Annotated in this window: 54 protein-coding genes and 1 pseudogene (2 of these 55 cut by a window edge); 31 read left to right on the top strand and 24 right to left on the bottom strand. The window is 68.6% G+C overall.

The genetic code is table 11. The features are described 5' to 3' along the window. Both ACLJO0_RS33675 and ACLJO0_RS33670 read right to left on the bottom strand, forming a co-directional pair. Positions 1-1,437, bottom strand: the 5' portion of a protein-coding gene (locus ACLJO0_RS33675) for a DNA topoisomerase (ATP-hydrolyzing) subunit A (protein ID WP_410583047.1). 1,050 nt of this gene lie to the left of the window's left edge; the window shows 1,437 of its 2,487 coding nt (coding positions 1-1,437); its start codon is at positions 1,435-1,437; the stop codon falls past the left edge of the window. A gap of 29 nt (positions 1,438-1,466) precedes the next feature. After that, positions 1,467-3,518 (bottom strand): type IIA DNA topoisomerase subunit B, encoded by a 2,052-nt coding sequence (locus tag ACLJO0_RS33670; protein WP_410583045.1) that lies wholly within the window; start codon positions 3,516-3,518, stop codon positions 1,467-1,469. Between the two features lie 230 nt (positions 3,519-3,748). Between ACLJO0_RS33670 and ACLJO0_RS33665 the strand changes: the two genes are divergently transcribed. Continuing rightward, on the top strand, positions 3,749-4,690 hold the full coding sequence (locus ACLJO0_RS33665) for a hypothetical protein (RefSeq protein WP_410583044.1): 942 nt from the start codon (positions 3,749-3,751) through the stop codon (positions 4,688-4,690). Here the strand turns inward: ACLJO0_RS33665 and ACLJO0_RS33660 are convergent. Beyond that, positions 4,674-6,098: a glycoside hydrolase family 76 protein gene (locus ACLJO0_RS33660; protein ID WP_410583043.1), complete on the bottom strand. Its 1,425-nt coding sequence runs from the start codon at positions 6,096-6,098 to the stop codon at positions 4,674-4,676. The two genes, ACLJO0_RS33665 and ACLJO0_RS33660, sit on opposite strands and share 17 nt — an antisense overlap. A 135-nt stretch (positions 6,099-6,233) precedes the next feature. Between ACLJO0_RS33660 and ACLJO0_RS33655 the strand changes: the two genes are divergently transcribed. Beyond that, positions 6,234-7,313 (top strand): LLM class flavin-dependent oxidoreductase, encoded by a 1,080-nt coding sequence (locus tag ACLJO0_RS33655; RefSeq protein ID WP_125797439.1) that lies wholly within the window; start codon positions 6,234-6,236, stop codon positions 7,311-7,313. Beyond that, positions 7,310-7,894, top strand: coding sequence for an FMN reductase (locus ACLJO0_RS33650; protein WP_410583042.1), 585 nt, complete (start codon positions 7,310-7,312; stop codon positions 7,892-7,894). The genes ACLJO0_RS33655 and ACLJO0_RS33650 overlap by 4 nt, the downstream gene beginning before the upstream one ends. A gap of 516 nt (positions 7,895-8,410) precedes the next feature. Here ACLJO0_RS33650 and ACLJO0_RS33645 read toward each other — a convergent pair. Together ACLJO0_RS33645 and ACLJO0_RS33640 are read right to left on the bottom strand one after the other, a co-directional pair. Then, complete coding sequence (locus ACLJO0_RS33645; RefSeq protein ID WP_410583040.1) at positions 8,411-8,752, bottom strand: YciI family protein; 342 nt, start codon at positions 8,750-8,752, stop codon at positions 8,411-8,413. Between the two features lie 64 nt (positions 8,753-8,816). Continuing rightward, entirely contained in the window at positions 8,817-9,644 is an 828-nt protein-coding gene (locus ACLJO0_RS33640; RefSeq protein ID WP_410583039.1) for an NmrA/HSCARG family protein, read from the bottom strand. Between the two features lie 86 nt (positions 9,645-9,730). On the opposite strand from ACLJO0_RS33640, the gene ACLJO0_RS33635 reads away from it, so the two are divergent. From ACLJO0_RS33635 to ACLJO0_RS33620, 4 genes and pseudogenes are all read left to right on the top strand, one after another. Continuing rightward, positions 9,731-10,369 carry a TetR/AcrR family transcriptional regulator gene (locus ACLJO0_RS33635; protein ID WP_410583037.1) on the top strand — a complete coding sequence of 213 codons (639 nt, stop codon included), beginning with the start codon at positions 9,731-9,733 and terminating at the stop codon, positions 10,367-10,369. A gap of 76 nt (positions 10,370-10,445) precedes the next feature. Continuing rightward, positions 10,446-10,859: a PGPGW domain-containing protein gene (locus tag ACLJO0_RS33630; protein ID WP_410583036.1), complete on the top strand. Its 414-nt coding sequence runs from the start codon at positions 10,446-10,448 to the stop codon at positions 10,857-10,859. Between the two features lie 20 nt (positions 10,860-10,879). Continuing rightward, positions 10,880-11,470 (top strand): annotated as a pseudogene (locus ACLJO0_RS33625) (TetR family transcriptional regulator); the annotation flags it as partial. A gap of 189 nt (positions 11,471-11,659) precedes the next feature. Beyond that, on the top strand, positions 11,660-12,517 hold the full coding sequence (locus ACLJO0_RS33620) for an oxidoreductase (RefSeq protein ID WP_410583131.1): 858 nt from the start codon (positions 11,660-11,662) through the stop codon (positions 12,515-12,517). A 60-nt stretch (positions 12,518-12,577) separates the two neighbouring features. Here ACLJO0_RS33620 and ACLJO0_RS33615 read toward each other — a convergent pair whose 3' ends face one another. After that, complete coding sequence (locus ACLJO0_RS33615; RefSeq protein WP_410583035.1) at positions 12,578-13,402, bottom strand: ABC transporter permease; 825 nt, start codon at positions 13,400-13,402, stop codon at positions 12,578-12,580. Beyond that, positions 13,392-14,288 (bottom strand): ABC transporter ATP-binding protein, encoded by an 897-nt coding sequence (locus ACLJO0_RS33610; RefSeq protein WP_410583033.1) that lies wholly within the window; start codon positions 14,286-14,288, stop codon positions 13,392-13,394. Before ACLJO0_RS33610 ends, ACLJO0_RS33615 begins: the two co-directional genes overlap by 11 nt. Positions 14,289-14,443: 155 nt before the next feature. Here ACLJO0_RS33610 and ACLJO0_RS33605 point away from each other — a divergent pair, with 155 nt between their 5' ends. Beyond that, the gene (locus ACLJO0_RS33605; protein WP_410583031.1) at positions 14,444-14,902 is read left to right on the top strand and encodes a hypothetical protein; all 459 of its coding nucleotides are present in this window, start codon (positions 14,444-14,446) and stop codon (positions 14,900-14,902) included. Between the two features lie 190 nt (positions 14,903-15,092). Here the strand turns inward: ACLJO0_RS33605 and ACLJO0_RS33600 are convergent, their stop codons facing one another. Further along, the gene (locus ACLJO0_RS33600; RefSeq protein WP_410583030.1) at positions 15,093-15,521 is read right to left on the bottom strand and encodes a hypothetical protein; all 429 of its coding nucleotides are present in this window, start codon (positions 15,519-15,521) and stop codon (positions 15,093-15,095) included. Beyond that, positions 15,460-16,071, bottom strand: coding sequence for a hypothetical protein (locus ACLJO0_RS33595; RefSeq protein ID WP_410583029.1), 612 nt, complete (start codon positions 16,069-16,071; stop codon positions 15,460-15,462). The genes ACLJO0_RS33600 and ACLJO0_RS33595 overlap by 62 nt, the downstream gene beginning before the upstream one ends. Positions 16,072-16,435: 364 nt before the next feature. On the opposite strand from ACLJO0_RS33595, the gene ACLJO0_RS33590 reads away from it, so the two are divergent. The 5 genes from ACLJO0_RS33590 (at position 16,436) to ACLJO0_RS33570 (ending at position 22,373) form a co-directional block, all read left to right on the top strand. Further along, a complete protein-coding gene (locus ACLJO0_RS33590; RefSeq protein ID WP_158633150.1) occupies positions 16,436-16,609 on the top strand; it encodes a hypothetical protein in 174 nt (57 codons plus the stop codon). Positions 16,610-16,701: 92 nt separating this feature from the next. Further along, entirely contained in the window at positions 16,702-19,314 is a 2,613-nt protein-coding gene (locus ACLJO0_RS33585; RefSeq protein WP_410583028.1) for a CHAT domain-containing protein, read from the top strand. Positions 19,315-19,546: 232 nt separating this feature from the next. Beyond that, positions 19,547-20,062 carry a lytic polysaccharide monooxygenase auxiliary activity family 9 protein gene (locus ACLJO0_RS33580; protein ID WP_125789259.1) on the top strand — a complete coding sequence of 172 codons (516 nt, stop codon included), beginning with the start codon at positions 19,547-19,549 and terminating at the stop codon, positions 20,060-20,062. 136 nt (positions 20,063-20,198) lie between these two features. After that, positions 20,199-21,146: a non-homologous end-joining DNA ligase gene (gene ligD, locus ACLJO0_RS33575; RefSeq protein ID WP_410583026.1), complete on the top strand. Its 948-nt coding sequence runs from the start codon at positions 20,199-20,201 to the stop codon at positions 21,144-21,146. A 72-nt stretch (positions 21,147-21,218) separates the two neighbouring features. After that, on the top strand, positions 21,219-22,373 hold the full coding sequence (locus ACLJO0_RS33570) for a 4-hydroxybenzoate 3-monooxygenase (protein ID WP_410583025.1): 1,155 nt from the start codon (positions 21,219-21,221) through the stop codon (positions 22,371-22,373). A 146-nt stretch (positions 22,374-22,519) separates the two neighbouring features. Here the strand turns inward: ACLJO0_RS33570 and ACLJO0_RS33565 are convergent, their stop codons facing one another. From ACLJO0_RS33565 to ACLJO0_RS33555, 3 genes are all read right to left on the bottom strand, one after another. After that, positions 22,520-23,146, bottom strand: a complete 627-nt coding sequence (locus ACLJO0_RS33565; protein ID WP_410583023.1) for an AAA family ATPase — start codon at positions 23,144-23,146, stop codon at positions 22,520-22,522. A 55-nt stretch (positions 23,147-23,201) separates the two neighbouring features. Further along, positions 23,202-23,867, bottom strand: a complete 666-nt coding sequence (locus tag ACLJO0_RS33560) for a DUF998 domain-containing protein (protein WP_410583022.1) — start codon at positions 23,865-23,867, stop codon at positions 23,202-23,204. 108 nt (positions 23,868-23,975) lie between these two features. Next, a complete protein-coding gene (locus ACLJO0_RS33555; protein WP_410583021.1) occupies positions 23,976-25,127 on the bottom strand; it encodes a beta-ketoacyl synthase N-terminal-like domain-containing protein in 1,152 nt (383 codons plus the stop codon). 134 nt (positions 25,128-25,261) lie between these two features. Between ACLJO0_RS33555 and ACLJO0_RS33550 the strand changes: the two genes are divergently transcribed. The 4 genes from ACLJO0_RS33550 (at position 25,262) to ACLJO0_RS33535 (ending at position 29,781) form a co-directional block, all read left to right on the top strand. Further along, a complete protein-coding gene (locus ACLJO0_RS33550; protein WP_410583019.1) occupies positions 25,262-27,838 on the top strand; it encodes an EAL domain-containing protein in 2,577 nt (858 codons plus the stop codon). Positions 27,839-27,967: 129 nt separating this feature from the next. Beyond that, positions 27,968-28,549: a hypothetical protein gene (locus tag ACLJO0_RS33545; RefSeq protein ID WP_410583018.1), complete on the top strand. Its 582-nt coding sequence runs from the start codon at positions 27,968-27,970 to the stop codon at positions 28,547-28,549. A gap of 304 nt (positions 28,550-28,853) precedes the next feature. Further along, positions 28,854-29,417, top strand: coding sequence for a TetR/AcrR family transcriptional regulator (locus tag ACLJO0_RS33540; RefSeq protein ID WP_410583016.1), 564 nt, complete (start codon positions 28,854-28,856; stop codon positions 29,415-29,417). Between the two features lies 1 nt (position 29,418). Continuing rightward, a complete protein-coding gene (locus ACLJO0_RS33535; protein ID WP_410583015.1) occupies positions 29,419-29,781 on the top strand; it encodes a tautomerase family protein in 363 nt (120 codons plus the stop codon). On the opposite strand, the gene ACLJO0_RS33530 is transcribed toward ACLJO0_RS33535, so the two are convergent. After that, positions 29,782-30,477, bottom strand: a complete 696-nt coding sequence (locus ACLJO0_RS33530) for a CDP-alcohol phosphatidyltransferase family protein (protein WP_410583013.1) — start codon at positions 30,475-30,477, stop codon at positions 29,782-29,784. A gap of 59 nt (positions 30,478-30,536) precedes the next feature. On the opposite strand from ACLJO0_RS33530, the gene ACLJO0_RS33525 reads away from it, so the two are divergent. The 5 genes from ACLJO0_RS33525 to ribA are packed head-to-tail and all read left to right on the top strand — an operon-like array spanning position 30,537 to position 35,375. Next, positions 30,537-31,517, top strand: a complete 981-nt coding sequence (locus ACLJO0_RS33525) for a dehydrogenase (protein WP_410583011.1) — start codon at positions 30,537-30,539, stop codon at positions 31,515-31,517. A gap of 21 nt (positions 31,518-31,538) precedes the next feature. Then, entirely contained in the window at positions 31,539-31,937 is a 399-nt protein-coding gene (locus ACLJO0_RS33520; protein WP_410583009.1) for a 6-pyruvoyl trahydropterin synthase family protein, read from the top strand. After that, positions 31,934-33,001 (top strand): glycosyltransferase family 4 protein, encoded by a 1,068-nt coding sequence (locus ACLJO0_RS33515; protein WP_410583007.1) that lies wholly within the window; start codon positions 31,934-31,936, stop codon positions 32,999-33,001. The genes ACLJO0_RS33520 and ACLJO0_RS33515 overlap by 4 nt, the downstream gene beginning before the upstream one ends. After that, positions 32,998-33,816, top strand: coding sequence for a methyltransferase domain-containing protein (locus tag ACLJO0_RS33510; RefSeq protein ID WP_410583005.1), 819 nt, complete (start codon positions 32,998-33,000; stop codon positions 33,814-33,816). The genes ACLJO0_RS33515 and ACLJO0_RS33510 overlap by 4 nt, the downstream gene beginning before the upstream one ends. Next, positions 33,813-35,375, top strand: a complete 1,563-nt coding sequence (gene ribA / locus ACLJO0_RS33505) for a GTP cyclohydrolase II (RefSeq protein ID WP_410583003.1) — start codon at positions 33,813-33,815, stop codon at positions 35,373-35,375. The genes ACLJO0_RS33510 and ribA overlap by 4 nt, the downstream gene beginning before the upstream one ends. A gap of 86 nt (positions 35,376-35,461) precedes the next feature. On the opposite strand, the gene ACLJO0_RS33500 is transcribed toward ribA, so the two are convergent. Further along, positions 35,462-36,157: a creatininase family protein gene (locus ACLJO0_RS33500; RefSeq protein ID WP_410583001.1), complete on the bottom strand. Its 696-nt coding sequence runs from the start codon at positions 36,155-36,157 to the stop codon at positions 35,462-35,464. A gap of 18 nt (positions 36,158-36,175) precedes the next feature. Here ACLJO0_RS33500 and ACLJO0_RS33495 point away from each other — a divergent pair, with 18 nt between their 5' ends. The 3 genes from ACLJO0_RS33495 to ACLJO0_RS33485 all read left to right on the top strand — a co-directional run bounded on the left by ACLJO0_RS33495 (position 36,176) and on the right by ACLJO0_RS33485 (position 38,932). Further along, complete coding sequence (locus ACLJO0_RS33495; protein ID WP_410582999.1) at positions 36,176-36,964, top strand: inositol monophosphatase family protein; 789 nt, start codon at positions 36,176-36,178, stop codon at positions 36,962-36,964. An 81-nt stretch (positions 36,965-37,045) separates the two neighbouring features. Beyond that, positions 37,046-38,140, top strand: a complete 1,095-nt coding sequence (locus tag ACLJO0_RS33490) for a glycosyltransferase family 4 protein (RefSeq protein WP_410582998.1) — start codon at positions 37,046-37,048, stop codon at positions 38,138-38,140. 54 nt (positions 38,141-38,194) lie between these two features. Beyond that, complete coding sequence (locus ACLJO0_RS33485) at positions 38,195-38,932, top strand: GNAT family N-acetyltransferase (RefSeq protein ID WP_410582996.1); 738 nt, start codon at positions 38,195-38,197, stop codon at positions 38,930-38,932. Positions 38,933-38,989: 57 nt separating this feature from the next. Here ACLJO0_RS33485 and ACLJO0_RS33480 read toward each other — a convergent pair whose 3' ends face one another. After that, complete coding sequence (locus ACLJO0_RS33480; protein ID WP_410582994.1) at positions 38,990-39,877, bottom strand: LysR family transcriptional regulator; 888 nt, start codon at positions 39,875-39,877, stop codon at positions 38,990-38,992. 180 nt (positions 39,878-40,057) lie between these two features. On the opposite strand from ACLJO0_RS33480, the gene ACLJO0_RS33475 reads away from it, so the two are divergent. The 4 genes from ACLJO0_RS33475 to ACLJO0_RS33460 are packed head-to-tail and all read left to right on the top strand — an operon-like array spanning position 40,058 to position 43,215. Further along, positions 40,058-40,993, top strand: a complete 936-nt coding sequence (locus ACLJO0_RS33475) for an SDR family oxidoreductase (RefSeq protein ID WP_410582993.1) — start codon at positions 40,058-40,060, stop codon at positions 40,991-40,993. Positions 40,994-41,025: 32 nt separating this feature from the next. Further along, positions 41,026-41,649 carry an SDR family NAD(P)-dependent oxidoreductase gene (locus ACLJO0_RS33470; RefSeq protein WP_410582991.1) on the top strand — a complete coding sequence of 208 codons (624 nt, stop codon included), beginning with the start codon at positions 41,026-41,028 and terminating at the stop codon, positions 41,647-41,649. A gap of 31 nt (positions 41,650-41,680) precedes the next feature. Then, positions 41,681-42,304, top strand: a complete 624-nt coding sequence (locus tag ACLJO0_RS33465; protein ID WP_410582989.1) for an NADPH-dependent F420 reductase — start codon at positions 41,681-41,683, stop codon at positions 42,302-42,304. A gap of 38 nt (positions 42,305-42,342) precedes the next feature. After that, a complete protein-coding gene (locus ACLJO0_RS33460; protein WP_410582987.1) occupies positions 42,343-43,215 on the top strand; it encodes an NAD(P)-dependent oxidoreductase in 873 nt (290 codons plus the stop codon). Positions 43,216-43,271: 56 nt separating this feature from the next. Here the strand turns inward: ACLJO0_RS33460 and ACLJO0_RS33455 are convergent, their stop codons facing one another. The 8 genes from ACLJO0_RS33455 to ACLJO0_RS33420 form a co-directional block, all read right to left on the bottom strand. Further along, positions 43,272-44,243: an LLM class flavin-dependent oxidoreductase gene (locus ACLJO0_RS33455; protein WP_410582986.1), complete on the bottom strand. Its 972-nt coding sequence runs from the start codon at positions 44,241-44,243 to the stop codon at positions 43,272-43,274. 142 nt (positions 44,244-44,385) lie between these two features. Next, positions 44,386-45,831: a glycoside hydrolase family 3 protein gene (locus ACLJO0_RS33450; RefSeq protein ID WP_410582984.1), complete on the bottom strand. Its 1,446-nt coding sequence runs from the start codon at positions 45,829-45,831 to the stop codon at positions 44,386-44,388. 3 nt (positions 45,832-45,834) lie between these two features. After that, entirely contained in the window at positions 45,835-46,665 is an 831-nt protein-coding gene (locus ACLJO0_RS33445; RefSeq protein WP_378438345.1) for a carbohydrate ABC transporter permease, read from the bottom strand. Then, positions 46,662-47,648: a carbohydrate ABC transporter permease gene (locus tag ACLJO0_RS33440; protein ID WP_125789286.1), complete on the bottom strand. Its 987-nt coding sequence runs from the start codon at positions 47,646-47,648 to the stop codon at positions 46,662-46,664. The genes ACLJO0_RS33445 and ACLJO0_RS33440 overlap by 4 nt, the downstream gene beginning before the upstream one ends. Further along, positions 47,645-48,937, bottom strand: coding sequence for an extracellular solute-binding protein (locus tag ACLJO0_RS33435; RefSeq protein ID WP_410582982.1), 1,293 nt, complete (start codon positions 48,935-48,937; stop codon positions 47,645-47,647). The genes ACLJO0_RS33440 and ACLJO0_RS33435 overlap by 4 nt, the downstream gene beginning before the upstream one ends. 307 nt (positions 48,938-49,244) lie before the next feature. Further along, positions 49,245-49,667, bottom strand: coding sequence for a DoxX family protein (locus ACLJO0_RS33430; RefSeq protein ID WP_410582980.1), 423 nt, complete (start codon positions 49,665-49,667; stop codon positions 49,245-49,247). Positions 49,668-49,780: 113 nt separating this feature from the next. After that, on the bottom strand, positions 49,781-51,838 hold the full coding sequence (locus ACLJO0_RS33425; RefSeq protein WP_410582979.1) for a hypothetical protein: 2,058 nt from the start codon (positions 51,836-51,838) through the stop codon (positions 49,781-49,783). 78 nt (positions 51,839-51,916) lie between these two features. Beyond that, positions 51,917-52,711 carry a thioesterase family protein gene (locus tag ACLJO0_RS33420; protein WP_410582977.1) on the bottom strand — a complete coding sequence of 265 codons (795 nt, stop codon included), beginning with the start codon at positions 52,709-52,711 and terminating at the stop codon, positions 51,917-51,919. Positions 52,712-52,769: 58 nt separating this feature from the next. Between ACLJO0_RS33420 and ACLJO0_RS33415 the strand changes: the two genes are divergently transcribed. Both ACLJO0_RS33415 and ACLJO0_RS33410 read left to right on the top strand, forming a co-directional pair. Then, complete coding sequence (locus ACLJO0_RS33415) at positions 52,770-53,465, top strand: TetR/AcrR family transcriptional regulator (protein WP_410582976.1); 696 nt, start codon at positions 52,770-52,772, stop codon at positions 53,463-53,465. A 9-nt stretch (positions 53,466-53,474) separates the two neighbouring features. After that, complete coding sequence (locus tag ACLJO0_RS33410) at positions 53,475-54,686, top strand: PP2C family protein-serine/threonine phosphatase (protein ID WP_410582975.1); 1,212 nt, start codon at positions 53,475-53,477, stop codon at positions 54,684-54,686. Between the two features lie 152 nt (positions 54,687-54,838). Here ACLJO0_RS33410 and ACLJO0_RS33405 read toward each other — a convergent pair whose 3' ends face one another. Next, positions 54,839-55,390: the 3' portion of a YdeI/OmpD-associated family protein gene (locus ACLJO0_RS33405; RefSeq protein WP_410582974.1), read on the bottom strand. 18 nt of this gene lie beyond the right edge of the window; the window shows 552 of its 570 coding nt (coding positions 19-570); the start codon falls outside the window, past its right edge — the gene reads right to left on this strand; it ends in the stop codon at positions 54,839-54,841.

Genomic DNA, 55,390 nt, shown 5'->3' with positions numbered 1-55,390 from the left:
CGACTCGTCGTCGAGGATCTTCGACAGCTCGGCGATCTCCTCGCGCAGCTTGTCCTGCTCCGCCTCGAGTTCGATCCGGTCGTACTTCGTGAGCCGTCGCAGCGGGGTGTCCAGGATGTACGTCGCCTGGATCTCCGAGAGCTTGAACCGCTTCATCAGGCCGTCCTTCGCGGCCGCGGCGTTGTCGCTCTCGCGGATCAGCTTGATCACCTTGTCGATGTTCAGCAGGGCGATCAGCAGACCGTCGACCAGGTGCAGCCGCTCTTCACGCTTGCGGCGCCGGTAGCGCGTGCGGCGGGTGACGACCTCGTAGCGGTGGCTGAGGAAGACCTCCAGCAGCGCCTTGAGCCCCAGCGTCCGCGGCTGCCCGTCCACCAGCACGAGGTTGTTGATGCCGAACGACTGCTCCAGCGGCGTGAGCCGGTACAGATCCGCCAGGAGCGCCTGCGGGTTCACGCCGACCTTGCATTCGATGACCAGCCGCGTGCCGTTCTCGCGGTCGGTGAGGTCCTTGACGTCGGCGATCCCGGTGAGCCGCTTGGACTTGTTGACCTCGTCGGTGATCTTCTCGATCACCTTCTCCGGGCCGACGCCGTACGGCAGTTCGGTGACGGTGATCGCCTGGCGGCCGCGGCTGCCCTCGAGCGGACCGGTCTCGGCGCTGGCGCGCATGCGCACCACACCGCGGCCGGTCTCGTACGCGCGGCGCACCTCGTCGAGGCCCAGCAGCGAACCGCCGGTCGGCAGGTCGGGGCCCGGGACGAACTCCATCAGCTTGTCGAGGGTGGCGTTCGGGTGGTTGATCAGCCACCGCGCCGCGCCGATGACCTCGGTCAGATTGTGCGGGATCATATTGGTCGCCATCCCGACCGCGATCCCGGAAGTGCCGTTGACCAGCAGGTTCGGGAAGGCCGCGGGCAGCACCGATGGCTCTTCGAGCGAACCGTCGTAGTTCGGCCGGAAGTCGACGGTGTCCTCGCCGAGTTCGCCGACCAGCAGCATCGCCTCGGGGGACAGCCGCGCCTCGGTGTACCGCGAGGCGGCCGGGCCGTCGTCGGGGGAGCCGAAGTTGCCGTGCCCGTCGACCAGCGGGACGTTGAGTGAGAAGTCCTGCGCGAGCCGGACCATGGCGTCGTAGATCGCCGTGTCGCCGTGCGGGTGGTACTTGCCCATCACGTCGCCGACCACGCGGGACGACTTCACGTACGCGTGCGTCGGCCGGTAGCCGTTTTCGTTCATCGAGTACATGATCCGGCGGTGCACCGGCTTCAGCCCGTCTCGCGCGTCCGGGAGCGCCCGCGAGTGGATGACCGAGTAGGCGTACTCCAGGTACGAATCCTCGATCTCCGTCTTCAGCGAGTTGTCGAAGACGTTCGCGCCGGGCTTGTCGAACGCGGAGGGGTCGACCTTGGTGGTGGTGCCCTTACGGCGTGCCATTGCTCAAAGCTCCTTGAATAGCAGCGAAATCAGGCGTCGATGGCTTCGCGGTCGACCCGGTCGGAGGATTCGACCAGCCAGTTGCGGCGCGGTTCGACCTTCTCGCCCATCAACAGTTCGAGCGCGTTCTCCGCGGCTTCGACGTCGTCGAGGGTGATGCGGCGGACCGAGCGGGTGGCCGGGTTCATCGTGGTGTCCCACAGTTCGTCGGCGTCCATCTCGCCGAGACCCTTGAACCGCGGCACCGGCGTGACGATCTGCTTGCCAGCCCGCTCCAGCTCCGCGAACTTGGTCTCCATCTCCTTCTGGCTGAAGGTGAAATGGGTCTCCGGGTTACGGCCCTTGGTGACCAGTTTGTGCAGCGGCGGCATCGCGGCGTAGAGCCTGCCGTCCTCGATCACCGGCCGCATGTACTTGGCGAACAGCGTGATCAGCAGCGTGCGGATATGCGAACCGTCGACGTCCGCGTCGGCCATCAGGATCACCCGGCCGTAGCGCATGGTCGTCAGGTCGAACGTGCGCCCGCTGCCCGCGCCGAGCACCTGCACGATCGAGGCGATCTCGGCGTTCTTCAAAGTGTCGCCGAGCGACGCCTTCTGGACGTTGAGGATCTTGCCGCGCAAGGGAAGCAGCGCCTGGTACTCCGACACGCGCGCCATCCGCGCCGAACCGAGCGCGCTGTCACCCTCGACGAGGAACAGTTCACTGCGGGCGACGCCGGTGGTGCGGCAGTCGACCAGTTTCGGCGGCATGGCCGCGCCTTCGAGCGCGGTCTTGCGCCGGGCGGCGTCCTTCTGCTGTTTCTGGGTGAGCCGGACGCGTGCCGCGTCGACCACCTTCTGCAGCACGACCTTCGCCTCGGACTTGGTCTTGCGCTCTTCGGTCCAGGCACGGATGTGCTTGTCGACGACGCCCTGGATGACGCGGGTGATCCCGGCGGTGGACAGCTCGTCCTTGGTCTGCGAGGTGAACTGCGGCTCCGGCAGCCGGACGTGGACGACCGCCGTCATGCCTTCCAGCACGTCCTCGACGGTCGGCATGTCCTCCTTGGGCTTGAGCAGCCCGCGGGTTTTGGAAATGGCGTCCTGCAAGGCTTTCAGCACCGCGCGGTCGAAACCGCGGCGGTGCGTGCCGCCGTGCACGTTGCGGATGGTGTTGGTGAAGCACTCCACCGTGCGCTCGTAGCCGGTGCCCCAGCGCAGCGCGACCTCGATCTCCGCGTGACGCACCACATTGGACTGCATGACACCGTTGGCGTCGGCCGCGTTCTCCTTGTACGTGCCCTCGCCGTTGATGATCAGCGTGCCGCAGACGGGTTTCTCGCTGGCCGGGGCGAGGAAGTCGACCATGTCGGCGAGGCCGTTGGGGAAGTGGAAGGTCTCTTCGCTGATCGAATCGTCGACGGCGGTGCGCAGGACATAGGTGACGCCGGGGACCAGGAAGGCGGTGTTGCGCATCTTCGTGCGGACGCCTTCGACGTCGAGCGACGAGCCGGTCTCGAAGTAGCGCGAGTCGTACCAGTACCGGATCGACGTGCCCGAGCGCTCGCCGCGTTTCATCTTGCCGGTGACGTTCAGCCCGGAGGTGCGGGTGAACTTGGCCTTCGGGCCGGGCCCGTCGAACACGCCGGGGACGCCGTGCGCGAACGACATCTGATGGACCTTGCCGTTCTGCTTCACCGTGACGTCGAAGCGGTGCGACAGCGCGTTCACCGCCGAAGCGCCGACACCGTGCAGACCACCGGAGGTCTTGTAGCCCGAGCCGCCGAACTTGCCGCCGGCGTGCAGCCTCGTCAGCACCAGCTCGACACCGGACAGACCGGATTTGGCGTGGGTGCCGGTGGGGATGCCGCGGCCGTCGTCGTCGACCTGGACGCTGCCGTCGGCGTGCAGGGTGACCACGATCTTCGTGGCGTGACCGGCCACACCCTCGTCGGTCGAGTTGTCCACGACCTCGGAGAACAGGTGGTTGATGCCTCGGCTGTCGGTGGAGCCGATGTACATCCCGGGGCGCTTGCGGACCGCTTCCAGACCCTCGAGATGCGTCAGGTCGTCGGCCCCGTACAGGGTCTCAGCAGTCACTGGGTACTTCTCCTGGAGTCATGGCTCGCGAACTAGCTCGTGGAGGTGGTGTTCAACGCGACACCGTACTGGAGGATATCCGTCCCCTCCGACAGCTTCGTCCTCCCGAGCCCCCGGTGTGGCGGATCACGCCGTCCCGGTGGCCGGGTCACGGCTGGGGAAAGCGGCTTCCTAGCGGCGTGGATGAGGCGTTATCGTTCCCGGTGTCACAGGGTGACGGGGGGAACAAGGTGACCGTCGGAGTCGGTCCCACACGCGTCTCGACCGCACAGCGCGTCGTGAGTCTCTGGTATTTCGTGGTGGTCGTCGGGTCGTTCGGCATGCTCGCGTTGATACCGGTCGCGCATGCCGCGATCCGGTTGCGGCGCGCGGTTCTCTGGCTGTTCGTGCTGGGCTATGGCGGTGTCGCCGTCGGGATGACGTTCCTGCTCGAACGGGCGGCGGTGGAAGGCGAGTCGGAGGCGATGCTGTCGTTCGCCTGGCTTTTCGGCACGATGCTCTTCGTCACCGTGGCCTGCGTCCACCTCGCATTGCTGCGGAAGAAGATCCTCTATCCGCCGCAGACGGCGTGGGTCGAGTCCGGCATGCACTGCGGGTTGTTCTCGATCGACATCGCCGGATTCGGCCAGGTCGGGCGCAGCAGCGAGATCTTCGTGCGAGTCCGGCGGATGCTCTTCGGCCTGCTGGCCGAAGCCTTCGAGGCCAGCGGGATCGCCTGGGAAGCCTGCCTGAAGCGCGACACCGGCGACGGCATGATCGTCGTGGTCCCGCCGCATTTCCCGAAGTTCCGCCTGGTGTACCCGCTGGTTTCCCGGCTGACCGCGGAACTGGCCAGGTACAACGTGGTCACCGAGCCCGGCCTGCGGATCCGGGTGAGGGTGGCCATCCACGCCGGTGAGATCGCGCTCGACGAGTACGGCGTGACGGGGCGCCCGAAGGTGCTGCTCGCCCGGCTGCTCGATTCGCGGGTGCTGAGGGACGCGCTCGCCGCGGCGCCGGACGAGTCACCCGTGGTGGTGCTCGTCTCGGACCGGTTCCACGAGGACGTCCAGGACCAGGGCGGCCCCGGTCTCGACACGATGAGTTACCGGCAGGTGCTCGTGCACGAGAAGGAGACCGAGGTCCGCGCCTGGCTGCATGTTCCGGATCCCGTCCTCAGAGAGCTGCTGTGAGGACCTCCAGCGCGCTGTGCTGACGGGCGGCGTCGATCTTGTCGACCGGTCCGGCCCAGCGCAGGCCGTGCTGATCGAGCGACGTGCGGTTGTTCGCGATCGCCGAGTTCGCCTGCCGGTTCAGGTAAGCGCGGTACGGCCTGCCGGAGAGGGCCCGGTCGAGCTCGCCGAGCCCTCTGGCGTACGCGCCCTTGAACGACGGCCCGTCGGCGCCGCAGTCGCCGGACTCGCACGGGTCGCGCAGGATCCCGTTCGCGTGCAGCAGTGACGTCGTGGTGGAGGCGTCCGCGAGCCGGCGGGCGCGGGTGAGCAGGGCGGCGTCACCGGTGGCGCGGTTCAGTTCGACCAGCGCGCCGAGGACGATGCCCTGGTTGTAACTCCAGACGGCCTGCCCGTTGTTGGCGCAGGAGGAGTTCAGACCGTCGTTGATCAATTCGGCGCCGTTGATCATGCCGCTCGTGCGGAACCAGTCCCAGACCTCGCGTGCCCGCGCGAGCTGGACGGTGTCGCCGGGGAGCCGGTTGTGCAGTGACGCGGCCACCTTGACGTACAACTCGTTGGTGACGGCGTTCTTGTACGTCTTCGCCGTCGACCACCAGAGTCCGCCGCCGCAGGTCCCGTCGCGGTAGGAGTACATGTAGTTCGCCGCGATGACGGCGGTGTCGAGGTAGCGGCGGTCCTTGGTCAGGTCGTAGGCGCGGATCCAGGCGAGTGCCCACCATCCGGTGTCGTCGATGTACTCGTTCGTGAAGTTGTTGCCGCGGTTGCGGTCGAAGGTGTTGGCGATGGCGTAGCGGTAGTTCGGCGACCCGGTGCGGGTGCTGTAGTCGAGGATCGCGGTGAGCGCGTTGGCCGAGTTCCACCAGCCCGTGGTCTGCCAAAGGCCGGTGCTGTTGTCGTAGAACTGCATGAGCGCGGTCGCCGCCGCTTCGGCGCGGTCGTTCGCGGCGACCGTGGTGCGGAACCACGATGTGCAGGCGATTTCCGGGCGGTTGCTTGCCTTCCCGCAAGCGCGAAGGGCGCCGAAACGGTGAGTCGCGGGGTCGTCGACGTTGAACATCAGGGTCCGCCAGCCGCGTTGACCGGCGGGGATCTTCGTGTCACCGATCCGGCTGTCGCCTGCCCAGGTGCGGCCGCCGTCGAAGGACCGATCCAGCCAGACCTCGTCGCCGGGGTCGCCGTTGCCGACGCTGGCCCAGCCCATGTCGTCGCCGTCGGAGAGATGCAGCGTGATGCCGCGGCCCCAGACCGTCGCGGTGCCGGGTCTTCTTTCGCCGACGGCCAATGCCGGGTCGCGGCTGTCGCAGTACTTGGCGCAGATCGTGGCCGCGACGGTGGGTTCGGGAGTGGTGGTGGCCGGTGTGAGAGCGAATGTCAACGTTGTCACAAGCAGGGAAGTGAGCCACATGGGTTCGAGTGTGAGCGCGGCCACTTTCCCGGCCGATCAAGTCACCCTTTCAGCTCGCGCCGATGGTCTGGAATACTTCTTGCGCGCGTGAGGTTGAACGCTCAAGCAATGTAACCCCGGCCCAGGGAGCAGGTCATGCAGTTCGGAATCTTCACGGTGGGCGATGTGACGACCGACCCGGCCACCGGGGAGGCGCCCAGCGAGTACGAGCGGATCAAGGCGATGGTGCGCATCGCGCTCAAGGCCGAAGAAGTCGGCCTCGACGTCTTCGCGACCGGCGAGCACCACAACCCGCCCTTCGTGCCTTCTTCGCCGACGACGATGCTCGGCTACATCGCCGCGCAGACGTCGAAGATCATCCTTTCCACCTCGACCACGCTGATCACCACGAACGACCCGGTGAAGATCGCCGAGGACTTCGCGATGCTCCAGCACCTCGCCGACGGCCGCGTCGACCTGATGATGGGCCGCGGCAACACCGGACCGGTGTACCCGTGGTTCGGGCAGGACATCCGGCAGGGCATTCCGCTGGCCATCGAGAACTACCACCTGCTGCACCGGTTGTGGCGCGAGGACGTGGTCAGCTGGTCCGGCAAGTTCCGGACGCCGCTGCAGGAGTTCACCTCGACCCCGCGGCCGCTCGACGGTGTCCCGCCGTTCGTGTGGCACGGCTCGATCCGCAGCCCGGAGATCGCGGAACAGGCCGCCTACTACGGCGACGGGTTCTTCGCGAACCACATCTTCTGGCCGAAGGAGCACTTCCAGTCGCTGATCAACCTGTACCGCGAGCGGTACGAGCACTACGGGCACGGCAAGGCGGACCAGGCCATCGTCGGGCTCGGCGGCCAGGTGTTCCTGCGGCCGAAGTCGCAGGACGCGGTGCGGGAATTCCGGCCGTACTTCGACAACGCGCCGGTGTACGGGCACGGGCCGTCGCTGGAGGAGTTCACCGAGCAGACGCCGCTGACCGTCGGCAGCCCGCAAGAGGTGATCGACAAGACGCTGACCTTCCGCGAGCACTTCGGCGACTACCAGCGTCAGCTGTTTCTGATGGACCACGCCGGACTGCCGCTGAAGACCGTGCTGGAACAGCTCGATCTGCTCGGTGAGCACGTGATTCCGGTGCTGCGCAAGGAACTTGACTCGCTTCGTCCGGCGCACGTGCCTGAAGCTCCCACGCACGCTTCGCTTTCGGCTTCGGAGGTTTTGGCATGACGACGATCGCTGTCGTGACCGCGGGACTGAGCCAGCCGTCCTCGACCCGGCTGCTCGCGGACAAACTCGCCGCGGCGGTTTCCACCGCGCTGCCGGACGCGGAGATCGAGGTGATCGAACTCCGCGACCTGGCCATCGACGTCACGAAGAACATGCTGACCGGATTCCCATCTCCGGCCCTGCGCGCGGCCATTGACACGGTGACCGCCGCGGACGGCCTGATCGCCGTGACGCCGGTGTTCACCGCGTCGTACAGCGGACTGTTCAAGTCGTTCTTCGACGTGCTGGACCAGAAGGCGCTCGACGGGAAACCGGTGCTGATCGGCGCCACCGGCGGAACCGAACGGCACTCGCTGGTGCTCGACTTCGCGCTGCGTCCGCTCTTCGCCTACCTTCGCGCCGAGCCTGTCGCGACGGCGGTGTACGCGGCTTCGTCGGACTGGGCGTCTCCAGGAGATCTGGACACGCGGGCTTCGCGGGCGGGGCGGGAGCTGGCTGCCCGGTTGTCGTCGGAAGGGGCGGCCGCGGCTCCGGACAGCGGGTTCGTGCCGTTCGAGCAGCTGCTGCGCGCGGGGGAGTGAGCAAGGGACCTTTGCTATCACTTCGCCTGGTCGAGCGCGGGTCGTGAGTGGCGTTTCGGGTTATTGAGGGGTAAGGCAAACGTGTCGTGGCTCGGGCGAGACGGTGAGCTCGGGTGACGCGACCCGCACTCGCGTGCTCAGACCCGGAACGCGCGTGTTCAGGCTCCGCACTCCCGAGTGCGGCATCCAGGCACGCGAGTCAAGTCTTGCCGAAGTACATGAAGGCCCCCTTCCTTGCGTCTAGCGCAAGGAAGGGGGCCTTCATGTACTTCACGACCGGCCGCCGAGGTCACAGCCGTCCCACTGTCACCAGCGATCACATCTGACGGTAGCGAAAGCCTCCTTCACTACCGTCAGAGTAGGCAAGGAGGCTTTCACTACCAGGAGAACGTGTACGCAGGAGCGACACTGGCCCCGCGCCACGACACGTTTGACTTACCCCTCAATAGAACCCGAAACGCCACTCACGACCCACGTCGAACTGTGCGGCCGGCCCGATGCACGAGGGTGAGAGCTTCAGGGGGTCGGCCGGATCGGCCGGATCTCGACGGTCGCGAACTTCGTGACCGGATGCGTCGAGACGATCTCGATCGCCTCGTCGAGATCGGCGCATTCGATCAGGTCGTAGCCGAGGATCTGTTCCTTCGTCTCCGCGAAGGGCCCGTCCGAGACGAGCAGTTCGCCGTCGCGGTGGCGAACTGTGGTCGCGGTGGCCGCCGACCGGAGTCTGCTGCCGGACAACCGCACCCCGCGAGCGGTCATCTCGTCGACCCACACCTGCGTCTTTTCGTCCATCGGTTCGTCGCAGTCGTCCGTGCCGGGGAACGGGGTCCCGCAGATCAGCAACAGGTAGCGCATCAGTCCTCCTTGGCTGGTCTTGTCGTCACCCCGACGAACGGTCTCGGCCGAAACAGACAGGTCGCTAGAGGTTCTCGCGCAGAAAGTCCTCGAATCGGGTGAGTCCTGGATAGCGCGACCGCAGCCCCGCGACGTCCGCCGCGTACCCGCTCTCGTCGAACCATTCGAACATGCGCTCCTCGATCGGCTTCGGTTCGAAGCGGGTCGGGACTCCGGTGACCCGTTCATAGCTCGCCGCGACCTCGGGGAAGGTGAGTTCGTCGCCCGCGATTTCGAGTGCCTGCCCGAGGAGGCCTTCGCGGTCCTCGAACGCCGTCGCGGCGAAGAAGCCGATGTCGTCGGCGGCGATCATCTGCATCGGTTTCGCGGGATCCACCGGAAGGGCCAGTACGCGGTCTTCGCCGGCGGGCGGGGTGGCGTAGTGCAGCAGGTTGTTCATGAAGAACACCGGCCGGAGCACGGTCGCGGGGAGGCCCAGCGCGGCGATGTGCCGTTCGATCTCCGCCTTGCTTTCGAAGTGGTCGATACCGGTCTCGCGTTCGGCGCCTCCGACCGAGCTGTAGACCAGGTGCCCGACGCCGGTTTCCGCGGCGATGTCCGCCACCGAACGGCCTCGCCTGACCTCGGCGGCGAGGGTTTCTTCCTGCCATGCCAAGGGTTGCACGCTGAAGACGCCGTCGACATCGGTCATGGCCGCGCGCAGCGAGGCCGGTGCGTCGAGATCGCCTTCGACCAGGACCGCGCCGAGTCTCTCCAGTTCTTTGGCCTCAGGTTTGCCCGCGTCGCGGACCAGCGCGTGCACGCGGCGGCCGCGGGCGAGCAGGTGGCGGGCGGTCGCGCCGCCCTGGTTGCCGGTCGCGCCGAGGACGAGCACGACTTCGGATCGGGACATGTGAGCTCCTCGCGGGTTTTATCGGAGTGATTCGCTCCGTTAAGCTATATCGGAGCGAATCACTCCGCAAGGGCTAGGATCCGGTCATGACGAGTTCCCCTCCGCCTCGACGCGGACGGCAGGCAGAAGCCGCCCGCAACAGCCGCAAGCTGCTCGAAGCCGCGCGCGAGGTGTTCATCAGCCGCGGGTTCGACGCGCCCGTCTCGGCGGTCGCCGAACGCGCCGGGATCGGGATGGGGAGCCTTTACCGGCGTTACCGCACCAAGGACGAGCTGCTGCAACGGCTCTGCGTCGACTCCTTGACGCACGTCGCGGACGCGGCCCGGGAGGCACTGGCCCTCGACGATCCTTGGCAAGGCCTCACGAGGTACATCGAGCGCTGCGTCGAGTTCGGCTTCGGCGCCCTCGCGCCGCTCGCCGGGCGAATCGAGGCCACCGAGGAGATGTGGCAGGCCACCGGGATCGCGCAGGACCTCGCCGGTCGGGTGGTCGCTCGCGCGCATGCCGCCGGGGTACTGCGCGGCGACGTCACGACCCTGGACATTTCCCTGCTGATCGGTCAGTTCAGCAGGCGGGGTCCGGTCCCGGAGGTGGATCACGACGAGAACGTCCGGCAGCGGCTGGTCGCGATCGCCGTCGCGGGCCTGCGGGCCGGCGCCGTCGAGCCGCTCCCGGGTGACCCGCCGGAGCAGCGGGAGTACGAGTCGCTCTGGCGGAACTCCTAGCGCCACCCGGTCAGGACCAGCGCTTTCCCGGTCCGACCGGCACAATCGAGGGGAAGGCGACGGCGAGGAGACGACGGTGGGCATCGGAAAACCCGTGAAGCAGGTCCTGATCCTGATCGCGGGTGGCATTCTCCTGCTGGTCGGTATCGCGCTACTCGTGCTGCCCGGGCCGGGGCTGCTGCTGGTGCTCGCGGGTCTGCTGGTGCTGGCCTCGGAGTTCCCCGTGGTGGAGAAGTACGTCGATCCGATCCGCGACAGGGCGATGAAGGCGGCCGAGGACAGTGTTTCGTCGCCGCTGCGCATCGCGGGTTCGGTGCTGGCGGGGCTGGGGCTGCTGGCCGCGGGGGTCGTCTGGGCGCTTGTGCCCGGGCTGCCGCTCGGCGGCTGGAGCACCGGTTCGAGCCTGATTCTCTCCGGGCTCATCCTGTTCGCGTTGCTGATCTGGAGTTACAAGCGGGTGCAGGCCCGGAGGGCCGCGAAGGCCGAATAACAGCCGGGTGGTCTGGTACCGTGCGGCGCGTGGCCCCCGACTTCCAGCGCGCGCGGCGGCCGGAACAGGTGGAGGCCCGGCGTACGGCGATCCTCGGGGCGGCGCGCGAGCTCCTGGCCGAGCGGCCCGTGTCCCGAATCAGCTTGCGTGAGCTGAGCGATCGGGTCGGCCTGGCGAAGTCGAACGTGCTGCGGTACTTCGACAGCCGTGAGGCGATCTTCCTGGAAGTCCTCGACTCGATCTGGGTCGCGTGGCTCGACGAGCTCGAAGGCGAACTAGGCGCGCCTGACGCCGCGAAGCCCGGGTACGAGCGCGAAGTGCGCGTCGCGACCGTCATCGCGAAGTCGCTCTCGCGGCAGCTCCTGCTGTGCGAGCTGATCAGCACGATGGCCGCCGTGCTCGAACGCAACATCTCCGTGGAGACCGCCAGGGCGTTCAAGACCCGGGCGGGTGAACGGACCGAACGGCTCGCCGACATCGTCCGCGATCGGGTCCCGTTGGACGCCGAAGCGGCCGGACACTTCGCGAAGGCGGTCTTCATCCTCGTCGCGGGCCTGTGGCCGTACGCGAACCCAGGCGAGGCCGTGGCGACGGTTCTGGCCGAACGCGGAGCGCCCGCCGGCCACGACATGTTCGTCGACGCGCTGACCGAAGGGCTGGGCAACCAGCTGGTCGGCCTCGTCGTTCGCGCAGGTCAGAGCGCCGGGCGAGAGCAAAGGTCCCTTGCTCCCTTCCCGCACGCGCCGGGGCGCCCGGACCTGCATAAGGTGAGCCGGACACCACTTGCACAAGGAGCGACCATGAGCCCAGGCGGCACCCTCACCCTCGGCGATCTCACGGTGAGCCGGATGGGCTACGGCGCCATGCGGCTGTCCGGCCCCGGCATCTGGGGGCCGCCGAGCGACCGCGAAACCGCGATCGCCGTCCTCCGCGAGGCGGTCGAGCTGGGCGTGACCCATATCGACACCAGCGACTTCTACGGCCCGCACACGACCAACGAGCTGATCCGCGAGGCATTGCACCCGTACCCGGACGAGCTGCACATCGTCACGAAGGTCGGTGCGAAGCGAACTCCGGACAAGGGGTGGCCTTCGGCGCTCTCGCGGGAGGAACTGACCTCCGCGGTCCACGACAACCTGCGCAACCTCGGCGTCGACGTGCTCGACGTCGTCAACCTGCGGCTCGCGGGGGAGCACGGCGTCTTCCCGATCCCGGTCTCGATCACGGAGCCGTTCGAGGTGCTGGCCGAGCTGCGACAGCAGGGCCTGATCCGGCACCTCGGCCTGAGCCACGTCTCAGCGGAGCAGGTCAAGGAGGCCCGCGCCATCGCGCCGGTCGTCTGCGTGCAGAACGAGTACAACGTCGCGAACCGCGCCAACGACGGCCTGCTCGACGCCCTCGCGGCGATCAGCGTCCCGTTCGTGCCGTACTTCCCGCTCGGCGGGTTCACGCCGTTGCAGTCCGGTGTTCTCGACGACTGCGCCCGCCGGGTCGACGCGACGCCGATGCAGGTCGCGCTCGCGTGGCTGCTGCAGCGGTCGCCGAACATCCTGCTGATCCCGGGGACGTCCTCGCTGCAGCACCTGCGCGAGAACGTCGCCGCCGCGAAGCTGGAACTGCCCGCGGACGTCATCGCCGACCTCGACGCGCTCGCCTAGCGGGTAGTGAGGGCCTCCTTCACTACCCTCAAGGTAGGGAAGGAGGCCTTCACGGACCTTTCAGAGGACATCCCGGCGCCGCAGCAGCCAGCCGCCGAGACCGGCGAAGACCACCAGATAGCCGGCCACCACCAGCGTCGCCTGGGAGACGCCGACGAGTTCCCCGATCCCCGGCGTCGCGCCCGAAGCGCCGAGCGACGCGGCCAGCGAACCGGCGTTGGCCCCCGGCAGCGCCAGCTGGAGCGTGCCGACCCAGTCCACCAGCGGGGCCGCGACGCCGAACAGCAGGTTCTGGACCACCAGCAGCCACACCAGGCCGAGCCCGATCGGCAGCGCCACCCCGCGCATCGCGATGGCGAGCGCCGCGCCGAGAGCCGCCCAGGTCATCGCGATCAGCCAGCCCGCGCCGATCCCGGTGACGATCTCACCGAACGACGGCCAGTTCATCGGTTCGCCTTCGGAGGAGGCGATGAGCGCGCTCGTGACCGCGCCGGTGGCGAAGCTCGTCAGCACGATGGTCAGTGACGCGACGGCCAGCGCGAACAACTTTCCACTGTAGACGGTCAGACGCGAAGGTCCTTGTGTCAGCACGGTCTTCCACGTGCCCCAGCCGTATTCGGTGCCGACGGCCAGCACGCCGAGCACCAGCAGGATCGCCCCGAGGAACACCGGCAGCCCGCCGATCGCGTTGCCGACCAGATTCGACGGCGCCGTCGCGGCCAGCCCGCGATCCGTACCCGGCGCCCCGCTCGACGAACCCGCCGCGCCCGCGAGCGGCAGCAGATAGGTGAAGGTCAGGCCGAGCACGACCGCGATCCCCAGCATGAACCAGTTCGCCGGACGCCGGACGAGTTTCGCCAGCTCGGCGCTGCAGCTACCCCACATGGTCCGCCACCTCTCCGGTGAGTTCGAAGAAAACCTGTTCCAGATCGCGTTCGCGGACGTGCAGTTCGCGCACCGCGATCCCTTCCGTGACGAGTTCGCGGTTCAGCCACGACGCGCGTTCCGGGTCCACGGTCAGATCGAGCCCTGTCCCGCTCGCGCGTACGTTCTCCGCGCCGATCCGGCGCCGCACCAGATCGGCGGCGCGCAGGTTCTCGTCGGTCTCGATGTGCAGCACCGTGCCGCCGCGGAGTTCGGCGACGGTGTTCTCCGCGACCAGCCGTCCGCGCGAGACGACGCCGACGCGGTCGCAGATCTGCTGGACCTCGCCCAGCAGATGACTCGACAGCAGCACGGTGCAGCCTTCCGCACCGAGCCGCCGGATCAGCACGCGCATGTCGGCCATCCCTGCCGGGTCCAGCCCGTTGGTCGGCTCGTCGAGGATCAGCAGCCGCGGATCCTTCAGCAGTGCCGCCGCGACACCCAGCCGCTGCTTCATGCCGAGGGAGTAGGTCGAGTACCGGTCCTTGCCGCGATCGGCGAGGTCGACCATCGCGAGTACCTCGCCGACGCGAAGCGGATCAGTTCCGCTGTACCGGGCCAGCACCTTGAGATTGTCCGAACCGGACAGGTACGGGTAGAAGCCGGGCGATTCGATCAGCGCGCCGACCCCGTCCAGATCGCCGGGCGGCCTGCCGAACAGCCGCACGCTGCCGGAGGTCGGCCGGACGAGACCCAGCAGCATCCGCAACGTCGTCGTCTTGCCCGCGCCGTTCGGGCCGAGGAAGCCGTAGATCTCGCCGGGCAGGACGGTCAGTTTCATCCGGTCGACAGCGAGATGCTCGCCGTACCGTTTCGTGAGTTCGTCGGTGTCCACGGGAAGGTTCATGGTGACGAATGGTGTCCTGCGGGAGGCCCTCGGCACATCCGTTCCCAGGCGGCACCCGGCGTACGTCATCGGACGTAGTGCGTGGCCGGAATCCTGTGATATCCGTCGAAAACACCGCTATCGGAGGCCGGGTTGACGATCATAGGCTCGGTCGCGTGTCCAAAGTCCTCTTGATTCTCCACGTGCTCGCCGCCGTCATCGCGGTCGGTCCGGTCACCGTCGCGGCGAGCATGTTCCCCGCCGCCGCGCGGAAGGCCTTCGCCGAACCGGGTTCCGGACTGTCGGTGCTGCGCGCGCTCAACCGGATCTGCCGCGTCTACGCCGTCTTCGGGGTGGCGGTGCCGTTCTTCGGGCTGGCGACGGCGGGCAGCATGCGGGTCTTCGGCGACCTGTGGGTGATCGTGTCGATCGTGCTCACCGCCGCGGCCGCCGGGGTGCTGGCGTTGCTGGTCCTGCCGGGGCAGAACGCGATCCTCACCGCACTGGACGCCGAGCCGCCCTCGGAGCCGCTCACCGCAGGGCGGGTGGCGATGTACACCGGGATGTTCAATCTGCTCTGGGTCGTGGTGACGGTATTGATGATCGTGCGGCCCGGGTCGACCACCGGCGCGTAAGGCTCGTGAGTGGTACGGACGGTTCTATTGAGGGGTAGCGCAAAGGTGTCGGGCCGCGGGGGTTCGCTCGCGACGCATCTCGACCATGGGTTTCAGCGATGGCACCGGCGTGGCGAAGGCGTCTTTCACTGCATCGGACGCAGCGAAGGACGCCTTCACCTCACCACCGGCCCCGCTCACGAGCTTTTGCCTACGCGCTCAGCAACTGATTGAAGAACGAACGGTAACGCCGCAGCGCGATCCGGAGGTCTTCGGTGGCCGGTTCACCCTGGCTCCACGCCGATTCCAGTTCCTTCTTGTGGTCCGCGAAGGTCGTGGCCAGGTTCTGGATCACGACGGCGACGAGTTCGTCGGCCTCCTTGACCGCCCGCCGCGGATCGTCCACAAAGGCCGTCTGGATGTCCTGCCAGCTTTCGCGGAACCGGTCCACGTCGACGTTGTCGAACAACGTCTGCGCCTCGTCCTCGGTGGTGCGTCCGGAATCGTTGGTGCGTCCGGGATCGGTGGCCACCAGGTCCTCGGTGCTCAAGGCCTGCCCGGTGTCGCCGTCGCGGCCGTCAGCGATCCGTTCCTCGTCGGGCCGTTCCGTTCCCTCGGTTTCCAGTGGCCTGCTTTCCATGGCTTTCCGCTCCTTCGCCGGCGTCTGTCAACAGATCTTCGAACACTTCGCGGTAGTGCTTCATCGCTTCACGCATGTCCTCTGTGGACATCTCCGATTCCCGATGGCGTTCCAGCGTGTCGTGCCCGGCGCGGTAGTGCCGCAACGCGTTCGCGTGCCGGACGGACAGATCCGCGACCTGCTGGTCGTAGCCCTCGGTCGGGTAGCCGCGCTCGGCCATCAAGGAGACCAGTACCCGGTCCGCCTCGACGACGGCGCCGGACGGGCGGTCGACGAACTGTTCCTGGATCAGCGCCCATTCCTGCGCGTATCGGTCCTTTGTGGACTGGGGCAGCGGGCGGATGTCGAGATCCGAATGGCGTTTCACCCGCGACGAGAGCTCACGTTCCGCTTCTCGTGGGTTTTCGTGTTCCTTGACGGCCCGGTCGTATTCGGGTCCGAACGTCTCCTGCAAGCGACGCTTGCGCTGTCCCGCGATGACGAACCAGATCACCGCTCCCAGCACCAGGATCGCGGCGATGACGATGATGATGACCAACCACGTGGGCATCGTTATCTCCTCCGGAATTCTGCCGGTCAACCCCCGACGGGCCATGGGTTCCCCCGCTTTCTCGGACGAAAACCCTTGTGGCACAAGAAGTTTTGGATCTTAGGCCAGATGGCGCAGTGAAATGTCGCCGGTTCGGAAGGCGGCGCGAGCCTTGTTGGGCCATTCGGCAGAAGTCGTAAGGCTTGCTAACCAGGCGTCCCTCTTATGGGTGCCGCCGATGACTCAGTGTAGGTAAAAGCTCCCGATCACTGCTCCGTTGTGGCACTATTGCCCCGTTCGCAGGAAGAGGGCCTGCGAACAGAGGGGGCCGCCGTAATGGGGCTGCCTGGTACGACAAAGAAAGATCATCAGGGGAGGAGATCACATGTCCACGCCTACGGACGTCAAGGACCCCATCGGCGAGGAGGAGCCGCTCGACCCGGCTCAGCCCCAGCCCGACCAGGGAGAACATCAGCACACCGCGGACTGCGTGCATCAGAACGAGCGAGTCCGGGACTGCCCCGGCGGATGCGCCCAGACGCCGCCGCCCACTCCCTGACCAGCGCTCCTGGCTGAAGAGGTTTCGCCCGTCACCCGGGTTCGAACCGGTGGCGGGCGACTCTCGGCTACGGAGTGTGCTGTCATAGAACAGTGGTGGTAACACAGCTCGATCAGGGCGAGGTCATTCGCAAGGCGCGCGAACTCCAGCGCGCCGGCATCGATGCCGCGTGTTCGGCCCGCCAGCGCGAAGGCATTCTCCTGCTCCGCCGGGGGATGGCCTTACTCGATTCGGTCCATCCGGTCGCCGAACGGATGCGGCACGACTGGCTGGCCACCCGGATCCGGCTCGCCTCCAGTATCGCGACCGTGGGCTCCGAGACCAGCGGAGGCGTGGCCTCCGGCCTCGCCGGACTGGACGACGTCCGCCTGTTGCTCAAAGCGGTGGACGAGCCCCGCCTTTACGCGGAATTGCGTGGCCAGCTCGACCACAATTACGGACTCCTGCTCATGGCGGTGGGGCGGAACGAGGAAAGCACGGCGTATTTCGACTCCTCTCTGGCGCACAAAGAGGCCATCCTCGCGATGGAAAAGGATCCCGCGGCGTTGCTCGACCCGTATCTGGGCACGCTGACCACCCGGGGGCTCGCCTACACGCGGCTCGGCGACATCCGCCGGGCCAGGCGGGACCTCGCCAGCGCCGTGGACCTCGCCGAACGGAACGGCCTGCGAGTCCAGGCCGCGGACGTCCGCCGCCCGCTGGGCACGCTGGAACTCCGCGTCGGCAACGTCCCCGCCGCGTTGCGGCTCTACGACGAGAGCGAGCGGATCTACCGATCGCTCGACCTGGACATTCCGTCGCTGCTGAGGTGGGAGCGGGCCGAAGCGTTGCTGACGGCGGGCCTCGCCGAGGAGGCCGGGGCCCATCTCGACGAGATCCTGCCGGTGATGCTGGAACAGCGGAGCATCACCAGGGATCTGGGTGGGGTGGAGCTGTTCCGCGCGTCCGCGGCGCTGATGACCGACGACCTGGAGCTCGCGCGGACCTACGCCGCTTCGGCCCGGCGCCGAACGCTGCGCTGGGGCTGCCAGACCTGTGTCGCCAACGCGACCATCGTCGGCCTTCGCGCCGACGTGCAGGATGCCTTGCGCACCAACGAGATCCCGCCCAGCCTGACCTCGCGCGCGTTGCGTGCGGCGAACGCGATGCCGATGCCGCGCCTGGCCGATCAGGCGGCGCTGGCGCGGATGCTGGCCGTCCGGGTCGAGCTGCGGAAGGGGAAACGCAAACGTGCCGCCGAGCTGCTCGAACGGATTCCGCGTCCGGGGCGGCTGACCTCCGTCGATTATCGGATGTTGCGCAGGCTTTGCCGTGCGGAACTCGCGGTGGCCGAGGGTGACAAGACCAGGGCGCTGGCGGAGATCCGGGCCGGACTCACCGAACTCGACCGCGTCCGCGACCGGATGGGCGGCCTGGAGCTGGTGTCCGGGACGGCGTTGCACGGCAGGGAGCTGGCGGATCTCGCCGTCAAGATCGTGCTGGAGCGCGCCGACGCGGCCCGGCTGTTCAGCTGGACCGAGCGGACGCGCGCGCAAAGTTACCGGTACGAACCAGTTGTGGCGAGCGATCCGGAGCTCGCCGAGCGGGTCGGTGAGGTGCGGGGGCTCGATCAGGCCATCCACCAGGCGCAGCACGACGGGTATCCGACGTCGGCGTTGCGCGCGAAGCACGCCGAGCGGTTGCGTGAGGCGCATCGGCTCGGCTGGCATACGGGGCGTTGGGGCAGGCCGCGGCCGATCGCGCGGCTCACCGAGGTCGCCGACGAGCTTGGCGAGCGCGCGCTGGTGAGTTTCGCGTCCTCGGGGGACGACCTGGTGGCGATGGTCGTCGTCGAGGGGCGATGCGAACTGGTGCGGCTCGGCTCCGCGGAGCGGGCTGCGGAGTCCGCACGCATGCTGAACGTCGATCTCGACGCCCTCGCGCCGGATCGGCTGCCCGCTCCACTGGTCCAGTCGGTGCTCGGCTCGGCGCGGAAACAGGCCGAACGACTCGACGTCCAGCTGATCCGGCCACTGGAACACCTGCTCGGTGACCGGGGCCTTGTCGTCGTGCCGACCGGACCGTTGTTCGCCGTCCCCTGGGGAGTGCTGCCGGCGCTGCGGTCGCGGCCGATCGTCGTCGCGCCGTCGGCGACGGCGTGGCTGGGCGCGGAGCGCTCGGCGGTGTCGCGCGCGCGGAAAGTCGTCCTCGTCCGCGGTCCCGGCCTGGTCGGGAACAGGGGTGAGCTGGACAAACTCGCCACGCATTACCGGGCCGCGCACACCTTGGCCGGACCCGACGCGACCGTGGCGTCGGTGTTGCGCGCACTGGACGGCGCGAAACTCGCGCACATCGCCGCGCACGGCGCGCACGAGCCAGAGAACGCCTTGTTCTCCCGGCTCGAACTGGCCGACGGGACACTTTTCGCGCACGAGATGGCCGGGCTCGCGCAGCCGCCGTCGCAAGTCGTCTTCGCGGCGTGCGAACTGGCGTTGAACCGGATCCGGCCCGGCGACGAGGTGCTCGGTTTCGCCAGCGCGTTGCTCGCGAGCGGTTCGCGGACGGTGATCGCGCCGTTGAGCCGAGTCGGTGACGAGGCCGCGGCGGCCGCGATGGACGACTACCACCGCGGACTGGCCGAAGGGGCCGGGCCGGCGACGGCCTTGGCGGACACCATCGCCGTTGATCCGTTCCGGCGACCGTTCGTCTGTTTGGGTGCGGGCTGATCTTCCGGCTTGACAACCCCTGTTCGATCTTCACGACTCCAAGTGCCCGGTTGGTTACTCTTGACCGAGTCGTCTGAACCAATTATGGTCTAGACCACATTCGCCTGCTCAGCGCTTCGGCGGATGTGTCCCAACCTTCAGTGGTTTTCGCCCTCCGTGGCCCAGGAACCTCGAGTCCGCGGACGTTCCCGATCGGGCAGGCGGTGGGTGCAGAGATGGGAAAGGGGTAGGCATGAGCTTCAAACGACGGCTTTTGACCCTGGCGGCGGGTGCGGCGATGGTGCCGGCGGCGCTGGTCGCGATCCCGGCGGGCACCGCCAACGCGCACGGTTACGTTTCCTCGCCTGCGAGCAGGCAGGCGCAATGCGCCCAGAACACCGTTTCCTGTGGCTCCATCAAATGGGAACCGCAAAGCGTCGAGGGCCCCAAGGGCCTGATGAGCTGTAACGGCGGTGTCGGCCGTTTCGCGGATCTCAACGACGACAGCAAGGGCTGGAAGGTGCATTCCCTCGGCCGTACCACCACGTTCCGGTGGACGCTGACGGCTCGCCACCGCACCAGCACGTGGGAGTACTTCGTCGACGGCGCCAAGGTCGCCAGCTTCAACGACAACGGCGCGCAGCCGGGCGCCACGGTCACCCACAGCGTGAACCTGCAGCAGAGCGGGCGGCACAAGATCCTCGCCCGCTGGAACGTCTACGACACGGCGAACGCGTTCTATGCCTGCATCGACGCCAACATCGGCTAGGTGCCAGGGTCTCGTGTCGTGAAGGGCCCCTTTGAGACGTTCATCGTCTCAAAGGGGCCCTTCACGACATCTCCACGACCACCCTTGGCTCTAGCCGTCCTTACCGCTCACGAGGCTTTTATGTCAGGCTCACCCCATGAGCGATGACGAACGCGACGGGGTCAAGCTGACCAATCTCGATCAGCCGTTGTTCGAGGGCGCGACGAAACGCGACCTGGTGGACTACCTGGACGCCGTCGCGGACCGCATCCTCCCCGTTTTGGCGCACCGGCCGCTTTCGGTGATCCGCATCCTGCGCGGCCAGGACCCGTTCATGCAGAAGAATCTGCCCAAATACACGCCCGACTGGGTGAAGCGCTCCGAGATCTGGGCGGAGACGTCGAAGCGGCAGGTGTCGTACGCCCTGTGCGACGACCGCCGCACCCTGCTGTGGTTCGCGAACCAGCGCGCCGTCGAATATCACCCGACGCTGATGACCACGGACGCCGACGCGGGCCCGACCCATCTCGTGCTCGACCTCGACCCGCCCGCCGGCGACGATTTCGCGCACGTCGTGAAGGCCGCGTGGCTGGTGCGCCAGGCGCTCGACGACTGTGGCCTCGCCGGGGCGGTGAAGACCAGTGGTTCCAAGGGAGTGCACATCTTCGTCCCGCTGACGCCGGGGCAAGGTTTCGAAGACGTCGCCGCCGCGACCCGCGCGCTCTCCGCTCGCGCGGAGCAGGTCGACCCGTCCCTCGCGACGACCGCGTACATCGTGGAAGACCGCGAGGGAAAGGTGTTCCTCGATTCGACGCGGGCGGGCGGCAACACGGTCGCCGCGGCGTACAGCCCGCGGCTGCGGCCGGGACTGACGGTTTCGTTCCCGGTGGCCTGGGACGACCTCGAGAACGTGGTCCCCGCCGATTTCACCGTCCACACGGCGCCCGGTCTCCTGGCGGACAAGGATCCGTGGGCCGAGTCGATGCCCGCGCCGCAGACGCTGCCCGCGGATCTCGTCGAACAGGGGCACACGATCCCCATCGCGCGAGTCGTGGCGATGCACGAAGGGAAACGCCGGGCACGTTCGCGTGCCAAGAAGGACTGAACGCCGACGACGGCACCCCGTTTTGTGTACCTTGGACCGCGCTGGGGGAGGGCGAAGGTACTGGGGGCTTTCGTGGGAAAGATCGATGCCGATGTAGTGATCGTGGGGGCGGGTCCGGCCGGACTGGTGCTGGGGAATCTTCTGAGGGCGGCCGGAATCGACTGCCTGATCCTCGAGCGGCAAAGCCGGGAGCATGTCGAAAACCGGGCCAGGGCGGGGTTTCTGGCCGCGAACAGCGTCCGTGTGCTCACTGAGAACGGGCTCGCCGGCGGGCTGCTCCGGAACGGGGTCCGGCACGACACCTGCGCGTTCCGAAATGATCAAGCCGAATTCGAGCTCAAGTACAGCGAACTCGGGAACGGTGAGGTGCACACCGTTTACCCGCAACAGTTCCTGGTCACCGACTTGATCGCCGAATTCCTCGCCCGCGGCGGGGAGATCAGGTTCGGCACCGAGGCGTCCTCGGTGTCGGGGATGGACGCGACGGTCATCGCCGATGATCTTCTGTTGCGTGCCAAGTACATCGCGGGCTGCGACGGCAGGCGCGGTGTCTCGCTGAGATCGGTACCCGCGCGGGTCTTCCGGCGGGACCACGACATTTCGTGGCTCGCGATCCTCGCCGAAGCGCCGCCGAGCATGTCCGCGATCGGTTACGCCATTCACGAACGCGGATTCGCCGGACATATGGCGAGGACGTCGACGGTGACGCGGTACTACCTCGAAGTCCCGCGCGGCGAGGATCCGGAGAACTGGCCGGACGACCGGATCTGGGACGAACTGCACCTGCGGATGCGTGCCGATCGCTACGGCGAGCTCAAACGCGGCGCCATCATCGAACGCCGGATCGTCGACATGGCTTCGCGGGTGATGGACACGATCCAGCGGGGAAAGCTGTTCCTCGCGGGCGACGCGGCGAGCCTGATCAGTCCCGCCGCGGCGAAAGGCGCGAATCTCGCGCTGATGGAGGCCGAGATCCTCGCGGACGCGTTGATCGAAGCCCACGCCGAGAGCGACACGACGGCACTCGAGCGGTATTCCGCCGACTGTCTGCCGCGGATCTGGCGCGCGCAGGAGTTCTCGCTCTGGATGATCAATCTCCTGCACGGGCCGGCGGGGTACGACGACGAGGCGGTCTTCCAGCGAGCCCTGCGGGACGCGCGGCTGGAGAGCCTGCGGGTTTCCCGTGCGCACCAAGACTTCTTCGCCGAGAACTACGTGGGGATCTGAACCGATCGCTCGTCGCGTCCGTATCAGTGCAAGAGGGTCTTCGCGGAGTGGAAGGACGAACGACGATGCCGGTACGCATTCGCTGGACGCCGTTGAACCCGCATCCGAACCGTCCCGGCCCCGTGGAGGAGCCCGAACCGGAACCGCTAGCCCGCGCGGACCGCGGGTGCCTTGGGCCGCTCGACGCGGAGGAGCAGGACGTCGCCTGAGCGGTCTCTTCCAGGCTCCTCCTCGGTGACGAACCGCAGCGCCCCGGTGACCTCCCTGGTCACCATCCGCGCGCCGTGCCAGCCTGCCGGAACCCAGCCGGCACGCAGTTCACGGCGTACCTTCTCGGCCCTCTTGACGTGGCGGGCGAACGAGTGCCGCCGGATGACCCGTCCGCGCGAGACTTGGCCCGCGCGGGCGGCCTCCGGATCGACGTCGAGCCACAGCAACCGGACGGGACGGCGGCTCAGCAGGCCGAGCAGGGCCAGCAGCCCGCGGGTGGTCGCGCGGGTCGACGGCTCGTGCACGATGAGCGGGCCGCCGTCGGCCAGCGCGAACCGGACGACCCGCGCGCGATGCCACAGGTGGACCAGCGGCCGGTAGCACCGGTACGGCAGCTTGGCCGTCAGCCGTTCGCGCAGGCGCGCGCGGACCTGGTCGGAATCGAGCACCGGTATCGCGCCGGTCGCCGCCCGGGACAGCAGGGTGGTCTTGCCCGCCCCGGGAATCCCGGCGACCACGAGCAGATCGCGGCGGCCGAGCTGGAATGCGATGCGGTCGGTCATAAGGTCTCAACGACCCGGCCGAGGATAAAGGTTCCTTTACCTTGATCGGCACAGGTCAGGCCGTCACCCGCGTCCCCGGCACCGCCGCCTTGTCCGGCAGCAGCGTTCCGCCCTTGGTGAGCCACGCCACGCCGAACGCGAGGATCGCCACCGACTCCAGCCACAGCGCCGGGTACAGGGACCTGGTCTCCGCGTCGAAGACGAGGCCGCACAGCACGATCAGCGCCAGGCACACCAGCATGATCACGCCCGAGGCGACGTAGAGCCGGTTCCGTTCCGGTTTGCGGGCGCCGGGGATCTCCTTGTCCGACTTGGTGAACAGCACGATGCAGAAGAACGCCAAGGTGAGGAAGAAGACCGCGGCGAAACCGAGGTGCAGAAGGCCGATGATCTCGTCCGCGCGGTCGCCGTTCGACGGGGTGGTGGGGAAGAGCGCCACCCCGACCGCGGCCACCGCGGCGATGTTCCCGGCGATGTCGTCGACACGGCCGTAACCCCGGTAGGACAACAGGAAGACGCCGATGGCGCACATGACGCCGACCCAGACGTCGCGCATTCCCGAGTAGTAGTAACCACTGATCGAGTTGAGCAGGCCGCCGCCGTCGACGACCAGCTTCCCGAAGATCAGCACGAAGGGCAGTCCGATCCCGAGGAAACCTATGGCACGCCGCAAGAACAGATAGTTGTGGACGAGGTTGTCGGACGCCGCTCGCGCGCTCATGGTCGCCTCCGTGCTCAGTGCTTTCCGCTACTGAGGAGTATCGACCACATGAGCACGGAAAATGACGGTTCGTGACGACGTTGAGACCGTGTGTTATCGAATTGCTCGCTAGCTGGTCTCCAGAACGACAGCCGCGACGTAGCCGCCCATCCCGATCGACGTCTTCACGGTGAGCCCGCCTTCCGGCCGGGAGGGCCCGTCCATCAGCTGCGGATGCCCCTCCGCCACCGGTTTCGGCGCCGGCACCAGATCCCGTTCCGCCGCGAGGCAGATCGCCGCGATCTCGGTCAGCGCGCTGCCCGACTGGCTGTGCCCGGTCAGCGGTTTGATCGAGTAGATCTCGGTCTCACGGGGAAAGACCGCTTCGAGGATCTGGGATTCCGTACGGTGGCAGAGTTTCGTACCCGTTCCGTGCGCGTTCAGGTAGCGGACGTCCGACGGCGCGGCGCCGGAGTTCTCCAGCGCCTCGGTCACCGCCGCGACCGCGTTCGCCGGATCGGGGTCGAGCGCCATCGCGTTGTGCGCCTCGTGGGTCATGGCGCCGCCCCGCAGGGTCGCGTACGCGTCGGTCTTGCGCTGGGTCAGCACCACCGCGACCGCGGCCTCGGAGAAGGTGAAACCCCTTGTGCCCTCTTGGAAAGGACGGCACGCCTCCAGCGGGGGCACGTCGGTGATCGCCACCCCGCAGTGCACGAAGTTGCGCACCATCGGCCTGGTCGCGGACAGATCGGTGGTGACCACCACCACGTCGTCGGCCATTCCCGCGTCCAGCCACATCTTCGCGGTCAGCACCGCGGCGCTGCCGGTCGCGCACATCGCGGACGTGGCCATCGAGGGGCCGTGGAAACCGAACTCCGACATCAGCGTGGCGATCGGGGTCGAGGGCATCATGCCGATGAACTCGCGCCGGTACATGAGCTGCTCGCCGAGTTCCGTGAGCCTGTCCCAGGTTCGCAGGTCCTCGCGGACGCCGCCGGAGATGACGCCGACGCGGCGTCCTGGCGACCAGCCCCGCGCGCCGGCGTCCGCGATCGCTTCCCGCGCCGCGGCGAGCAGGGCGCGGGCGTGCAGGCTGCCGTCGCGCGCTTTGCCGCCCTCGGGGACGTGCGCGACCCAGCCCGGGAGATCCGGCGTTTCCCCGAAGCCGTCGGTGAATTGGGCGCAGGGGACGCCGCCGGCGAGCCCCTCCCACAGTGCTTCGCGCCCCCAGCCGTAGGCGGTTACGGCGCCGATGCCGCAGATGTCTGTTTTGCTCCGCACGTGTTTCCCTTCAACTACATTCTGTCAACGCTGGGGTGGAATGGCCGCACCGATCAGCTGGCCGAGGGGGACGGCTACGTCGATTTAGTGATCTAATCGGAAGCTACATCAGTCGAGTAGGGGGTTTGGATCAGATGGATCCTGACGATCTCGACGGTGGGACTCCCGACACCCACCGGCCCTCGGATCAGGATTCCTCGCCAGCGAACGGCACCGCGACCCGCACGGTGGGAAAAACCGAGCGGCACGCGTCGCTCGTCCGTCTGCTGACCGAGTTGTCCGCCGAGAGGGATCACCGCGGTGAACCCGCGCTCGCCTTTCTCGGCAAGGGGTACCGCCTTTTGGAGCAAAAGTCCGACGGTGGCGCATTGGGAACGCAATACCTCACGATGGTCGAGGCGAGCCCATACGGGATCTGTGTCCATCAACGGGGCAAAGTCGTGTTCGTAAACTCGGCCACCATGCGCTTCGTGGGCGCGAAGGTGTCCACCGAGATCATCGGGATGCACATCACGGATCTGGTCGACGCCGGCTCGCAGGACGCGCTGCTGGCGCGGATCGGTTCGCTGGACTCGCCCGGCTCGTTCAGCGAACCGACCGAGATGACGCTGCGGACCCTTCAGGGCCGCGGTGTCACCGTCGAATCGCAGGCGGTGCTCACCACCTGGGAGGGCAAACCCGCGTACCAGGTGATCATGCGCGACCTGACCACGCAGAAGGCGGCCGAGTCGGGCCTGCGGTTCCAAGCCGCGCTGGTCGGCCACGCGAGCGACGCGATCATCGCGACCTCGCCCGACGGCCTGGTGACGAGCTGGAACCCGGCGGCCGAGGCCGTCTACGGACACGACCTCGACCAGGTCATCGGTGCCCCGGTGGCCGAGATCGTCGGCGCGCCGATGAGTCCTCGGCAGGTCGTCGCCGCGGGCGGTGTCGTGCAGGCGACGCATTTCAGCGCCGACGGCACAGCGCTCGCGGTACGCGTCTCCGCGGCCGAGATGTTCGACGGTTACGTGCTGCTGTGCGCCGACGAGACGGCGCAGCGCCGGGCCGAGGCCGAATTCGCCACCGTCGTCGAAACGCTCGACGAGGGGGTGCTGCTGGTCGGCCCCAGCGGGCGGATCGAACTGGCGAACTCCGCCGCGCACCGGATCGCCGGCGTTCCGGCGGGCGCCTTGGTCGGCCTGGAGAGCCGGACGCTGCGGCTGCACGACGAATACGGCGCCCCGGTGCCCGTCGGCGACCTGCCGTCCGCGCGGGTGCGGCGGTCCGGGAAGGTCGAGACCGGGCGGGTCCTGCAGATCCGGCGGCGCGACGGCGCGCACCGGTGGCTTTCGCTGACGTCCGGTCCGCTGATGGCGCCGGGCCAGAGCGTGCCTTCGGTGCTGACCTCCTTCGCCGACATCACCGAACGGCGGGCGATCAGCGAACGGCTGGCCTATGAGGCCACCCACGACCCGCTGACCAGGCTCGCGAACCGCACGCTCGCGCTCGACCGCCTGCGCCGCACGATCGCCGATCCGGCGCGCACGACCACCGTGATGTTCATCGATCTCGACAAGTTCAAGATCATCAACGATTCGCTCGGTCATACCGCCGGCGACCAGGTGCTGCGCATCGTCGGCGACCGGCTGAGGGCCGCCGCAGGGGCCTCGGACCTGGTCGGACGGCTCGGCGGGGACGAGTTCCTGGTCATCACCACCGGTTATACCGAAGCCGCCGAAGTGCGGGCGCTGGCCGATCACCTTCAGCGACGGCTCGCCGAATCGCTCACCGTGCACGGCCGCGAACTGCATATCAATACGAGTATTGGAATAGTGATCGCCGAACCCGGCGATACCCGCAGTGCCGACGAATTGCTGGAAGACGCCGATCTGGCGATGTATCAGGCCAAGACATTCGGGCCCGGCCGTTATGCGTTCTATGCGCCGATCATGCGTAAACGGGTACAGGACCGTTTCGCCTTGGAGCAGGATCTGCGGAACGCCGTCGCGGACGGCCTGGTCGAGACCGTTTATCAGCCCGTCGTCGATTTGCGGACCGGTGACATGGTCGCGGTGAAGGCGAAGTCCTGTTGGAATCACCCGGTCCGGGGGCCGATCGATCCGGCGGAATTGGCCGAGATCGCCGACGACGGCGATCTTTTGACGGTCATCGGAGCGGAGGTCCTCGCCAAGGCCGCCCGCGAGATCTCTCGATGGCGTGCCGATCATGGTGTGCACTGTAATGTGAATGTGAGCCTGTCGGTCCGCCAACTGGGCGATCCCACGTTGCTGCAAGTGGTTCAGACAACCCTGGAAGACGCGGGGCTGCTGCCGCAGGATCTGAGCCTCGACGTCGACGAGACGGCGTTGAAGGACGCGGCCGACGCCGTCGACACGCTGCGGAAGACCGGAGTGCGGGTGACCGCGGAACGGTTCGGCGCCGGGTATTCGTCACTCGCCCAGCTGTGCCGCCTCGATCTGAACGTGGTCGAGATCGACCGGTCGTTCGTCGCCGATCTCGGGCGGTCGAGCGACGCCGAGCCGATCGTCGCCGGGATCATGGCGATGGCGCACGCCGTCGACCTCATGGTGGTCGCCGAAGGGGTCGAGACCGCGCGGCAACTGGAGGTCCTGCACGAACTCGGCTGCGATTGGGCGAAAGGGCCGCTGGTGGCGCCGCCGGGTCCGGTGGAAGCCCTGAAGTCCGCGTACGAGCACGTCGTGCGGTGAACCGGGCGGCCGCCGTTTCCGTGGTCCCCGGTGAGAACCTTCCTCGCCGCTGACGGGACCAAAGCCTCCTGTTGCTCCGGCTCTTCCCGGCGCACCCTTGTCGGTGGGGGACCGGTGAAGGAGGCCGTCGTGTCGCTGATCTTCCTGTGGCGCCGGATCCACCTCGGCCGGAATCCGCTCGCACGCGGCTGGGACCGGATCGAGGCGGCGATCCTCGTCGGCGGCGTCGTGACCGCGCTGCTCGGTGTGCCGCTGGCCGCCGCGGCAGGCTCGGAGGCCTACGCGACCATGACGGCGCGCTCGGCTCTCGAAACGGCCACGCGTCATTCGACGACCGCGTTCCTGCTCGAAGACGCTCCGCCGGCACGCGTCGGCCTCGATGGGATTCCGTCCGCCGAGACGGCTTCGGTCGCGGCTCGCTGGGCGTTATCGGACGGGACCTTCCGGGAGGCGCGCGTGACCGCAGACCTCGGCGCTTCGGCGGGCGACGCGGTGACGGTGTGGCTCGACGAGTCCGACGCCGTGGTCGACCCGCCGGTGATGCCGCTCGACGCGACCAGTACGGGGATCGGCGTCGGGGTCGGGGTGTGGCTGATCGCGGTGACGCTGCTGGCGGCGGGGTACCTGCTCGCGCGGCAGCTGCTGAACCGGGCGCGGGCGGCGGCGTGGGACCGGGAGTGGGAGCGGTTCGGGCAGGGCTCGCGCTCCTGAGGCTGGCCTTGAAGTACATGAAGGGGGCCTTCATGTACCTAGGCGCAAGGAAGGCCCCCTTCATGTACTTGGGTGTGAAACGTGAGGTCATTGGGGCATGTGTGGCGACTTGGCGGTCCGTGAAGGCCTCCTTCCCTACTTTGAGGGTAGGGAAGGAGGCCCTCACGGACCGGTGCCCGCAGTTAGTCGGCGAATTGCGGAAAGTGGCCGTTGGCCTGCGGGTTCTCGCGAAAGTGATAGCAAAGGTCCCTTGCTCCCGCCGCGCCACCTTGTCTCTGTACCTACTGGTATGTACGGTCAGGAGGTGGACAAGAGGGAACGGCTTATCGAGAGCACTCGCGAGCTTCTGTGGGAGCGCGGGTACGTCGGCACCAGCCCGAAGGCGATCCAGGAGCGGTCCGGCGCCGGCCAGGGCAGCATGTACCACCACTTCCAGGGCAAGGCCGATCTCGCGCTCGCCGCGATCGGCCGCAGCGCCGAGGACCTGCGCGCCAGGGCGGAGGCCGAGTTCTCCGGGCCCGGCACGGTCGTCGAGCGCATCACCGTCTACCTGCGCCGCGAGCGCGACGTGCTCAAGGGCTGCCCGGTCGGCAGGCTCGCCCAGGATCCCGACGTGATGGCCGACGCGGATCTGCGTAAGCCGGTCGAGGAGTTCTTCGGCTGGCTCACCGGTCGCCTTGCCGAGCTGCTCGACGAGGGCCGCGCGGCAGGCGACCTCGATGCCAAACTCGACCCGCTCGCCACGGCGACCGCACTGGTCGCGGTGTTGCAGGGCGGCTACATCCTCGCCCGCGCCGCCGGCTCCCCGGACGTGTTCGCGAAAGCCGTCGACGGCGCCCTCGGCCTGCTCGCCACCAAGGAGAACTGACATGCCCTTCGTCCGTATCGACGCCGTCGGGACCGACAAGCTCGAAGCCCTCGGCAACGCCGTCCACGACGCGATGGTCGAGACGCTCGGCATCCCGGCCGACGACCGTTTCCAGGTCCTCAACGGCCGGAGCACCCTGAAGTACGACGACTACCTGGGGATCCACCGCGACGAAGGGGTCGTGTTCGTCGCGATCGCCATGCGGAGGGGGCGCACCGACGAGCAGAAGAAGTCGCTCTACCGGCGGATCGCTGAACTCGCCGAGGAGTACGCGGGGACCGAGCCGCGGAACGTGCTCGTCACGATCACGGAGAACGATCCGGTCGACTGGTCGATCGGGAACGGCGAAGCGCAGTACGCGTGATCAGGCGGGTGCGGCGGCGAAGGAGTGCTGCTCCAGCAGCCACCACGTGTCGCGCCCGAACGACCACGTCAGCAACCCCAGCGCACCCAGCGTGACCACGAAACCGGCCCAGAGCGGCAGGATCGTCGAAGCCACCGCGACCAGCGCGATGCCCTGCACCGCCGCGACCGTCTTGCGCGCCAAGCTCGGCGGCAGCGGCGAGTTCAGCCACGGCCACAACCTGCTCGCGGCGACGAAGACGTAGCGCATCGCGCCGATCGTGAGCACCCACGGGCCCAGCGACTGTGCGACGACCACGCTCAGGATCAGGATCAGATACGCGTCGACCTCCATGTCGAACCGCGCGCCGAGCGGCGACGCCGTCCCGGTGCGGCGTGCGACCTGGCCGTCGACGGCGTCCAGGGCGAGCGCGACCGACGCGAGGACGACCATCGTGACGATCTCCCGGCCGGCGGTGTCGACGACGAGCGCGGTCACGCAGCCGACCAGTCCGGAGCGTGCCAGGGTCACGGCGTCGGCGGGGCCGAGGGAGCGCGCGGTGCTCCGGTTCAGGCCGTAGGTCAGGAATCCGCCCACCGCGAGGCCGTAGGCCGCGCCGGCGAGCCAGCCCAGCGTGCCCAGCCCGGCGACGGCGTCCAGCGTCCCCAGCAGCGCCAGCTGGACGAGGACCCCCAGGAAAATTCCGGGGTTGATCACGAGGCCTCCTCGTTATGGTGACGATGGCCCCCTCGAAGGGGCCGACATGAGAGGACACGATGGAACGCGCCTTCTGGTTCAGTGGTTCCGGTGACGGTGAGCTCAGGCCGGTCACGCTCCCTCCGGTCGGCGACGGCGAGGTGCTGGTCCGCACCCTGTGCACGGGCGTGAGCCGTGGCACCGAGACGCTCGTCTTCCGCGGCGAGGTCCCGCCGAGTCAACGTGCGGCCATGCGCGCGCCGTTCCAGGAGGGCGAATTCCCGGGGCCCGTGAAGTACGGGTACCTCAATGTCGGCGTGGTCGAACAAGGTCCGGCGGAACTCGTCGGTCAGGTCGTCTTCTGCCTGTACCCGCACCAGACGCGCTATGTCGTCCCGGCGGACGCGGTCACGCCGGTACCGCGCGGGGTGCCGCCGGAACGCGCGATCCTCGCGGGCACGATCGAGACCGCGGTCAACGCGGTCTGGGACGCGGCGCCGAAACTCGGCGACCGGATCGCCGTGGTCGGCGCCGGAATGGTCGGCAGCAGCGTCGCGAAACTCCTGGCCGGCTTCCCGGCGACCAGGGTGCAGCTGATCGACATCGATCCGGAGCGCGCGAAGATCGCCGAAGCGCTCGGTGTCGACTTCTCGACACCGGAGGACGCACTGGGCGACTGCGACCTCGTCGTGCACGCCAGCGCGAGCGAGGCGGGGCTCGCGCGGTCGCTGGAACTGCTCGCGCCGGAGGGCGAGGTCATCGAACTGAGCTGGTACGGCGACCGCCGGATCAGCGTCCCGCTCGGCGAGAACTTCCATTCACGACGGCTGGCGATCCGCAGCAGCCAGGTCGGCATGGTCTCGCCGTCCCGGCGCCTGAACCGGAGCTACGGCGACCGCCTGGCCCTCGCTTTGCGGATTTTGTCGGACCCCGCCTTTAAGGTGCTGGTCAGCGGGGAATGTCGCTTCCATGAACTACCGGACGTCCTGCCGCGTCTGGCCTCGAATGAACCAGGAACGCTCTGCCTCCGTGTCACCTATCAGCTGGAGGACACGCGTTAAGGGCACTACCCGGGAGGTCCGTTGTTCAGTATCACCGTCCGCGACCACGTCATGGTGGCCCACAGCTTCCGCGGCGAGGTCTTCGGTCCCGCGCGGCGGCTGCACGGGGCGACCTTCCTGGTGGACGCGACGTTCCGCCGGTCCGAGCTGGACGCCGACAACATCGTCGTCGACATCGGTAAGGCGACCGAAGAGCTCAAAGCGGTGCTCGCCGACCTGAACTACCGCAACCTCGACGACGTGCCCGAATTCGCCGGGATCAACACCTCGACCGAGTTCCTCGCCAAGGTCGTCGCCGACCGGCTCGCCGATCGCGTCCACGCGGGCGCGCTCGGCGAGGGCGCCCGCGGGCTCGAAGGGATCGTCGTCTCACTGCATGAATCCCACGTCGCGTGGGCGAGTTACGAGCGTGCGCTGTGAGTGGCCTTCACGTCGTCCTGCCCAACGACATCGACGACGTGAGCGCGCCCAGCGGCGGCAACGTCTACGACCGCCGCCTGTGCGACGGCCTCGTCGCGACGGGCGTGGAGGTCCACGAGATCGCCGTGCCCGGGAACTGGCCGCGGCCCGACACCGAGACGCGCAAGGTACTGGCACGCAAGCTCGCCGAACTGCCGGACGGTTCGGCGGTCCTGCTCGACGGACTGGTCGCCTGCGGGGTGCCCGAGGTGATCGTGCCGTCGGCGCAACGGCTGTCGATCGCGGTGCTGGTGCATCTGCCGCTGGCCGACGAGACGGGACTTTCGCCTTCGCTCGCCGCCGAACTGGACCGGCTGGAGGCCGAGACCCTCGGCGCGGTCGAGGCCGTGGTCGCGACCAGCGAGTGGGCGGCGCGACGGCTGATCGAGCACCACGACCTCGCTCCGCACCGGGTGCACGCGGTGCCGCCCGGGGTCGACAGGGCCGATCTCGCGTCCGGGAGCCTGGACGGGACGCAACTGGTCTGCGTCGCCAACGTGACGCCACGCAAGGGCCAAGGCCTGCTCGCGGACGCGTTGAAGTCGCTCAAGGACCTCCCGTGGAACTGTGAATGCGTCGGCGCCATCCGCCGCGAGACCCGCTACGTCGAACGCTTGCGGCGACACTCCCTCGGCGATCGGTTCACCCTGACCGGCCCGCGGTCCGGCGAAGCGCTCGAAGCGACGTACGCGGCCGCAGACCTTCTCGTGCTTCCTTCGCGCGCGGAGACCTACGGCATGGTCGTCACCGAGGCGCTCGCGCACGGCATTCCCGTGCTGGCGACCGCCGTCGACGCCCTGCCGGACACGCTCGGCCGGTCGCCCGACGGCAGCGTCCCCGGGATGCTCGTCCCCGGCGAGGACGTCAACGCGCTGGCCACGGCCCTCCGCCGCTGGCTCACCGAGCCCGATCTGCGTGACCGTCTTCGCGCCTCCGCCCGCCTTCGCCGCGAGACGTTGCCCGGCTGGGACGAGACGGCCCGCGGCGTCGCCGCCGTGCTGCTGAACGAAAGGACGGCGGCATGACCAAGTACGCCCCCAGCTGGCTTCGGCTGCGTGAAGACGCGGACGCCTCGGCCCGCGCGACCGAGTTGATCGAGCCGGTCCGGGCGTTCTTGCGCGAACAGGACGAGTTCGTCATCCGGGATCTCGGCTGCGGCACCGGTTCGCTCGGCCGCTGGCTGGCCAGGCGGCTGCCCGGCCGCCAGCGCTGGATCCTGCACGACCGCGACCCCGAACTGCTCACCCACGCGCTGGCCCGCACCAGTCGTCCGGAGCACGCGTTGGACGGAAGCGAAGTCACCGTCGTCACCGAACAGCGTGACATCACCGAGTTACGCGCGGAGGACCTCGCCGGGACCTCGCTCGTGGCGGCGTCGGCGCTGCTCGACCTGCTCACCGCCGAGGAGATGTCCCGGTTGGCGGAGGCGTGCGTCGAGGCGGGCTGCGCGGTCCTGTTCACCTTGAGCGTTTCGGGCCGGGTGGTGCTGTCACCCAAGGACAAGTTCGACATCGAGATCTCCGACGCCTTCAACGCGCACCAGCGCCGGGTGACCGACGGCCGGTGGCTGCTCGGCCCGGACGCGGTGGACGTCGCCTTCGGGGTGTTCGAACGGCTCGGCGCCACCGTGCGGCGCGTGCCGAGCCCGTGGCGGCTCGGGGCGGATCAGGCCGCGCTGACCGCGGAATGGCTCACCGGCTGGGTCGGCGCCGCCTGCGAGCAGCGGCCGGAGCTGGCGGCGGACGGTGACACGTACTTGCGGTGGCGGCTCGCGCAATGCGCGGCCGGTGAGCTGAACGCGATGATCCAGCACGAAGATCTCCTGATGGTGCCGTCGTGAAACGGTGCTGGCCCTGGCTTCGGATCCTCGGCGCGCTCGGCATCCTCGGGGTGCTCGTCTGGCAACTGGGCACGGGCGCGTTCCTGGACGGGCTGCGTGAGGTCGACGCCGGCGGTGTCGTCGCCGCGCTCGGGATCGGTTTCGCCACCACTGTTTTCAGCGCGTGGCGGTGGTGTCTTGTCGCGCGACGGCTCAGTCTCCGGTTGTCGCTCCCGAACGCCGTCGGCGAGTACTACCGCGCGTTGTTCCTCAACGGAGTCCTGCCGACGGGAGTGCTCGGCGACGTCAACCGCGCCGTGCAGCACGGCCGCGAGTCCGGCGACGTCCCGCGCGGCGTCCGCGCGGTGGTGCTGGAGCGGACGGCCGGGCAGATCGCGGTGATCGGCGCTTCGGTCGCCGTCGTGCTCGGCACGCCTTCCGTGGTGCCGCCGCCGATCGACGGGGCCGTCACGGTCGCCGGGATCGTGGTCGTCGCGCTCGCCCTCGCGGCCGTCGCCACCGGGATGACGGCGGGAAAGCGGTGGATCCACAGTGGATCGAAATGGCGCCGCGGATTCGCCGTCACCCTCGCCGACGTCCGGCTGGGCCTCCTGACCAGGGAGACCTGGCCCGGCGTGAGCCTGCTTTCGCTCGCCACCCTTGCCGGGCATCTCGCCCTGTTCGTCGTCGCCGCGCGCGCGGCCGGGATCACCGCCCCGATCGGTGATCTGCTGCCGCTGATGATCCTCGCCCTGCTCGCGATGGGGCTGCCGCTGAACATCGGCGGCTGGGGCCCGCGCGAAGGCGTTTGCGCGCTGCTGTTCGGCGCGGCGGGCCTCGGTTCGTCGCAGGGCGTCACCGTGGCGGTGGTCTACGGCGTGCTCGCGCTCGTCTCCAGCCTTCCCGGTGCGGGCGTTCTGCTCGCGCGCTCGGTCATGAGTCACCGAACAGACAGGAGAAACGCGATGACCGTCGAGAGGGTCGTGGAGACCCGACTGCCCACCCGTTACGGCGTTTTCCGCGCATACGGTTATCTGGACGCCGACGGCACCGAGCAGATGGCGCTGGTGCACGGCGACGTCGCGGCCTCCGGCACGCTGGCGCGGGTCCATTCGGAATGCCTCACCGGAGACGTGTTCAGCTCGATGCACTGCGAATGCGGCGACCAGCTGGCCGCCGCGCTGCGCGCGATCGTCGAGGAGGGCGCCGGAGTCCTCGTGTACGCCCAGGGACACGAAGGACGCGGAATCGGCCTGCTCGCGAAGCTGAAAGCGATGCGGTTGCAGGAAGACGGGCTCGACACCGTCGAGGCGAACATCGCGCTCGGGCTGCCCGTGGACGCGCGCGACTACCGTGCGGCGGCGGAGATCCTGACCGATCTCGGGGTGCGATCGGTGCGGCTGCTGTCCAACAACCCGGCGAAGGTCGACCAGCTGGAGCTGCACGGGGTCGTGATCAGCGAGCGGGTGCCGTTGCTGGTCACGCCGAACGACGAGAACCTGCGTTACCTGCGGACGAAACAGGAACGGATGCACCATTTCCTGCCGCATCTGGACGCGATCGAGTCGGTGGGCTCCTGAGGGATTCCGGCGGCGGGAGCGCTATGAAAGGTCCTTTCCTAGCAAAATTTGCCAGGAAAGGACCTTTCATAGCACGTGAGGGTGGGTCAAGCGAGCGCGGCCAGGATCCCCCCGAAGCTCTCCACCAGTGACTCCAGCACCAGCCGTCCCTTCTCCGCCGTCGCCAGCGAAGGGCGCCCCACCACGCCGGACTCCGAATACGGCCGCAGCCCCACCGTGAGCAGATGCCGCCTGTCGTCGGCGAGGTGGTCCGCCTCCGCGAAACCGGGCCGGACCAGTGACGGATGGGCGTGCAGCAGCAGGGAGGTTTCCAGCTCGCCGGCGTGCATGTCGCTGTCCAGCGACGTCTCCAGCCCGGCCGCGTCGTGCGCCGCCTGCCAGCCCTCGACACCGGGGAAGAGCGCCATCGGCGACGTCGACTCCTGTACCACGTTGGACAGGACGTAGTTGCCGCCGTGCGCGTTCACCAGCACCAGTTTCGGCACCCCGGACCGGCGCAGCGAGGCGGCGACGTCGGTCACCACGGCGTACAGCGTCGCGGCCGAAACACTGACCGTGCCCGGCCAGTCCGCGTGTTCGTGCGAGCAGCCGATCGTGATCGGCGGGAGCCGCAGCACCGGGTACGCGGCCGCGACGGCGTCGGCGATCGTCGTCGCGATCACCGTGTCGGTGGTCAGCGGGAGGTGCGCGCCGTGCTGTTCGAAAGCGCCGATCGGCAGCACCGCGATGTCCGCGCCTCGCGCGCTTTCGTCGGCCGTCGTGGCGGTCGGGAACAGGTCCATTCCGGCTACGGTACCCATATGACCGACCACGCCGCATTGTTGTCCGTCGCCGCCGAAGCCGTCGCCAAGGCGACCGGCATCATCCGCTCGATGACGTCGTTTTCCGTTGCCGCCAAAGGTGATCGCGATATGGTGACCGACGTCGACCTTGCCGTCGAGGACGCCGTCCGCGACTTCCTGACGCGGGAGACGCCGGAGATCGGCATCCTCGGTGAGGAGCGCGGGCACCAGGGCGACGAGAACCTGTGGTGGGCGCTCGACCCCGTCGACGGCACGGCGAACTTCGCACGCGGGATCCCGCTGTGCGGTGTTTCGCTCGGCCTCGTCGACGGGTTGAAGAGCACCGTCGCGGCGATCTCCTTGCCGTTCCTCGATGTCACCTACACCGCTGCCGAAGGCCAGGGCGCGTACGCGGGCGAAGAACGTCTCACGGCCTCGAAGGCGACGAAGCTGTCCGACGCGATCGTGTCGATCGGCGACTTCGCGGTCGGCGAGGGCGCGGAGGTCAAGAACCGCGTCCGGATGGCGTTGCTGGCCGAACTCGGCGGCCGCGTGCAGCGCGTCCGGTTCCTCGGCTCCGCGGCGATCGACCTCGCCTGGGTCGCGCACGGCAAACTCGACGCGAGCGTCATCCTCGCCAACAAACCGTGGGACACGATGGCGGGTGTCCTGCTGGTACGCGAGGCCGGGGGAGTGGTGGTCGACGCGGACGGTGGCGATCACACGGTGCGCTCGGCGGCCACCATCGCGGTCGGAGCCGGACTGCGTGACGACCTCGTGGCCGCGATCGAGCGGGTGAACGGGTGAAAACTTCGCGCCGCGAATTATGAACCGATCGGGCGCCGCGGCCGTGTCTCCTGATAAGGCGCCCGCATCTGGAGGTAAACCGTGTACACCTCAACCGTTCGTGGCACGGAGCCGGTGGTGTTCGTCCTGCCGGGGGACGTCGAGGAGGCAGGCGGCGAGTACGACCGCCGCATGTGCCAGAACCTCCCGGCCACCGGCCTCCCGCTGCTGGAACTGCCGATCGCCGGCGAATGGCCGATGCCGGGACCGCTGTCCAGGTCGAGACTGGCCCGTTCGCTCGCCGCGTTGCCCGACGACACCGTCGTCCTGATCGACGGCACGGTCGCCTGCGGAGTCCCGGAGATCGTGGTCCCGCACGCCCGGCGGCTGCGGCTGGCCGTCCTGGTCCACCGGCCGCTCGCCGACGACCCCGCGCTCGACCCTGCGCAGGCCGCCGAACTCGACGCGTGCGAACGGGAGACCCTGCGGCTGGCCGGCATGATCGTCGCCACCGGGCCGTGGCTCGCGCGGCAACTGATCGACCGGCACGACCTCGACCCGACCCGCGTCTACGTCGCGACACCCGGAACCGACGCGGCCCCGCTCGCCGCGGGCGCGGACGGCGTCTCCCGGCTGCTGTGTCTCGCGCCCATGACCGCGCGCCACGGCCAGGACGTGCTCATCCGGGCGCTCTCGACCATCGACGAACTCGCGTTCAAATGCGTGTTCGCCGGGGCGACGCACCACGATCCCGCCTACGTCGACGAACTGCGCTGGACGGTCGAGCGGCTCGGGCTCGGGTCCCGGATCAGCCTCATCCGGCCGCCGGACGATCTCGACCTGGTCTACGACGGCGCCGATCTGCTCGTGCTGCCCGCTCGCGGCGGTACCTCCGGACTGGTCGTCGCCGAGGCGCTGGCACGCGGGATCCCCGTGGTGGCCACCGAAACCGCGGGCGCGCACGACGCGCTCGGCACGGCACCCGGCGGCGGGGTCCCCGGCATGCTGGTGCCGCCGAACAACCCGTCGGCGCTCGCGACGGCGTTGCTGCGCTGGTCGCTCGACGCCGAACTGCGCCATTCGCTGCGGACGTCGGCGCTCGCGCGGAGCAGCGTCCTCGAGGAATGGGATGTCGCGGCGGGCAGGCTCACCGACGTCCTGTCCCGGTTGCAGGCCACGCCGCGCCAGCTCGCTTGATCATCGCCCGGAAGCAGCTATCGGGCCGATGATCGGCTCGATTGACTTGGCGGCATGCGAATCGTCGATCTTGCGTCCCGTCCCGATCTCCTCGATCCCGCGCTGAACGTCGGCGACGTCGGCGGTGAGTTCATCTACGCCGGATTCAGCGGCAAGATGATCACGCCGGAACGGTTCCTGCGCCACTGGGCCCGGTACTTCCTGATCGCGCTGGACGACGACGGCGAACCGATCGCGCGGGCGCTGTCCGTCCCGCTGACCTATCCCGCCGAAGACCGCCGCGAACTACCGGCGCACGGCTGGGACGAGGCGATCCAGTGGGCCGCGCAGGACCTCATGGACGGCCGCGCGCCGGACACCCTGTGCGCACTCGAAGTCGTTGTGGCGCCCCGAATGCGCGGGACCGGCCTGTCCACGCCGATGCTGAAGGCGCTCAAGGCGCGCGCGGCCGAGACGGGACTGAAACGGCTGATCGTGTCCGTGCGCCCGATCGGCAAGGAGGACGAACCGGACGTACCGATGGAGGAGTACGCCGTCCGGCGCCGCGAGGACGGGCTGTTCGCCGACCGCTGGCTGCGCACCCACGAACGGCTCGGCGCGCGGATGATCAAGGTGTGCCCGTTCGCGGTGACCATTTCGGGCTCGATCGCGGACTGGCACGAGTGGACCGGCGTCAAACTCGCCGACGGCGACAACGTGATCCCCGGCGGGATCGCGCCGGTGCACGCGAACGTCGAGCGGGACTGCGGGGTCTACGTGGAGGCGAACGTGTGGATGGAGCACCCCTTCTGAGCCCGGCCGGTGCGGTTGGTCGTGAGTGGCGATTCGGGTTCTAACCCGAATCGCCACTCACGACTCCGCGCCCAAGGCATAGTTCCCGCATTCCGCCGTGATCTCGGCCGTCGCTTGCGCCGCGGCGAAGAAGTCGTCGGCCAGTGGCGAAGTGCGCGATGCCGCCATCGCGAGACACACCTGTTCGGGTGCGAGTTCCGGGATGGGTACGTAGCTGATGTCGGGTCGTGAGTAGAACACGGTCTCCGAACGCCCCACGAACGAGATGCCCCGGCCGGCCGCGACGTGTTCGAGCTTCTCCTCCACGCCGCGAGCCTGGAGCCCGGAGTCGGGGTGCGGGCGTCTGGTGGGCTGTGTGCCCGGGCCGGCATGCCAGACCAGCGGCTCACCGGCCAGGTCGGCCTCGGTGACCTCTTCCTTGCCTGCCAACCGGTGGTCGGCGGGCAGCACCACCATGAGCGGCTCGGTGTACAGCGGGGTCACGCGCAGTCCGGTCTCGTCGATGGGCAGCCGCACGAAGCCGACGTCGATGCGGCCGTCGAGCAGCATCGGGGCCTGGTCGTCCCATTCGATCCGCTGTACGTCCAAGACCACGTCCGGATGCCGGGCCTCGAACGCCCTTGCCGCCGGGATGACCGGGATGCCGGTCCGGAAGCCGACCGCGAGCCGCAGGCCGCCGCGGGCCGCCACGGTCACCCGGCGGCGAACCGCTTGCGCGGAGGCGAGCAGCGGACCGGCGTCGGCCAGCAGTTGCCTGCCCGCGTCGGTCAGCGCCACGCCGTGGCGATCCCTGGTGAACAGCGGGGCGCCGAGATCCTGTTCCAGCGCGCGGATCTGGCGGCTGAGCGCCGGTTGCGCGATATGCAGTTCCTCGGCGGCGCGGCCGAAGTGCAACCGGTCGGCGACGGCGAGGAAGTAGCGCAGTTTGCGCAGATCCAGATCCATGGCGCCTCCCGGTCTGGTGATGCCTTCAGGGTATCACCACGACTGAAAACGGTCTTGGACGCCCGCTCGGGTCAATGGCAACCTGAATAGGTAACGGATGGGGCCGAAAAAAGGAATTCGAAGCAGGAATTCAGTGCCGTCCATCGCGTCCTTTCCGGCTTTCAGAAAGCAGGCACACCAATGCGCGTTTTCGTCACTGGCGGGACCGGTCATTCCGGTTCGTACATCATTCCCGAGCTCATCGCCGCCGGGCACGAGGTCACCGGTCTGGCCCGGTCGGACGCCGCCGCGGCGGCGGTGTCCGCGCTCGGCGCGAAGGTGCGTCGCGGCGACATCGAGGATCTCGACGGGCTCAAGGAGGCGGCCGCGGATGCCGAAGGCGTCATCCACGTCGCGCACCGGCAAGACCTGCTTCCGTCCGGCGGGATCGACGCCGTGGCCGCCGCGGAGCTCCCGATCATGCTCGCGTACGGGGAGGCACTCGCGGGAACCGGAAAGCCACTGGTCGCGGCGGGGAGCATCGGCTCGCCCGGGGACCTCGGCCGTCCGGTCACCGAGGAGGACCCGGCCCTTCCCGGCGGCGATGAGTACCAGGGCACGCTGCGGGTTCGGAACGTCGTGGAAACCGCGGTGGTCGGCCTCGCCGAGCGGGGAGTGCGGTCTTCGATCGTGCGGATCGCCAACATCGCGCACAGCACGACCGATCGCGCCGGTTTCCTCGTGCAGCTGATCGCGCTCGCGAAGGAGAAGGGTTTCGTCGGCTACCCCGGAGACGGCGCGAACCTGTGGAACGCCGTGCACATCCGCGATGCCGCCTCCCTGTTCCGCCTGGCACTGGAGAAGGGGCAACCCGGCGAATATTGGCACGCGATCGCGGACGGCGGCATCCCGCTCCGCGAGATCGCCGAGGCCATCGGCGGCCGTCTGGGCCTGCCTGCCGTGAGTATTCCCGCGGATGTACTGATGGTGCCGGGATATTTCGGATTCCTCGCGAACATAGTCACCCAGAACTATCCGGCGTCCAGTCTCACCACGCGCCGGACCCTCGGCTGGGAACCCACACAGCCTGGCCTGCTCGCCGATTTGGACAACGGCCATTACTTTTCCGCCGTCTGACGGCATTTACCCATTAATTCAGAGGAGTGATCGTGGGAAAGCTCGACGGCAAAGTAGCGGTGATCACCGGCGGATCCACCGGCATGGCGTTGGCAGGCGCCAAACTGTTCGTAGACGAAGGAGCGCACGTCTTCATCCAGGCCCGGCGGCAGGAAGCACTGGACGACGCCGTCAAGCTGATCGGCCGCAACGTCACCGCCGTTCAGGGTGACGCGGCCGATCTGGACGACTTGGACCGCTTGTACGACACCGTCAAACGCGAAAAGGGCTCGATCGACGTGCTGTGGGCCAGCGCCGGGATGGGCGAACCCGCCGTTCTCGGGGAGATCACCGAGGAACAGTTCCACGGCGCCTTCTGGCTCAACGCGCGCGGCACCCTGTTCACCGTGCAGAAGGCATGGGCCCGCGTCTGGCTCAACGAACTGCGCGACCGCAAGATCCGGGTGAACGTCCTGACCCCCGGCCAGGTCGCCACCGCCAAACAGGAAGAACTGTTCGACAAGGCGACCAAGGACGCGTTCGAAGCCCTCATTCCCCGCGGAAAGATGGGCCGCCCCGAAGAAATCGCCACCGTCGCCCTGTTCCTCGCCTCCGGCGACTCCAGCTACGTCAACGGCCTGGAACTGGTCGCCGACGGCGGCACCACCGCCGTCTGAACCACTCGAAAACAGAAGGAGAGCACACCTCATGAGCAGCATCACCCTCATCGGTACGGGGAACATGGCCCGGACCATCGGCACGCTCGCGGTCGCGCGCGGTAACACCGTCGAGGTCACGGGACGGGATCAGGCCAAGGCCGATGACCTGGCCAAGGCACTGGGCGGCGGCGCGACGGCGGGCGAGTGGGGCACCGTCCCGGCCGGGGACATCGTCGTCACGGCCCTGTTGGCCGACGGTGTCGTTCCGGTCGTCGCCGAGTACGGAGACGCCCTCGCGGGCAAGGTCATCGTCGACATCAGCAACCCCTTCAACGCCACGGCCGACGGACTGGCCCACCGTGAGGAGACTTCGATCGCGCAGGAAGCCGCCAAGGTGGCCCCCGCCGGCGCGAGCGTGGTGAAGGCGTTCAACACCGTCTTCCGTAATGTCCTGGAGAAGGGCAGGCCCGACGTCTTCATCGCCGGCGACGACGCGCGGGCCAAGGCGGGCGTGGCGGCCTTCATCGAGAGCCTCGGGCTGCGCCCGCTGGATGTCGGCGGCCTGAAAATGGCGCATTGGCTGGAAGGAATGGGTGTGGTCACGATGGGCCTCGCCCGCAACGGGGTCGGCCACTGGGACTTCGCCCTCGGCGTCGGCGAATTCACCGGCTGAGCCCCCGGCGCCGCCCGCCATCGGGCAAAGTAGGTCCCATGGGCATCTCCAGAGTCGGTTTCGCCGGGCTGGGCAGTATGGGTGGGCCGATGGCGGTGAACCTGGCGCGGGCCGGAATCCCGTTGCTCGTGTGGAATCGCACGCCTGGCCGGACCGCGGTGCCGGGGGCCGAGGTCGCCGACGACGTGGCGGAGCTCTTCGAGCGGTGCGAAGTCGTGATCCTGATGCTGAAGGACGCGGCCGCTGTCGACGCGGTGCTCGACCGCGGGCGGTCCGCGCTGGCGGGCCGCACGATCGTCCACATGGGAACGACGGCGCCGGAGCATTCCCGCGCGATCGAGTCGGAGCTCCTCGCGGCCGGGGCGAAGTACGTGGAGGCGCCGGTTTCCGGCTCGCGGGTTCCGGCGGAGGCGGGGGAGCTGGTCGCCATGCTCGCCGGTGACCCGAAGGCGATCGAGGAGATCCGGGAGCTGTTCGGGCCGTTGTGCCGGGAAACCGTGGAGTGCGGGCCGGTCCCCAACGGGCTCCTGATGAAGCTGGCGGTCAACGTGCACCTGACCGCGGTCGTGACCAGTCTGGCCGAGACCGTGCACTTCGCCAGGACGCATGGGCTCGACCTCGGCCTGCTCGCCGGTGTCCTCGGCGCCGGGCAGCTGGCCAGTCCGATCCTGCGGGTCAAGGCGCCCAAACTGGTCGAGGAGGACTTCGCCCCGCAGGCCTCGATCGCGAACGTCCTGGCCAATGTCGAGCTGATCGCGGCGACGGCAAGGGAAGCGGGACTCACGTTGCCGCTGATCGAGGCGTCCCGCGCCCTCTACGCCGAGACCGCGCGGCTCGGTTTCGGCGACGCGGACATGGTCGCCGTCGTCAAGGCCCTCGAAGTCCACCCCGGGACGCATTCAGAGGACTAAACGCGGTAGGTCGCGTGCGGCAAATACCGCATTCAGTCCTCTGAATGCGGTGGGGGTCAGCCGCGCAGGGCGGTGGCGATCCGGCCCGCGGCGACGAAGGACTCCTCCTCCGGCTCGCCGAGCAAGGGGAGCAGGACGACGGATTCGGTCCCGGCCGCGTACAGCGCGCGGATCTGCTCGGCGCACCGGTCGAGCGTGCCGCTGATGCTCAGCCTGTCGATCCACTCGGGCCGAAGCCGCCGCGCCAGGTCTTCCCGGTCGGTGGCGGCCTTGACCTCGGCCAGCAGTTCGGCGCCGAAGTCGAGCGGCTCCAGCGCCGGTCCCGAGTTCGGTCCGATCGCGGAAGCGACGTCTGACCGCGCCCGTTCGCGAGCCCGATCCGGGTCGGCGTCGAGGGACAGCCAGTTGTAGGTGGCGATCGAATGACCCTCGACGCCGATGACGTCCCGTGTCGCGCGTACGTACTCCGGCGTCGCGGGTTCGGCGAGGAGCGTCCCGTCGGCCACCCGGCCCGCGGCGGCGAGGGACTTCGGACCGCGGACGCCGGCGATGAGCTTCGGCGGTATCGCGGGCGGGAACTCCAGCTCGACTTCGTCCAGCCGGACGTGCTTGCCCTCGAAGGAGACCCGCTCACCCGCCAGCAACCGCCGGATGACCGTCAGCGTCTCCTCGAACGCGGCCAGCGCCGACTTCGGCCACGCGTTGATCTGCCGCATCCAGCTCGGCACGCCGTGCCCGAACCCGACGATGAGGCGTCCCGGGTACAGCTCCGCCAGTGCCGCGATCTCCATCGCCGCGATGGCCGGATTCCTGGCCACCGCGGGCATGATGCCGATGCCGAGGGTGATCTTCTCGGTCGAGGCCAGCACCGCCGACGCCGTGGCGATCCCGCCCGCGTAGAAGCAGTCCTCGACGATCCAGACCTCGTCCAGGCCCTCCGACTCCGCTCGCTGGGCCAGACTCTTCAACCGGGCGGCGGGCAGTTCGCGCGGGATCCTGACTCCGAGCCGTGAAACCAAGACGATCATCTCCTAGGCCGGGAATCGATCTTCAGCGACTACAACACCCGGCCGTCGTCCCCGCAACCGAATAACGCAATTCGGCACCTGCTTGCGGTCCTTGCGCGTGCAAGTACCGCAACCAGGTGCCGAATTGCGTCAGGGGGCTGGGTCAGGCCAGGTACTCCGCGGCGGCGCGGAGGCTGACGTAGGACCCGCTGAACGTGTCGATCCGCGGCACGTCGCCGGTGTCCGGCCCCGGCACGCCGGTCTCGACCCGGATGTAGTCCACGCCTGCCTCCCGGAGCCAGTCGAGGAACTCGCGCACCTCGGGATGCCGGTGCGCCTCGCGCGTCACGATCACGAGGTCGCGGGCACCGTGGACGGCGTCGATCGCGGTCGCGATCTCGTCCCCGGTGACCTTGAGCGCGCGCGTGCCGGGCACGAGTTCGGTCAGATGCGAGCCGAGCCCCCACGGCATCGGGCCCGCCGCGATGATCGGCTCGGTCTCGATGTCGATCACCAGCGGCGGTCCGGCCGGCTTCGGCGAACCCTGGATCCGCAGCGCCTTGCGCGCCGCCTCCAAGCCGAGCCGGTGGTCGACCGGCGAGATCGGCGTCGACACCGGGGGAGCGCCGAGCGCGGCGACCCGTTCCGAAGCCTCGGCCAGCCGCTCCAGCGGCAGCTCGCCGGCTTCGACCGCGGCCGCGATGACCGCCGCGATCCGGTTCAGCTCGTCCTCTTCGAACGACACGCCACCCAGGCAGAGCGCGTCGGCGCCGGCGATCAGCGCCCGCACCGCCGCCCGGCCGACGCCCTCGGTCTTGCCGAGTTCGCCCGCGACGGCACCCATGTCGAGCGCGTCGGTGACCACCGCGCCGGTGAAGCCGAGTTCGCCGCGCAGGACGTCGGTGAGCGCCTTCGGGTTGAGCGTCGCGGGCAGTTCACCCCACGCGGGCACGACGAGGTGCCCGGTCATCACCGAGCGCACGCCTGCCGCGATCGCGGCCTTGAACGGGACGAGCTCGATCTCGTGCAGTTCCGCCTCGGTTCGGGGAAGCACCGGCAATGCGTGATGCGAATCGTCGGTGGCCGCCCCGTGCCCGGGGAAATGCTTGGCCGACGCGGCGACGCCGTACTTCTGCAGGCCGGTGATGTACGCCGCGACATGCGGCGACACCTTCGCCGGATCCGAACCGAACGCCCGGACCCCGATCGAGGGATCCTCCGCCGCCAGGGTCAGATCCGCGCACGGGGCGAAGTTGATCGTGACCCCGCAGGCGGCAAGCCGCTCGCCGAGCGCCGCGGCGACCGACGCCGTCAGCTCGACGTCGTCCGCGGCGCCGAGTGCGAGCGGTCCCGGGACGAACGAGCCGGTGGCGACGTCGAGCCGGGTGACGTCACCGCCCTCCTCGTCGATGCCGATGAGTACGTCGGGCCGTTCCGCCCGCAGCTGCTCGCTGAGCGCGGCCACCTGCTCGTCGTCGACCACGTTGCGGCCGAACAGAATCGCACCGCCGAGGCCGTCGGCCACCTTGCGCCGCAGCCAATCCGGTGCGGTCGTGCCGTCGAAGCCCGACACGAGAACGGATCCGGCCAACTTTTCCGGTGAAGACAACGCTTATCCCTTCACTGCGCCTGCGGTCAGGTTGGACACGAGCTTGCGCTGGACGAGGATGAAGAACACCAGCGCGGGCACGGCGTAGATCACCGACGCCGCCATGATGCCGCCCCAGTCCACGGAAAACGCCGTCCGGAACGACGAAAGCCACACCGGCAGCGTCTGCTTGCTCTGGTCGCGCATGAACACGAACGCGAACAGGAACTCGTTCCACGCGGTGATGAAGCTGAACACCGACGTGGTCACCAGCCCCGGCGCGAGCAGCGGCAGCGTCACCCGGCGGAACGCGCCCGCCCGGCTGCAACCGTCGATCATCGCGGCCTCTTCGAGGTCGTACGGGATGCCGTTGACGAAGCCGTAAAGCATCCAGCACGTGAAGGGCAGCGTCGCCGCGAAGTACACCAGCAGCAGCGAAGGCAGCTGGTTGAGCAACCCGGCGTCCCGCATCAGCAGGTACATCGGGATCAGCAGCGCCTCGAACGGTGCGAGCTGCGCGACCAGCACCAGCATCAGGAAACCCTTGCGCCCGCGGAAGCGCATGCGGGACAAGGTGACCGCGGCCAGTACGCCCGCGACGAGCGAGCACAGCACCGCGCCGATCGTGACGATCAGGCTGTTGGCGAGATAGGTGGTGAACCCGGGTTTCGTCAGCGCCGTGACGAAGTTTTCGAACGTCACCGAGAGCGGGATCAGGTCGTAGTTCGGTGACAGGACCTCGCCCGGCGTCTTCAGCGACGACGTGACCATCCAGTACGTCGGGAAGACGAACAGGAGGGCCACGATCACCCCGAACGTGCCGAGGCCGATCCGCTGGATCAGGGACTTCTTCATGACAGGTCGGCCTCCTTCGTGCGCACCAGCAGCTGGACGTACCGGGCGGTGAGCAGGATCAGCACGAGCATCATCAGCAGGGCGGCGGTCGCCGCCAGGCCGAAGTGGTTGCCCGCGAGGCCCTTGAGGTACATGTAGACCGGCAGTGTCGTGCTGGCGCCGTCCGGACCGCCCTGGCGGATCGCCCACACCTGGGCGAACAGCTTGAAGTCCCACAGGACCGACAGGAACGTGACCATGGTCAGGATCGGCCGGATCGCGGGCCAGCTGACCGCCCAGAACGCCTGCCAGGCGTTCGCGCCGTCGATGCCCGCGGCCTCGTACTGCTCCTTCGGGACGCCGAGAAGCCCGGCGTACAGGGTGAACGCCACGAACGGCACGGCCTGCCAGACGACCAGCAGACCGATGACGGTCAGCGTGCTCGGCCCGGTGGAGAACCAGGAATGCCCGATGAACCCGTCGAAGCCGAGTTTCGCGAGCGTCTTGTTCAGGATCCCGTACTGCTGATCGAAGATCCACTGGAAGACCGTGGTCGTCGCGAGCACCGGGGTCGCCCACGCGAGGATCAGCGCGACCTGCAGGACCACCCGGACGACCGGGTTGAGATGCCGCATCAGCAGCGCCATGAACAGCGCGAGCAGCAGGGTGGTGATCACGACCGCGGCGGTGAACACCAGCGTGCGGACGGTGATCTCCCAGAATTCGGGGTCGGAAAGGATCTCGGAGAAGTTCTCGAACCCGACCCAGACCATCTCTCCGGAGACCAGCTCACGGAGGTCGAGCTTGCGGAAACTGATCCCGATCAGCTGCAGTGTCGGCCAGCCCAGCAGGACCAGGATCGCGACCAGCGCGGGGAGGATCAGCAGATACGGCGCCGTCCGTTCGCCGAGACGGAGGCGCCGATTGGACTTCGGCGGCTTGATGCGCGGCGAAGCCGGCGGGGAGGACCCCGCCGGCGTCGTCACATCTTTGGTCGTGGTCATCCGCCGATGAGCTTGTCGAGCGCTGCGTTGGCGTCGGCGGTCGCCTGGTCGAGCGATTTCGTTCCGGTCAGGTATGCGGTCAGCATGTCCTTGATCGGGTTCTGGCCCGATTCGACGTCACCCCACTTGGGGCTGGTCGGCACGGCGCGGCCGTTCTTGGACGCCTCGGCCATGACCTTGGTGAGCGGGTTCGCGTCGAGCGCGGACACGTCGGTCGAGGTACCGGGGACGTAACCGGCCTTGGCCAGCTCGGTCTGGTACTTCGGGGTGGAGAACAGCTTGATGTAGTCCTTGGCCGCGGCCGCGTTCTTGCTGTTGGCCGGGATGACCAGGTTCGAACCGCCGAGGAAGACCGGGGCCGACTTGCCGGCGGCCTTGCCCGGGATCGGGAACGCGCCCGACTTCTCCTTGATCGACGGGTCGGTCTTGGCCGCGGTGTCGACCTCGCCCGGGACACCGATCATCATCGCGACCTTGCCCGCGCCGTAGATACCGGCCTGCTGCGGGGTGGCCTCGTCGGCGTCCTTCGGCGCCTTGGTGCCCGAAGCGTCGGTGAGCTGCTTGTAGAACTCGAGCCCGGCCTTGGCCTGCGGGGTGTCCAGGGTGGACTTGAAGGACTTCCCGTTGGCCTGGGCGATGTCGCCGCCCTCGTCCCAGATGTAGGACAGCAGCTCGTACCAGTTCTGGCCGGGGTGGTAGACGGCCTGGAACTCGGGGTCGCTGCCGAACTTGGCCTTGAGCTTGGTGACCGCGTCGAGCCACTCCGCGCGCGTCTTCGGCGTCGCGGTGATACCGGCCTGCTCGAACATGTCCTTGCGGTAGATGACCTCACGGTTGGCCGCGTAGAACGGGACGCCGTAGGTCTTGCCGTCGTACTCGCCCGAAGCCTTGAGGCCCTGGAGCCACTGGCCGCCGTTGAAGTCGGCGACACTCGAGCTCAGGTCGGCGAGCACGTTCTGGTTGGCGAACGCGGGCGTCTGGGTGTTGCCCAGCTCGATCACGTCCGGCGGGTTGTCACTGGCCAGCGAGGTGGTCAGTTTCTGCTGGATGCCGTTCCACTGCTGGATCTCGTACTTGATCTTGACGCCAGGGTGCGCGTCTTCGAATTCCTTGTGGAGCGAGTTCGTCAGAGATTCGGGGGCGGTCCCGGTCATGAGCCAGACCGTGAGCGTGCCGTTCGAGGCCGGAGCGCTCGAATTCGTGCTGTCGCCACTGCCGGAACCGGCGCAGCCCGCCGTCGCGAGGGTGATGGCCGCGGCGCCCGCAGTCATCTTGAGCCAGCGCTTCACTCGTGCCGTCCTTTCGATGCCCGACCACGATGCCGGGCTCCCACAAAATGGTGTAGACCAATGCGGGCAGCGTGGTACGTACCACTCCGACTGTCAAGCAGGTGGCCGGTTCGTTGTAAACGAGCCGCAATCTTTCACCTTGAGTGAGTGCGTGATCACGCTGATGGCCGGATTTCGGCACTGCCGTCAAGTGCTCGCGAGGCGCGCTGACATGCGGTTTTTCGTTGACCGTCCCGGTGATCGGTGCATTCGGCGGGAGGTGGTTGCGACGTTCGGAGGAAGACGGCCGCGCGTTCGCCGAGGAGGGCTAGCGGTCGTCCTCGTCCTCGGCGGGCGGCTCGATGCCGAGCAGCGCGCGGGTCTGATCTTGCAGGAACCACGCCAGCGTCGCGGAGACGATCAGCAGGATCAGCGGGAGGACAGGGCCACCGTTGGCGAGGATGAACAGCTCCGTGACGCTCGCGCCCAGCATGACGCCCGCCAGCAGCAACGCCGCCGGCCCGCCGAGGCGAGGGATGAGCAGGCCGACCGCGCCGCCGACCTCGAGCACGCCGGTGACGTACCGGAGCCACTGCCCGAGTCCGATCTCGGCGAAGGTCTGTTCGGTGTGGCCGCCCGCGAACAGCAGGTAACCGCTGTAGAGGAACTCGGCCGCGAGCGCGACGCGCACGACCCACAGCACGATCGAGCCGAGGGGCAGGCCGCGGGTACCGCTGGTTCCTCCGGACATGCCGGGGATCTTTCTCCGGGTCACGGCGACCCGCAAGCCGCATTCAGATGACTAATTGCGGTCTCGGGGCGGCCGCGAACCGCATTCAGGTGACTAATTGCGATGGCCACGAGTCACTTTTGGTCACCGAGGAGTATCTGTTCGAGCAACAGGTCGACGTCGCGGGCGGACTCCGCTTCGCCTATCCGGTGGAACGTTTCGGCGGCGCGCAGCGCGCGGCGGGCGGCTTCCCGGATCCGGCCCGCGGCGCTGAGCACGTGGGCGGCGACGTGGTCGAGTTGCGCGATGAGATGGTCCCTGGCCGGCGCGGTCTCGGCTTTCACGGCGTGGACGGCGTTCTCCGCGACGTCGAGCGCGGTCAGCGCCGCGTCGAGGTCGCCGGACCGCAGCCGGGAAAGCGTCGCCGCGTTACGGCAGGTGGCGGCCACATAGCCGCCGCCGATCGCCGCCGCCGCGTCGGCCGCCCGTGCGTAGAAGTCGGCGGCGTTCGCGCCGTAGCCGAGCAGGTCCAGTTGTTCGGCGGCGGCCATGCTCACCGAGATGTAGGAGTGCCCGGTGTCGCCCGAGGCCTCGAGGATCTCGGCGAGGACGGCGTATTCGTTGAAGGCGCGGGAAGATTCGCCGAGCGCGCGGTAGGTGTCGGCGTACATCCACCGGCAGCGGTGGTCCCAGTCCGGTGATCCGGCGAGCAGCGAGATGGCGCGGGGTGCGACGTCGAGCACCTCGTCGAAGCGACCGGCGCCGTGCAGTGCGGTGACGAGCACGTACCAGTGTTCCGCGGTGTCCTTGCCTTTCGACGCGGCGGCACCGAGGGCCGCGTACGCGTCGTCGACGGCTTCGGCGAACCGGCCGGTGCCGATCAGGGACAGCGCGCGGAGGTGGCGGAGATGGCCGCGCAACCGTTCCGGGCCGCCGACGGGCAGTGTCGCGAGCAGGTGCTCCACGAAGACGTCGAGCTCGTCGAGCGATCCTGTTCGCTCATAAGCGATCCGGGTCTGCTCGACGGCTTCGACGGCCTTTTCTCCGACGTTCCCCACGATGAAGGCGTCCGTCGCCGCCCGCGCGAGTTCCAGTGTGGTCACCGGATCCTCGCCGTCACCGTTCCGCAACGACGCTTCAAGGCACAGAAGGGTGCCATGGAGCAAGGGATCGCCCGTTTCCCGAGCCCGCTCGGCTCCCCGTCGCAAGGCCTCGTACGCCTCGGCGGTGCGGCCCTGTCCGGAAAGGACGTGCGCCAGCCAGTGTTCGCCCCAGCAGGCCGCGTGGTCGTCCGGCCCCGCGCGCAACCGCGCCGCGGCCACCGTCGTCAGCGCGACCCCGGTCTCGGCCTGATCGTCGAAGACGAGCCACAGGCCGAGCCAGCATTGGTTGAGCAGGAACCGGTTCTCATCGCCCTGTCGCCGGAATCCGGCGGCCGCGTCGCGCAGTCTTTCCTCGGTGTCGTCGCCCTGGAAGAAGATCGCGCGCAGTTCGGTCAGCCGCGGCACGAGTTCGTCCGGGACGTCCTCGATCGCGGCGAGACAGGCTCGCGCCTCTTCCGGTTCGCACCGGTGGTTGTGGATTTCCGCCCGGACGACGAGTTCCTCCGCGGAGAGGCCCGGCGGGGGCAGAATCGGGACCCTGGGGAGCGCGGAAGGCAGGAGCGGGACGAATTCCGCGACCGGTTTCGCGGCCATCTTCGCTTCGGCGTGCGCGGTGAAGTACCCGGTGTGCTCGCGTCCGTCGAGTTCCTCCGCTTCGACGAACGCCGCCGCCCGCATCCGCACGTTCAGCCTGCTCAACGAAAGGCCGTCGTACGGGCCGTTGAGAACGAACCGGATCTCGCCGTATCCGGTTTCTGTCAACCGGCGGGTGAGCAGGGCCGCCGAGGCGAAGAATTCGAGCCTGCCGACGGCGTCCGAATGATCTCCGACACCGTCCAAAAGCGACAGAAGATCGAGACCGAGGTGCTCGTTGCCGGTGAGGGCGCAGAACTCCAGCCGCAGGGCGTGGTCGCCGTAGCGGAGCGGCGCCCCGGACGAGGCCCTGGTCACCCACCGATAGGTCGACGCGGCCTGGGCGTATTTGCCTGCCGCCGCCAGCGGCACCAGCGTCCGGCAGAGCCGGGTGATCTCGGCCCCGTCGGAGCCGGCGGAGTCGTTCCCGCCCGCGCGGCGTGGTTCCACTTCCATGGTTCTGCCCCCAGAACAATGACGTCGACGCCGGATCTTAACTCCCGGCGTCGCGTCATGGTCCTGCTTTCGGGTGGTTCAGGGCACGCGTACGGCGGCGATTTGGGTCGCCTGCCCGATCAACCTGTTCTTTTCGTCCCAAAGCTCCGCGACTTCGTCCATCCGGTCGCCGCCGACCGCGCCCGCGCGCATCCGCACCCGCACCGGGCCGGGTGCCGGCAGCCCGCGCAGGTACGCGGTGAACTGGACGGTCGGCGCCCAGCCCGCGATGCCGAGGTCGTAGGAGATCGGCGGCACCGGGTCGAGTGCCACGAGCAGGCTCACCGGATCCCAGTCGGTGCCGTCGGCGAGTCGCAGCCAGGACGAGATGACGCCTTTCCGGGACGGCTGTCCCACCGCGAAGCCCGCCGAGGCCGGGTCGATCCGCTGCTCGACGACGTCCATCAGGCCGATGCGGAACCCGCCGCCGTCGGCGGGCACGGGCAGGCAATCCTGCTCCGGCGGGATCTCGATCGGGTCCACTCCGGACCACCACGCGTCGCCGTCGGTCAGGACGCCCTGGGTGATCAGGGCCTCGGTGCAGGGCGCGCCGTGTTGGCTCAGCCGCGCACGCAGTTGGGTGAGGCCGCGGCCCTCGCGCAGCACCTCGACTTCGACGACCGCCGGACCGGGCTCGGGCGCCACCGAGAACGAGCCGCTGATCGCGGTCAGATGCGGATGCGAGGAGACCTCGGCGGCGGCCTTGGCGAGCACGGCGAGCAGGTAGCCGCCGTGCAGCTTCGTCCCGATCGTCCACTGTGGATCGAGCTCGGTGTCGAATACCGGGTCTTCGCCCCGGCGGAGCAGGGCGGTCGCGGTCTGGAAGTGCGCCATGCCCCAAGCTGACACCGTCAAGTTGACGCTGTCAAGTCAAAGCTGGCAGCATCACGGCATGGGCGCGAAGCGGACGAAGGCGCGGCCGGGTGAAGGAGAGAAGCTGCGGGGCGAGATCCTGTCCGCCGCCGACGCCCTGCTCGGCGAGGCGGGGACCGACGAGGCGCTCACACTGCGCGCCGTCGCACGCCGGACCGGCGTTTCCACGCCGTCGGTCTACGCGCACTTCCCGAGCCGCGACGCCTTGCTCGAGGCGGTCTGCCTCCGGGTGTGGGACGAACTCGGGCACCGGATGCGCGATCACGCCGCCGAGGTCGCCGATCCCATGCGCGCGCTCAGTCGTTGCGCACGGGTGTACGCCCGGTTCGCCCTCGACCATCCGGTGCAGTATCGGGTGCTCCTGATGCGCCCCTCCGGCGGCTCGTCGCCCGGCGCCGTCGCGTGTTTCCGGTATCTCGCCGACGCGACCGCCGCCTGCGTGCGGGCCGGGATCCTTCGCGGCGAACCGGAAATCCTCGCGATGGGTCTCTGGTCGGCGATGCACGGCTGCGTGAGCCTGCTGATCGCGCAGCCGGGATTCGACTGGCCGGAAGAGCCGGAGGCGCTGATCGACACCGTCATCCGGATGGCGGGACTCGGCACGGCGCTCGCCTGCCGCGTCCCGCGCGACGCCATTCCGCCGAGTGCCGTAATGGCGGATGACCTGGACGAACTGGCGGCGGGCTGGGCGACACCGCGGCATCGGACTGGATAGGCTCCTCGCATGTCCGGGACCCCGACGACCGACGACCGCCTCCAGGTGCTCGAAGCCATCACCGATACGACCTTGGGTCATTTCGACCAGGACAAGGTGATGGCCACCCTCCTCGCGCGGGTTCGCGAGGTCCTCGGCGTCGACACGGCCACGGTGCTCCGGCACGACCCGGACGCGCAGTTGCTGCACGCCGTCGCCGCGTCGGGCATCGAGGAGGAGGTCTATCAGGACGTCCGGGTCCCCGTCGGGGCGGGCTTCGCCGGCCGGGTGGCCGCGGAACGGCGTCCGGTGATCCTCGACCACGTCGATGAGACCACCGTGGTCAACGCGCTCCTGTGGGAACGCGGGCTGCGCGCCCTGCTCGGGGTGCCGATGCTGGCCGAGGACGAGCTGATCGGCGTGCTGCACGTCGGTTCCGTGACGCCGCGCGACTTCGACGAGGCCGATATCGAACTGCTGCGGCTGGTGGCCGGGCGGCTCGCGCTGGCGTTGCGGATCGAGAACTCCACGGCCGATCGGGCTGCCGCGGCGGCGCTCCAGCGGAGCCTGCTGCCGGCGCGGCTGCCAGCCGTCTCCGGGATGAAGTTCGCCGCGCGGTACGTGCCGGGTACCGAGCCCGGGGTCGGCGGTGACTGGTACGACCTGTTCGCCCTGCCGGGCGACCGCCTCGGCATCGTGATGGGCGACGTCGCCGGGCACGGTCTCAACGCCGCCGTGATCATGGGACGGCTGCGCAGCGCGCTTCGCGCCTACGCGCTCGAATCGGACGATCCGGCGGAGGTGCTGTCCAAATTGGACCGGAAGGTCCAGCATTTCGAGCCGGGAGCGCTGGCCACCGTCGTGTACGGGCTGGTGTCGGCTTCGCGGGACAAGTTCGCGGTCTCGCTGGCCGGGCACCTGCCGCCGGTGTTCGCGGCCCCCGGCGGACCTTCGGCGTTCGTCGATGTCCCGGTCGATCCGCCGATCGGCGTCACCGGGCCGCCGCGACGGACCGTGGAGCTCGAGTTGCCGCCCGGTGGTGTGCTCGCCTTCTACACCGACGGTCTCGTTGAGCGCAGGGATCACCTGATCGACGTCGGTCTGCGGCGGCTCACCGACGTGGTCACCGCCGATCAGCCAGGGGTGGTCTGCGCGCGGGTGATGGCCGCGCTCGTCGGCACGACGCCCGCGCAGGACGACATCGCCATCCTCGTCGCCCGGCGCGAACTCATTGAGGGGTAAGGCAAACGTGGCGTGATGCCAAGGTGTGTCGCGAAAGCCACTTTCGCGACGTCAGATGTCCCGAAAGTGGCTTTCGCGACACGGCCGGCGGCCCCTGGTCCGTGGACACTCCGCCCGACAAGACACGTTTGACCTTCGGCTCGATAACCGAGTCACCGGACCGGGTGATTGGCGCGGACGTTCACGGCCGCGAGCTCGACGGTCTTGGCGATCCGCCGCTCGCGGGTTTCCGGCTTCTTCGCGGTCAGGATCCACTCCAGGATCAGCCTTTTCGACGACGGCGGGAACTTCTCGAAATGGGTGCGGGCCGCCTCGTCGGCTTCGAGCCGGGCACGCAGGTCTTCGGGGACGCCGTCGCCGTCCGGCACGACCTGCCAGCGGCCCTTCTCCTTGGCAAGGTCGATCATCGCCTGACCGCGTTCGGTCATCAGCCCCTCGGCGATCAGGCGGGCGGCCCGCTCACGGTTGACCCGGCTCCACGAACTCCGGGGGCTGCGCGGCGTGAACCGCAGCCGCGAACTCGTGGCGTCGTGCTTGCGGTGCAGCCCGTCGATCCAGCCGAAACACAGGGCCTGCTCCATCGCCTCTTCGATCCGGACGCTGGGGACGCCACTGTCCTTGTGCCGGATGACCAGCCAAACCTCCTTCTCGGTCCCTGCGTTCTCGGCCAGCCACGCGCGCCACTCGGCGGGGTCGGTGGCACT

Source organism: Amycolatopsis sp. lyj-108, assembly GCF_046549005.1.
Lineage (GTDB): Bacteria > Actinomycetota > Actinomycetes > Mycobacteriales > Pseudonocardiaceae > Amycolatopsis.
This window is presented reverse-complemented; position numbering and strand designations above follow the sequence as displayed.

What these genes read in the sequence shown, in the direction of transcription:
- ACLJO0_RS33635 (WP_410583037.1), top strand. Translation starts at nt 9,731, where the DNA reads ATGACGAGTTCCCCTCCGCCTCGACGCGGACGGCAGGCAGAAGCCGCC.
- ACLJO0_RS33420 (WP_410582977.1), bottom strand. Translation starts at nt 52,711, where the DNA reads ATGGCGCACTTCCAGACCGCGACCGCCCTGCTCCGCCGGGGCGAAGAC.
- ACLJO0_RS33560 (WP_410583022.1), bottom strand. Translation starts at nt 23,867, where the DNA reads ATGAGCGCGCGAGCGGCGTCCGACAACCTCGTCCACAACTATCTGTTC.
- ACLJO0_RS33550 (WP_410583019.1), top strand. Translation starts at nt 25,262, where the DNA reads ATGGATCCTGACGATCTCGACGGTGGGACTCCCGACACCCACCGGCCC.
- ACLJO0_RS33590 (WP_158633150.1), top strand. Translation starts at nt 16,436, where the DNA reads ATGTCCACGCCTACGGACGTCAAGGACCCCATCGGCGAGGAGGAGCCG.
- ACLJO0_RS33440 (WP_125789286.1), bottom strand. Translation starts at nt 47,648, where the DNA reads ATGACCACGACCAAAGATGTGACGACGCCGGCGGGGTCCTCCCCGCCG.
- ACLJO0_RS33650 (WP_410583042.1), top strand. Translation starts at nt 7,310, where the DNA reads ATGACGACGATCGCTGTCGTGACCGCGGGACTGAGCCAGCCGTCCTCG.
- ACLJO0_RS33485 (WP_410582996.1), top strand. Translation starts at nt 38,195, where the DNA reads ATGCGAATCGTCGATCTTGCGTCCCGTCCCGATCTCCTCGATCCCGCG.
- ACLJO0_RS33495 (WP_410582999.1), top strand. Translation starts at nt 36,176, where the DNA reads ATGACCGACCACGCCGCATTGTTGTCCGTCGCCGCCGAAGCCGTCGCC.
- ACLJO0_RS33615 (WP_410583035.1), bottom strand. Translation starts at nt 13,402, where the DNA reads ATGTGGGGTAGCTGCAGCGCCGAGCTGGCGAAACTCGTCCGGCGTCCG.
- ACLJO0_RS33620 (WP_410583131.1), top strand. Translation starts at nt 11,660, where the DNA reads ATGAGCCCAGGCGGCACCCTCACCCTCGGCGATCTCACGGTGAGCCGG.
- ACLJO0_RS33535 (WP_410583015.1), top strand. Translation starts at nt 29,419, where the DNA reads ATGCCCTTCGTCCGTATCGACGCCGTCGGGACCGACAAGCTCGAAGCC.
- ACLJO0_RS33645 (WP_410583040.1), bottom strand. Translation starts at nt 8,752, where the DNA reads ATGCGCTACCTGTTGCTGATCTGCGGGACCCCGTTCCCCGGCACGGAC.
- ACLJO0_RS33640 (WP_410583039.1), bottom strand. Translation starts at nt 9,644, where the DNA reads ATGTCCCGATCCGAAGTCGTGCTCGTCCTCGGCGCGACCGGCAACCAG.
- ACLJO0_RS33660 (WP_410583043.1), bottom strand. Translation starts at nt 6,098, where the DNA reads ATGTGGCTCACTTCCCTGCTTGTGACAACGTTGACATTCGCTCTCACA.
- ACLJO0_RS33565 (WP_410583023.1), bottom strand. Translation starts at nt 23,146, where the DNA reads ATGACCGACCGCATCGCATTCCAGCTCGGCCGCCGCGATCTGCTCGTG.
- ACLJO0_RS33600 (WP_410583030.1), bottom strand. Translation starts at nt 15,521, where the DNA reads ATGGAAAGCAGGCCACTGGAAACCGAGGGAACGGAACGGCCCGACGAG.
- ligD (WP_410583026.1), top strand. Translation starts at nt 20,199, where the DNA reads ATGAGCGATGACGAACGCGACGGGGTCAAGCTGACCAATCTCGATCAG.
- ACLJO0_RS33595 (WP_410583029.1), bottom strand. Translation starts at nt 16,071, where the DNA reads ATGCCCACGTGGTTGGTCATCATCATCGTCATCGCCGCGATCCTGGTG.
- ACLJO0_RS33525 (WP_410583011.1), top strand. Translation starts at nt 30,537, where the DNA reads ATGGAACGCGCCTTCTGGTTCAGTGGTTCCGGTGACGGTGAGCTCAGG.
- ACLJO0_RS33655 (WP_125797439.1), top strand. Translation starts at nt 6,234, where the DNA reads ATGCAGTTCGGAATCTTCACGGTGGGCGATGTGACGACCGACCCGGCC.
- ACLJO0_RS33445 (WP_378438345.1), bottom strand. Translation starts at nt 46,665, where the DNA reads ATGAAGAAGTCCCTGATCCAGCGGATCGGCCTCGGCACGTTCGGGGTG.
- ACLJO0_RS33610 (WP_410583033.1), bottom strand. Translation starts at nt 14,288, where the DNA reads ATGAACCTTCCCGTGGACACCGACGAACTCACGAAACGGTACGGCGAG.
- ACLJO0_RS33510 (WP_410583005.1), top strand. Translation starts at nt 32,998, where the DNA reads ATGACCAAGTACGCCCCCAGCTGGCTTCGGCTGCGTGAAGACGCGGAC.
- ACLJO0_RS33580 (WP_125789259.1), top strand. Translation starts at nt 19,547, where the DNA reads ATGAGCTTCAAACGACGGCTTTTGACCCTGGCGGCGGGTGCGGCGATG.
- ACLJO0_RS33460 (WP_410582987.1), top strand. Translation starts at nt 42,343, where the DNA reads ATGGGCATCTCCAGAGTCGGTTTCGCCGGGCTGGGCAGTATGGGTGGG.
- ACLJO0_RS33415 (WP_410582976.1), top strand. Translation starts at nt 52,770, where the DNA reads ATGGGCGCGAAGCGGACGAAGGCGCGGCCGGGTGAAGGAGAGAAGCTG.
- ACLJO0_RS33480 (WP_410582994.1), bottom strand. Translation starts at nt 39,877, where the DNA reads ATGGATCTGGATCTGCGCAAACTGCGCTACTTCCTCGCCGTCGCCGAC.
- ACLJO0_RS33455 (WP_410582986.1), bottom strand. Translation starts at nt 44,243, where the DNA reads ATGATCGTCTTGGTTTCACGGCTCGGAGTCAGGATCCCGCGCGAACTG.
- ACLJO0_RS33430 (WP_410582980.1), bottom strand. Translation starts at nt 49,667, where the DNA reads ATGTCCGGAGGAACCAGCGGTACCCGCGGCCTGCCCCTCGGCTCGATC.
- ACLJO0_RS33425 (WP_410582979.1), bottom strand. Translation starts at nt 51,838, where the DNA reads ATGGAAGTGGAACCACGCCGCGCGGGCGGGAACGACTCCGCCGGCTCC.
- ACLJO0_RS33410 (WP_410582975.1), top strand. Translation starts at nt 53,475, where the DNA reads ATGTCCGGGACCCCGACGACCGACGACCGCCTCCAGGTGCTCGAAGCC.
- ACLJO0_RS33500 (WP_410583001.1), bottom strand. Translation starts at nt 36,157, where the DNA reads ATGGACCTGTTCCCGACCGCCACGACGGCCGACGAAAGCGCGCGAGGC.
- ACLJO0_RS33465 (WP_410582989.1), top strand. Translation starts at nt 41,681, where the DNA reads ATGAGCAGCATCACCCTCATCGGTACGGGGAACATGGCCCGGACCATC.
- ACLJO0_RS33475 (WP_410582993.1), top strand. Translation starts at nt 40,058, where the DNA reads ATGCGCGTTTTCGTCACTGGCGGGACCGGTCATTCCGGTTCGTACATC.